Here is a 56,420-nt window from a genome sequence, read left to right on the forward strand (position 1 = left end):
TACACCCTGTCCGGTTTCATGGCAGCTCTGGCTGGTATCGTTTCCATCGGTCGTTCCGGTATCTGCAACGGCGTTAACGCAATCCAGCCGTACGATACCGACGCAATCGCAGCCTGCATCATCGGCGGCGCATCCTTCATGGGCGGCAAGGGCACCATGGTTGGTACCATGCTCGGCGCGCTGATCATCGCTGTTCTGCGTAACGGCTTCTCCCTGCTGTCCGTTTCTTCGGCAGTACAGAACCTCGTACTCGGCCTGGTTATCATCGGCGCCGTACTGCTCGACGTTACCCGTGAGCGCATGGCTGCTAAGGCTCGCCGTCTGGCTGCTAAGTAATTTTTGACACTATCCATCTCTCTCTTTTTCACGGAGGAGTCTGCGGTATGCAGACTCCTCTATCTTTTTATATAAAATCAAAGGTGGACAATCTCTGTCCACCTTATTTGCTATAATATACCTGTAAATTACTTTTCAATCGCCAGAACATTCCGCACGATCACGTTGATCCGCTCGATGCTTTCGAGCGGGAGGTCGCGGATCTGGTCACACACTTGTGCGATGACGGCATCTTTTGCGTTATTCACCGGCTGCGGATCGGCGAACAGCTCCGCCAGTGAAATGTCGAGCGCTCGTACGATCTTTTCCAGTGTTTTTATCGTCGGACTTTTCAGTCCGCGCTCTAAATGCCCGAGAAAAGCCGGATTGATTTCCGCCTGTAAAGCCAGCGTTTCCTGGCTCCAGCCGCGTAAATTTCGGAAATATCGGATTCGCTCGCCTACATTAACTTCGCAATACATCATCGTCACCTGCCCTTTGATATTAGACTATCTTGACAATTAGTATTGCGCAAATGGCTATAGGTATTGTATAATAATGTCTATAGATAGCATTGCGCCACACAAATATCACGAAATGAGGGACATTTATGAAGAAGGTTCTTTGCGGCATCATGCTTGGTACAATCATCTTATCTCTGTCAGCCTGCGGAAGCCCAAAACCGCCTGACGAAAATACAATTATGGAAGATTTACTCTCCGACAAGTACGATATTTCTACTCAATGGCTCCAAAGTTACAAAAGTGCCGATGACACCAATCAGTGTTTACCATATGAAATCAACACATTAACAATCGAAAAACGTAATACCAAGGAAGATACAGGCTACGATAGCGTTTGGTTTGATTTTACCGCTTCTAATGGCATCCACAAGTATACTGGCAGCGGCAGTGCAGTGTATAAACTCTATTCGCAGGGCGGTTGGATCATGGAAGACTGCACACTTGACAACTATACCTCAAAACCGGCAGGCAAACCTCGCGTTGCGGAAATGATGTCTGAAATCAATCTGATTAACAATCCACTGGAATTTCCAGTAGACGCATCCGCAGATAAATTCAAATTAGAAGAATACTATCTGAATACTAATGATATACCATCTGAATATAAAGATTATACCTATATACCTCAAGATGTACCGATGGCATTTTACCGCTATGCTGGCGCTGTTGGTCCCGCAGATGGATTAGATACCCAAGCCACCAATACCTTATATATTCTGCAATATGTTCCTGATACGTTTGATGGAGAATCCACAGATGAAGAAATGATGTATCGTGACTACGTTGGTTGGTCTTATTACGGAATGTGCTTCGATGATAATACGACAATGCCGGAAGGTAAAAACGAATGGCGTTTGTATTCCGCCGAACGGCTAAATGCCTATTCAGACGCTGATGAACATCCTGGACTCTTTTCCGTCACCATTACGGACGGTCAAATTACCAACGTCGATATTTTACGTACTGAATATAACAAATACTTTGTATTTTCTACTGGTGTGAATTGTGATGACAGCAATTTTCAAACCAGTTGGGCCGATGATTATGGATCTGCAATCCAGGTAACCGGTATTGCGCGAACAGATTTTCCCAATTACTCTTACGACGATCCAGGTGAGCAATCTTTGAACGGAAAACATCTGACATGCACCATTGATGGCAGCACATTGACTACGGACATGTTCTGGTGGGAACGTACTTTTTCTAATGTCGCAACGCTGGTTGATACAAGAGATCTGTCCGAGGCATTAACGCCCGAACAGATTATCGCCCGATATGAATAACTGTCATCTTAGGAGGCTTCATAAAATGAAACGACTTTTATGCGGAACATTAGCTGCATGCAGTATGTTGGCCACTGCGCAGGCAGCAGATTGTGCTTTTGCCAACCGACAGACTCGCACGATGGCTGGATGCCTGATGTATATCAATCAGGATGACACCGTTCGGATTCCAAACTACATTTCTCCGTTTGATACTGTAGATGATATCTCGGGAGCTATGTCAATCGCAACGACTGATGAACCAAGTTATATGGCGGCTTATGCTGTTATTCTTAAGGATGGTTCACTTTTAACCTGGGGCAATAATGAATATTATCAGCTTGGACGCAGCGATTCTACTGCATATCCCCAGAAAATCCTATCAGATATCGTATCTGTCAGCTGTGGTACAGTACATATGCTGGCAGTGAAAACAGATAATACCCTTTGGGGTTGGGGAGATAACAGCAGCAACCAGCTCTCAAATCTATACAATACCCAAACACCAACGCTTTTAATGACCGATGTTCAAGATGCCGTCGCGTGTGCCATTAGTTCTATGGCAATTAAAACCGATGGTTCATTATGGATATGGGGAAATGGAAACAAAAATTATGGCGAAGCTCCCGATGGCGTTTGCTATGGCAGTACACCGACCAAGGTAATGGATCATGTTATTGCAGCCTCTGGCGGCGACACCTTCTTTGTTGCAGTCAAGGATGACTACACCTTATGGAGCTGGGGTGATAATAACCTTGGTCAGTTAGGCAACGGAACTTACAACAGCTCCGTCACTCCTGTTCAGATCATGTCAAATGTGAAATCTGTCTGTGCCGGTAAAGATTTTGCTCTAGCGTTAACGAACAACGGCGATGTTTACAGATGGGGTGCCGTCAACGGACACGAAGTAGAAGGAGGCAATCTGCCTCGTAAAATCGCTGATCATGTAGTTTCCATATCAGCTGAATATTTACGCTGCAGCGCCTTGAAAAGCGATGGCACCGTACTCAGATGGGACGGCGATGAACTGATAGATAATGTAGAAAATATTAAGCTGCCTGAACGCATTTACGGCAAGCCTTCCACCTGGGCACAGGCCGAAGTAAACGAAGCCCTCAATTTACAGCTTGTTCCTGACAACTTGGCAGATAAATATCAGCAGTCCATCACACGACAGGAATTCTGTCATCTGGCCGTAAATATGCTGGAACAAAAAACCGGAAAAAATATTTTGGCTCTAACACAGGAACAGAATGTATCCGTAAATTATAACGCATTTTCCGATTGTGATGATGCCGATGTTGCTGTTATCAATGCACTAGGTATTGTCAATGGTTATGGAAACGGTAAATTCGGTCCTAATAATCGAATCACCCGAGAACAGGCTGCTACTATGCTGATGAAAACAGCTAAGGTACTTGGACTAATCGTGCCCAACAGCACCAGTATCACCTTTAACGATATGTCACATATATCGAATTGGGCAAAAGAAGGCGTGCAGTTCATCACTGCATGCCAGACCGGAAATGCACGTGTTATGAACGGTACCTCAAGTGGCGTCTTTACCCCTAAAGGCAATTACTCTCGCGAACAAGCCATTATCACGTTCAAGCGTCTGTATCAGGTATGCTAACTGCATTTCATCGTTTCATATTCATTAAGATAGCAACTCAGATATTCTGCTCAAAAAACTCCATAATCCCCGCTTTGAGCACTCTCCACTCCCGGCCGACCTTTACGGCCGGGAGTTCTTCGTTGGCGATCATCTTGCGGACCTGCTGGCGCGTTGTTTTGAGCAGGTCAGCGACTTCCTTGACGGTCAGAATTTCGTCGTTCCTCATGCCCACGGGTCCTTCCTCGAATCGGACTGCGGCAAAGTGCGAGGCTGATTATACTGCTCCTTGTAGATAAAATTGTGCAGCTCTCGCACCAGAACCTTGCGGAATCCCCAGTTGCCGTACTGATCCTCCTGCGGCTGAATGCTGTACTTGTCCGCGCAGTGTTTGAGCTCCTGCTTGCTGATTTCAAACTGTCGGCAGACCTCGTCGATGGTATAAAACTCTTTCATTCCGCGATAATCCAGATACTTCATAAAAATCATCCTTTTACATATAAGATTTGACAGCACAGATCACAGTTCACCGCAATTCATGCCATCTTATAGCTATGTTAGTGATTTCATTTCAAAAATGATAATCAAAACCCATGCCAATTCTATTGAAAAGGCATGGGTTTCGTGATTTATAGAACAAATTTCAATTCTTCGATCTCTGATTTATCCTTCAATGTAATCGGCTGAATGCCGAGTTTTTCAAACTGCTTGCGCACGGTGCGCAGCTGACTTTCGGACAGCTCGCTGTTTTTCACAGCCTGTGCATAACTTTTGCAGTCGGACAGCTTTTCGACAAGCAGCCGCATATTTTTACGAGTTGAAGCATGTTTCACGGTCTCAATCTTCGCCATACAGTCCGAATACCGCACAAACGGCAGGTCTGCGTGCAGCATTTCCATATAAGAACGGATGGTGTCCTCGGACTCGTCCATGACAGTTTTCAGGATTTTCTTGTTGCTGCCCTTAACCTGCTCAGACAGTCCGCGCTTGAACTTCGCGCCCGAGCGGGACACTTCAAATCGCAGCATTGGTGCATCGTAGTTCTCGAGCAAATCCTCCTCCATCAGCTGAAATGTCTTGTCATAGACCGTCAATGTGGTCGTTTTGCAGCAAATCCGCCACGAATGTGCGTTCTTTTTCTTACGATTTGAGAATTCTTTACCGAATGTGCACAGCTTGTACTGTTTCATGTACGGACTGCGGCGAATGACACGCAGTGCCTCGTCAACCCAGTCCTGCGAATCGGGAAAGTAGTCCAGACAGCAGTCAATGCGTGAAAGCGTCAGCTGCTCAAAATCGCAGTTCAGACCGATTTCATGCAGCAGCTTGGTCATTTCCTTATCAAGCGATTTCAGCTGATTCTCTTTCGCTTGGAATACCTTCTTGGGCACATACTCTCCATGCAGCAAAGTATGCGGATTGAGTCGAAAATGAATAAAAGATGCGAGATTTTTCGTTGTTTTATTCTTGCGGCGTACCTGCTGGTACAGATAAAGCACCACGCCCTGATTGCAGTAAGAAGTGCAGATATACTTCGTCAGACCTTTCTCGGAATGATATGTCGTGTCCGGATAAAAACTGCCGAAATTCACACTTTTTAGATGCTGAAACACCTTGTTAAAGTCCTTCTTAGACACTCTGTGAAATAATTCAATCGTGTGGATACCATATCGAAAGTCCATTTCACTCACTGTCCTTCGCAAAGCAGCCGATTACGGCATCATGCAGATCATCCGATGACTCGCAGATTGCATACAGCTCATTGACAGCTTCAACCGCACGATCATCTGTGTGCGAGATAATGTCGAGGTTCATCTGAAAGTCAGCGTCATTCCAGAGCAGCAGCGCCTTTGCACGTCTGCCGTCGCGCCCGGCTCTGCCTGCCATCTGATAGAACGACGCTGCGCTGAATGGAAGCTGAGAGACGATAATCAGACGAATATCCGGGATATTCACGCCCATACCGAACGCAGAAGTTGCAATCATGATGTGCGCCTTGCCGGAACGAAAGCGCTGCTCCTGCTTCGCTCGGTTGGATAATTTGCTGTGGCAGATGGCAATCTCATCAGCCTCGATATCACAATCTTCAATTAAGTAATCGCGCATCTCTTCCACATCACAGACACGGGTGCAGTAGATAACGATTTTGCCCTTATCAGCATATTTTAGAATTGCTTTCTTGACTTTCCCATAACGAATTGCCTCCGTTTTCACGAACACTTTCCCCAGAGAAAGGTTAGAACGCTTGAGTTTGCCGATATGTACCGTCGGATTTTTCATACGCAGACTTTTCGTGATATATGGAATATCCTCCTGCATAACAGTTGCGCTGAACGCAGCAACAACAGGGGACGAGGGCAAATCCTTGATAAATCTACCGATATTGCGGTACATTGGACGAAATTCATTACCCCATTCGGTTAGACAATGAACCTCATCCACAACGACCGTGTGCACCTTGTTCTTCTGAATTGCCTTCCACAGATGTGGATCATTCAGCCGTTCCGGTGCAACAAAGAGCGCCTGGAGTTTACCATGCTTTAATCTTTCCATAATATTGGTATTCTCTGCATTGCCGCCGTACAGGCAGCCCGCTCGGATTTCGCTGTCCTCGCAGCGCTGCACTAAGTCCCGCATCAATGCAACCGTCGGGAGAATACCAATCAGCAGATCGTTTGGGTGCATGACAACCATAGAAAGAAAGCAAATTGACTTTCCTTCCGAAGTCCGTGCTAAACCAAGTACATCTTTACCATTGAGTAAGTCTGTGATTACATCCTTCTGAAACACTTTCAGCTTCGCAATACCAAAGCTATTGCATATCATCTTTTCCTGTTTGTTTGTCATAATTTTCACTCCTGAACATAGAATTCTCGTTCAAAACTGAAATTTAGAAATTTCATCTGAACTGCCTTTATTCCATTGTTGAGAGCGTAATCAAATTATAATTTCACAGGAATAACATGATATATAATAATAATAGCAGGGGAATGGTGCGACAGGACCGAATATCCGGTCAGCGCGATACGCGAAGCCGTGCTGAACGCGCTCATTTACCGCGATTACAGCATCTATACCGAAGGAACGCCGATTCAGATCGACTTTTTCAGCGACCGTCTGGAGATCCACAGCCCCGGTTCACTGTATGGCCGTATGTCGGTAGAGGATTTGAGGGTTGCACACTCGGACGCACGCAATCCGGTGCTGGCAGTGATGACCGAGAGCCTGACCGATGCCGAGCACCGCTGCTCCGGTATTCCAACCATGCGCCGCGTCATGCAGGAGGCGGGACTGCCCGCGCCGGTGCTCATCAATCGGCAGAATGAGTGTGTTGTTGTGCTGTACAACAGCCCAACGGAAGCAAGTCAGCCGCTCGTTTCGGGCAGCTAAAACGACCGTACTGCGGCGCTGCTGCAATTCTGCCGCACACCGCGCACGCGCAAGGAAATTGCAGAGTTCCTCGGCATCCCAGATAAACCGTCCAGCCGTAAGCAGACGTTCACGACTGTACAGGGGCAAGGAGAAGTTCTGTAGCGAGTGCTCTCGGGTTCTAACAAATTTCTAACAAACCACACGAAAAACGATTCAAGAATAGAAAAATGCTTTGACTACATGGTCGAAAAACGTTTCAAATTTCTCGATTATTTGAAAAATACAGAACATTTTCTGCGATTTCAGTCGCTATTGAATTGGTGTTCGAACGGGAATAAGATCCATCCTGGACTTAAAATCCCCCGGAGTTAAACCCGTGCCGGTTCGATTCCGGCTGGCGGCACCAGAAAAACCCCGTATTTCTTACGAAATACGGGGTTTTTCTGTTAGTTTGATTTAATTCTTATTAAATACAGACTTGTTCAGTGCGCCGTCCTGATGCGCCACGATCGTGGTGCAGACAGCGTCGCCGGTGATATTAACGGCAGTACGCGCCATATCGAGGATACGGTCGATACCCATGATCAGACCGATTCCGGCAACCGGCAGACCGACCGAATCGAATACCATTGCCAACGTAACCAGACCAACCGACGGCACGCCTGCGGTACCGATGGAGGCGAGCGTTGCGGTCGCAATGACGGTCAGATAATCCGCAGGGGTCAGCTGGATGCCGAACGCCTGTGCAACGAATACAACGGCAACGCCCTGCATGATGGACGTACCATCCATGTTGATGGTCGCGCCGAGCGGGATGGTGAAGGACGAAATACGGCGGTTGACGCCGATTTTTTCCTCCAGCGTGTCGATATTCATCGGGATAGTGGCGTTAGAGGTTGCGGTCGAGAACGCAAAGCCCATAACCGGAGCGAATTTCTTGAGGAAACGCAGCGGATTGAGTCTTGTAAGCAGCGCCAGCAGAATCTGGTATACGCCGCAGCACTGGATGAACAGTGCCAGCAGCACCGCGCCCATGTACTTGAACATCGGCACCATCGCGGAGAAGCCGAGGCCCGCAAAGGTTTTGGCGATGAGGCAGAATACGCCGATCGGCGCAAGACCCATGACCATCATGGTCATTTCCATCATAATATCGTTGCCCTGCTGGAAGAAGTTCGTTACCAACTGGGTCTTATCCTGCAGCTTGGCGAGGATAACGCCGACGATCAGTGCAAACACGATAACCTGCAGCATTTCGCCGTTGGCGAGCGCACCGATCGGGTTTTTCGGGATGATGTTCAGCAGGGTTTCCGCAAAGCTGACCGAATCCGAAGAAGCGGCGACTTCGGCGGTCTGGATCTGCGACATATCCAGACCCATGCCCGGCTTGATCAGAAGACCGATGCCAAGCGCAACGGCAACCGCCATCATCGTGGTGAAAATGTAAAAGCCGATGATCTTTACGCCGACCTTGCCGAGCGTTTTACTGTCGCCGATGGCGGTGGCGCCGCAGATCAGCGAGCAGAATACCAGCGGTACGACCAGCATCTGCATCAGGCGGATAAAGCCCTGACCGACAACATAAAAAATGCCGTTTACCAGCACGTTCTGCACAAAATCCACATCAGCTGCGAACATGTTGAGCGCAATGCCGACGATTGCACCGGCGATCAGCGCGATGAAGATCTTTGTAGTCAGACCGATTTTCTTTTTCTCTTTTACTTCATTCATTTATTTACTCCCGTCTGCCGGTGGGACATGTATTCGCTCAGTGCGTCATGCCAGTCCGGCATTTGATACAAACCAGTGATGCGCAGCATCATATTGTCCAGCAGCGTAAAGCGCGGGCGCAGCGCAGTGTTCTCGGAGGCCGAGGTGACCGGCACGTTTTCTTTGCCGGCGAGGCGCAGAATTTCGCGGGCGTACTCTGCGCGGGAGCACGAGCCGTCGCACGATGCGTGAAACAGGCCGTACTCGCGGCTGTGCATCAGGCAGTCGATAAAGCTGGCGAGCGCTTTCGCCGAGGTCGGGGAGGAAATCTCATCCTCCGGCAGATGGACCGCGCCTTCCTTTGCCGCCGTATCGAGCACGCGGTCAACAAAGTCGTACGAGCCGACGCCGTACAGCCACGACGAACGCACGATAACATGCTTGTCGGTCAGTTCGCGCACGAGCTTTTCACCGGCGTACTTGCTCTTGCCGTACATCGTGGTCGGATGGGGATCGTCAAACTCACAGAAAGCCTTGGCCTCGTCGCCGCCGAATACGTCGTCGGTCGAGATCTGAATGAATTTTGCGTCGATGCGTCTTGCAGCGGTCGCCAGATTGCGGGCGCCGATGGCGTTGATCTTATACGCTTCTTCGGGGTTCTCCTCGCAGGCCTGCACGTCGGTCAGGCCGGCACAGTTAATGATGAAATCCGGATGGTTAATATCGGCAAAACGGCCGACAACGGATACATCCTCAACCGGTACATCACGGTCGCTGGTTACCAGCTTATATGCTGTGTTGCCGCCGAAACGATGACTAAGTGCGGAACCCAGTCTGCCGCTTGCTCCCGCGATCCAAACGCGGGTCGTAATACTGTTCATAAAACACCTCTCCTGTCGGCTCGGTGCAGCGGAACTGCTCCGGCGCGCATTACCCATTTTATGGGCTGTATATTCAGTATAGCACAAAATTGTTAAAAAAACAACAAAATATGCGGTCTCTTTGCATAAGTATGCTCGAATTCCTGCAAACTATCCGATTTGTGCAAAACTTGCTTGCATTTTTATACAAACTGACAAGACCGCTCAGCCGAAGAAAAGAAACAGCCAAAAGCGCGGAGAATTTTTTGGGAATATGGACGGCAAATATCTGTCAGCGCTATGATGTCCGTACACCGATCGACGGTATCCGCGGCATGGTCGAGATCAGCCGCCATTATGCGGAAAATACTGCAAATCACCTCTCTGCATACGAAGCGGGGAGGTGGTTTATTTTATATGAAAACATCTGATTTTTATTGTGCAGAATGCTGTAAAAACCTGCGTTGACCTATGCGGTTTTCGGTGATATAATTAACGGATAACAGTGTGGATCGAATCACATAATTTGCCAAGCGTTATTTTGTCTCGAAGGAGGAGCAGGAAATGAAACCGGTTCTGGAGGTTTGTGCCCACTCGGTCGAGTCTGCGGTAAGCGCGGAGCGCGGCGGTGCTATGCGGCTGGAGTTATGCGCAAATTTAATGATCGGCGGTACTTCACCGGATGAGGATCTGTTCCGCATGGTGCGGGAACGGGTTTCCGTACCGGTTCGTGTGCTGCTGCGTCCGCGCTGCGGCGATTTTTTGTATACGGAAAGCGAATTTGAGCTGCTCTGCCGTCAGGTGAAGCGCTTTGCCGCGCTCGGCGCGGACGGCATTGTTATCGGCGTGCTCACACCCGAGGGCGATCTTGACGAGGCGCGCATGGAAAAGCTGATCGCGCTTGCAGGCGGCTGTGGTGTGACGCTGCACCGTGCGTTCGATGTCTGCCGCGACCCGTTTGCGGCGTTGGAAACCGCAAAGCGGCTGGGTGTGGATACCATTCTGACCTCGGGGCAGCAGGCGGACTGCACCGCAGGCGCGGATTTGCTGCGCGCGCTGGTTGCAAAAGCAGGAGAGGATGTGCAGATTCTGGTCGGTGCAGGCGTAAATGCTGCGGTAATCCGCGCATTGCAGCCGAAAACAGGCGCGAATGCCTTTCATCTTTCCGCAAAGCGGGTGGAAAACAGCAGAATGCAGTTTCGGCGCGAAAATGTGCCGATGGGACTGCCCGGATTGAGCGAATTCAGTCTGTGGCGGTGTGATGAAAATGCAGTCCGTGCGGCGCGTGAAGCGTTTGATGCGTGCTGCGGTGCGGGGCAGGAGGCGCGGACGTGAAAATAGAAAAGGTACTCAACAACAATGTTGTGGTCGCGCTGGATGAAAACGGTGCGGAGACCGTGCTGATGGGGCGCGGTCTGGGCTTCGGCCGCCGCACAGGTGATGAAGCACCGCCGGACAAGGTAGAAAAGCGGTTCACACTGCACTCGAATCAGCTTTCCGACCGGTTCCAGCAGTTGATGACAAGCATTCCGCTGCCACATTTCCTGATGAGCGAACGCATTATCAACCATGCGAAGATCGCGCTCGGCAAGGAGCTGTCGGACAGCATTTACGTTACGCTGCCCGATCATATCTCGGCGGCCGTCAACCGCTACAAGGAGGGCATTGTGCTGCCCAATCCACTGCTGTGGGACATCCGGCAGCTGTACAAGGACGAATTCCGCGTGGGACTCAAGGCGAATGAAATCGTCAAGGAGGAGACCGGCGTGGAGTTTACGGATGATGAGGCAGCGTTTATCGCGCTGCACTTTGTCAATGCACAGCTCGGCGGTGAAATCCGCGATATTTACGACATGACCTATCTGCTGCAGGCGGTTTTTCGTATCGTCTGTGACGAATACGGTTTTTGTCCGGACAGTGAATCGCTTAATTACTACCGGTTCGTCACGCACCTCAAGTTCTACGCGCGGCGTATCGTCAGCGGAGAAGGCTACGGCGACGAGGACGGCGATCTGCTCGATGTGGTGCGGTTCAAGTATCCGAAGGCGTATGCCTGTGCGGACAAGATTCGCGCGTACGTTCAGAGGGAGAAAAATTTCCACTCCGGACAGAATGAGCTGCTGTATCTCACCATCCACATCGCCCGTGTGATGGAGCACATTGATGATAAAAAATAATCACGGAGTCCGTGCTGTACAAGCAGTGCGGACTTGCTTTTTGTGCAAAATGCAGAAAAACAACGAGAAAATTTGGCAACTAATTCGACAGGTTGCTCTTGCCAAGGTGAGAAAAGTTTGTTATACTGCAATTAACAAGTAAACAGTATCCGTTTGAAATGGATTGTTACCGCTTCGGCGGGCAAAACCAGATTTCTCGCAGGAGTTGCCATCAAAGAGCAAGTTGTATCTGTGCAGAAGTTTGGTTCTTTTTATTTTCTGTATGTTTTCGGACAAAACAGGCATACTTAAGGCAACACCGCACAATTTACTCGCAAATCACTCGTGTTCAATCATGCGGTATTGCCGAATCAAAAAGGTTGTGAGCTAAATGTTTGGTAAACTGAAAAATCTGTTTGGCGGCGACAGCGGCATCGAGATAACGGCGCCGGTTGCCGGCAAGGTGGTAGCACTGGAGGACGTACCCGATCCCACGTTCGCACAGGGCATTCTCGGTCCGGGCATTGCAATCGAGCCGACCGAAGGACGCATCGTTGCTCCGGCGGACGGCACGGTGGATGTGATGTTTGAGACCGGCCACGCCGTTTCCATGACGACGGCGGACGGCGCGGAGCTGCTCATCCATGTCGGTATCGACACCGTACAGCTGGAGGGAAAGCACTACAAGGCGTGCTGCAAGGCAGGCCAGCAGGTCAAAAAAGGCGATGTCCTCATCGAGTTTGACCCGGCGGCCATCAAGGCTGAGGGCTATCAGATTGTAACGCCCATCCTCGTGTGCAACCCGGATGCGTTCACCGTGGAGCCCGCCGCGGGCGGCACGGTCGCCGCAGGCGATGCACTGCTGACATTGAAGAAAAAGTAACGGAAAGGGAGTATTTTTCATGAAAACCGTTGAATATACCATCAAGGATGCACTGGGCATCCACGCTCGACCGGCGGGACTGCTGGTCAAGGAGGCAGGCAAGTTTGCCTCGAAAATCATGATCGCCAGCCCGAAAAAGGAAGTCGATGCCAAGCGCATCATGGGCGTGATGAGTCTGGGCGTCAAGTGCGGCGATACCGTAAAGATTACCATCGAGGGTGAGGACGAGGAGGCCGCTGCAGCTGCAATGCAGGCGTTCCTCGAGAGTAATTTGTAAGGATTTCATTTCGCCGGGTGTGAACGGCGATGAAATAGGGGGACGGAAACGGAGTTCGGCTCTCCCATCCGTCAACACAATCGGCCGCTTCGGCGGTCCACAAAATAAGGAGGGGAAACTCTTATGATGAAAAAACTGCAAAAGCTGGGCAAGGCCTTGATGCTGCCGGTAGCTGCGCTGCCGATCTGTGGTATCCTGATGGGTCTTGGCTACGCGATCGCTCCGGGCGTTATGGGCGTGCCGGGCGCGGCAACGAGCGGTGCACTGTATAACATTGGCTTCCTGCTGGTAAAGGCAGGCGGCGCGCTGATTGACCATATGGCATTGCTGTTTGTCATCGGTGTTGCAGTCGGACTATCCGACGACCGTGAGGGTACCTCGGCACTGGCCGGTCTGGTATCCTGGCTGATGATGACCAACCTGCTGAGCACCGGCGTTGTTACTACGCTGATGCCGGCCATCGCAGACGATCAGGTCAAGACGCTCGCGTTCGATAAGATCGAGAACGTCTTTATCGCGATCATCGCAGGCGTCATTGGTTCTGCGTGCTACAACCGCTTCAAAAATGCGAAACTTCCGGACTGGCTGGCATTCTTCAGCGGCAAGCGCTGTGTTGCCATCGTAACCGGTCTGGTCTCCATTCTCGTATCCGTTGTTCTGCTGTTCGTATGGCCGATCATCTTCAGCGCTCTGGTAGCTGTTGGCGAAGGCATCATCGGCATGGAAGGTATCGGCGCCGGCATCTATGCATTCCTTAACCGTCTGCTGATTCCGACCGGTCTGCACCACGCACTCAACAACGTATTCTGGTTCGATACCATCGGCCTGGGCGACCTGTCTCACTACTGGGCCGGCGACATTACCGGTCAGAACGGCGTTACCTGGAGCCTCGGCATGTATATGTCCGGCTTCTTCCCCTGCATGATGTTCGGTATTGCCGGTGCGGCTCTGGCTATGATCAAGGCTGCGAAGAACAAGAAGGCTGCTATCGGTCTGGTCCTGTCCGCTGCCATCTGTGCATTCATCTGCGGCGTTACCGAGCCGTTTGAGTTCGGCTTCATGTTCCTGTGCTTCCCGCTGTATGTTGTTTATGCAGCTCTGTACGGCATTTTCACCATCATCACCTACTATGTCGGCTTCCGCGCAGGCTTCTGCTTCTCCGCAGGCGCGACCGACCTCGTATTCTCGTCCTTCCTGCCGGCAGCGAACAACACGCTGATGATCATCCCGCTAGGTATCGCAGCATTCGTTGTATTCTATCTGGTATTCTACTTTGCGATCACCAAGTTCAACCTCAAGACCCCGGGCCGTGAGGATGAAGAAGCCGACTTCGCAGAGGTTGACAAGAATGCCAAGCTGGCAAATAACGACTTCACCGCTATTGCAGCTGCAGTCCTCGAAGGTCTGGGCGGCAAGGAAAATGTAGAATCTCTGGATAACTGCATTACCCGTCTGCGTCTGGAAGTCAAGGACGGCACGCTCGTCAACGAGAAGAAGATCAAGGCTGCAGGCGTGGCTGGCGTAATGCGTCCGTCGCAGACCGCAGTTCAGGTTATCATTGGCACCAAGGTCCAGTTCGTAGCCGACGAAATGGCAAAGATGCTGAAGTAACACTGAAAGCAATTCAACGCAGCCTGAAGTGCTCGCACACGGTTTGGAAATACAGCCGCGTGGGAACACCGAATGGTTAAGAAATCGCAACCAATCTAACTAACCTATCTTGTTTGCATATCACGATTGCGCTCCGCGCAATGGAAAGGGCGGGCACATTGCCTGCCCTTTCTATTTCCGGAGACAGAAGAAAGAGGTATTCCATGAAAATCATTCGCGCTAAGGATTATAACGACATGAGTCGCAAGGCAGCCAACATCATTTCGGCACAGGTTATTCTCAAACCGGATTCCGTACTCGGTCTGGCGACCGGTTCGTCACCGATCGGCATTTACGAGCAGCTGATTAAATGGTATAACAAGGGCGATGTGGATTTCGGCGGCTGCACGACCTTCAATCTGGACGAATATCGCGGCCTGACACCCGATCACGACCAGAGCTATCACTATTTCATGCACAAAAACTTCTTCGACGCGGTGAATGTGCCGGCAGAGCGCATCAATCTGCCGGACGGCGCGCAGCTTGACGCCGAGCGGGAGTGCAAGCGCTACGATGCAGCCATTAAGGCGGCGGGCGGCATTGACCTGCAGCTGCTCGGCATGGGCCTGAACGGACACATCGGCTTCAACGAGCCGGACGAGTATTTCTCCAAGGGCACGCATTGCGTGAACCTGACCGAGTCCACCATCGAGGCAAACAAACGCTTTTTCGCGTCGGCGGATGACGTGCCGCGGCAGGCGTACACCATGGGCGTGCAGACCATCATGCTGGCACGGCGCATCGTGCTGGTGGTTTCGGGCGAAAACAAGGCGGAAACCGTCCGCGAAGCGTTCTTCGGCCCGGTAACGCCTCAGGTTCCGGCATCCATCCTGCAGCTGCACACAGATGTTTCCATCGTAGCGGACGAGGCGGCACTGTCTAAGTGCGGCGATTTGCTCTAAAAAGGAAGAGAAGTTATGGAATTTAGCAATTTGAGGGTATATCAGCCGGACGGCACGTTCAAAACCGGCGGACTGTCCATCTCGGGCGACCGGATTGCATCCGCAGAGGTGAGCGCGGATGCGGTGGATATGGGCGGTCTGTACGCCGTGCCCGGACTGGTCGATCTGCATTTTCACGGCTGCATGGGCCACGATTTCTGCGACGGCACGCATGAGGCTATCTCCACACTGGCAAAGTATCAGGCACAGATCGGCGTGGCCGCCATCTGTCCGGCGACTATGACCTATCCGGAGGACAAGCTGACACAGATTGCCGAAGCCGCCGCAACCTATCAGGCGGAGAGTAATGACGCGGCGCTTGTGGGCATCAACATGGAAGGCCCGTTCATTTCCGAGGCGAAAAAGGGTGCGCAGAACGGCGCTTATCTGCATGCGCCGGACGCGGCCATGTTCCGCCGGGTGCAGGAAAAAGCCGGCGGTCTGTTCAAGCTGTGCGATCTGGCACCTGAGCTGCCCGGTTCGATGGAGACGATCGATGAGCTGGCAGGCGAGGTGCGTATCTCGATTGCGCATACGACAGCGGATTATGACACCGCCTGCGAAGCCTTCAAGCACGGAGCCCGGCAGGTGACCCATCTGTACAACGCCATGCCGCCGTTTTCGCATCGGGCACCGGGTGTGATTGGTGCGGCCTTTGACAACGATAACGTGGCGGTTGAACTCATCGCGGACGGCGTGCATGTGCATCCGTCGGTCGTTCGCGCGACGTTCCGGCTGTTTGAGAACCGTGTTATCCTGATCTCGGACAGCATGATGGCCACCGGACTGGATGACGGCGAGTATTCGCTCGGCGGACAGGCGGTTACCGTGCGCGGCAACCTCGCCACACTGCACGACGGCACGATTGCGGGTTCCGCAACCAACCTGATGGACTGCGTGCGCTCGGCGGTCAAGATGGGCGTTCCGCTCGGTCAGGCGATTCGGTCTGCGTCTACCAATCCGGCGCGCGCTATTGGCATTGAGCACGATTACGGCTCTCTCGAGCCGGGCAAGCTGGCCAATGTGCTCCTGCTGGATGAGGAGCTGAACATTCACACGATTCTGCTGCGCGGCAGAATGCTGGGCTGAACAGCGCTTTGATAAAGAAATGAAATGAAAAGAACCGGCATCGAAAGATGCCGGTTTTGCGTTGTTTTGGGTTGCATGGTGCGGAAAACTGGAGGTTAACGTTCACTCATATATTGTTTTATTTCATTAGAAGTCAATTTTCGTATTTCGGTATGTGGATATTCTTTATACTCTCCAACATTAAACACAGGTGTCATTTGTTTGCATTTCTTGTCTTTATTCTTTTTCAAGAATAGATGTAAATCCTCATTCCCGGCGAATATTTTATAAGATACTCTGCCTTTACTGTTCTCTATCTCATAAATACCACACGAACCTTTCGTTGTATAATCGGCTGTTCGTAAATAATGTTTTGCAATTTCCAATGACTTAAAAGGAAAATTCCATCTTTGTAATCCTCTGTTTGGGTCATGTTCAATACAAATGCAACGTCCACAAGTTCCACAAATATATTGAGTGTGGTTTTCTAAGCAGTCCAAGGGATTTAGTAATGGTGTTATTCTATTTTCATCAGAGTAACATTCTTCACACATTTTTCTTTTCGCTCCTTATCAAATTCCGATTCATAATGTAAGAGTAAGGTCTATCCGGCCTTGCTCTTTTCTTTTAAAATGGAGATATGGTCTGACGAAATTTCCGATTGGGACATCACGCCCGCAGACAAATGTGTCAGCCAGCCTCCATTGTTTTGTGCTCGATTCAGCAAGTTGGGACATAGCTCCCGTTTCACGATTGAATATGTGCGTACTTTGGAAAAGCTGGATAGCCATAAATCGAAACGAAAGAAGGAATGTCAATGCTCGCAGTAGGAATCGATATTTCCAAGTCAAAAAGTGTAGCAGCCATCTTAAACCAAGATGGATCAATGCACACAGGCCCTTTTGAATTCCACCATACGCAGCCCGAACTAGATGCTTTCATCAAGTATATTTTGAATAGCAATCAATCTGCAACCATCTTAATGGAAAATACCGGGCATTACCATTATCCTGTTCTGAAAGCGTTTCAGGAAGCCGGGCTCCCTGTTTGTATGGTTAATGCCTATCAAATCAAGAAATTCGGAGACATGGATCTTCGCAAGGCCAAAACGGACAAGAAAGATGCAGTGCGGATTGCCAGATATGCATTGGAAAAGAGTTATTCTCTGGTTCCATACACATCTATGGAGCAGAAATACGAAGATTTAAGATTTTTGGCACGACAGTATAATCAGCGAATGCTTACCCTGAAAACCAACAAAGTATTTCTACTTAATCTATTGGATGAAACGATGCCCGGCATAACCAACATCCTGCCTCTAACGACCAGAACGCCAGAAACCAGTCTTTCCGTTCTCTTTATCAATCGTTTTAAATCCTACGATCGTATAGAGAAAATGGGGAAAAGTCGTTTTCTTGACGCATTTGAAAAAATCGCAAGGAAATCTCGGAATCGCCAAACCAAAACCTATGGGTTGGCAATTTACGAAGCTGCATTGCTCAATATCACAACAAGAGGAGAAAACGAATATACCCTTGGGGCTCAAGATCAGTGCCTTGAACTTGTCTGTGAATCCCAAAAGGCCGCTGATTCAATTATTCTAAAGATGCAGACATTGGCTGAAACATTGCCCGAATACGCCGTGCTGCGTTCTATGGCTGGTGTAGGTAATAGACTCGGTCCCCTTATCCTTGCTGAAATTGGAGATATCCGCCGCTTTCACAGTGGAAAAGCACTCAACGCTTATGCTGGTAACGATGCGCCTCCATATCAGTCTGGAACATTTGAGAGCCACAATCGCCACATATCAAAACGTGGGAATGCGGCTCTCAGAAAGTATTGCTTTGAGGTTATGCAGGCACTCAAACTTACACGACCTCAAGATGACCCTGTCTACCTTTTTCTGCTCAAAAAGGAACAGGAAGGGAAACCGTATAATGTAGCTAAAATGGCCGGAGTCAACAAGTTTCTCCGCATCTACTATGCGAGAGCGATGGAAACGCTCAAGCAACTGTAACCACTGATTTTATTATATAGCTTTTTCAAAAATCCACAACTGCTGTGGGTTTAATTTGATGCGCCCTTTTTTCCAAAAGAAAATCGGAAAATCTATAAACAAACTCTTGACAAATACATTAGCAAGATTTGATATTTCAGCCAATAGTGTGCAGTTGAAAACGCCTTACTTCTTCCTCTTTTTCTTCTTCTGCACGCTGTATCCGAACTTGCCGAGATATTTGCCGAGCGCAAAATACTCGCCGTGGGAGTACATAATCAGGTTCGCATCGTTGATATGAAACCGGTCGTTTTCGTCCAGATATTCGTCATCAATCGTCACGCCGACCACCTCGGCGATGAACATGGTATGGCTGCCGAGTGCGCGGCTCTCGGTGACGCGGCAGGCGATGTTGACCGGGCTTTCCGCGATAGCGGGTGCGCTGACATGCTCGACCGGCATGGGTGTCAGACCGGTTTTCGCAAATTTATCCACACCACGGCCGCTGACAACGCCGCAGTAGTCGCACGCGCGCGCCAGCTTTTCGGTGGTGAGATTGATGACAAATTCACCGGTTTTCTCGATAATATCGTAAGAATACCGTGACGGACGGACCGAGATCGATACCATCGGCGGGTTGGTGCAGATCGTACCGGCCCACGCTACCGTGATGATGTTGGGACGGTGCTCTTCATCGGCAACGCTGACCATCACCGCCGGAACGGGATTGAGCATGTTGCCGGGCTTCCAGCTTTGTTTACCCATGTTTATCTCCTTTATTGTGCGCGGGATAGACGGCACGCAGTTGTTTTGAAGGTCTGATTACGTCAGCGGCTGCACCGTATAGCGGAGCCGTGCGGGCGAATGCGGATACCGACGGTAAAACGCGCTTACCAGTCGGTCGGCAACCATGCGGCTGTTTTCGTAATTCGCCTGCGGCAGCAGGATGATATACTGCGAAATGCTGCATCGAGCAATCACATCGCCGCGGCGCAGATTGTTCTGGACAAGCACTTGCAGATTGTTCATTGCGGGGTCCAGACTGCGGCGTGCAAGCATTTCGCCGTCCTTGCCGGAGATCGACAGCAGGCAGATATTCGCTGAATGGCCGTTTCGCGCGATCGAACGGGCTTCGGCACGGTACAGGATCTTGAAAAAGTCGTATTCGCATACCATGGCGCCGCCGTGCGGCGCGGGCTCCGCAAGCTGAGAGCAAACCTCGTCCATGGTCAGTGTGCGGTCGTTTACGGTACGTGTCGCCTGACGATACAGTGTGCGCAGCGTCTCGGACGGCATAACGCCGAAATGCGCAAACAGCAGCTCGCTTATTTCCTCGTAGACCGACATAGCGCCCTTCATATCGCCGGTGCGGAGTAGACCGTGCATGAGGTGCTCATACAGATCCTCCTGATACGGCTCAATATGAATCGCCTGATGGCACAGCGCAACGGCTTCGGCGGTGCGTTCCTGCTTTTCAAGCAGTTCGATCGCCCCGGCTGCCGTACGGGTGTACAGGCTGTGATAGTAGGCCACGATTGGAATGGTCCAGATTTCATCGGTCATGCGCGGCAGCGGATCGCCGGCATACAGTGCCAGTGCAGCCTGATACTCTGCCAGACGGACATCGTCATCTCCGGCGGCTTCGGCGGCATGAAAATGCGCCTCAAAGTCCTCAATATCAAGGGAAAGCGGTATAACGTTGTTCCAGAAGTATCGTCCTGCTTTGCGGCGGATGAGCAGGCGGCCAAGTCCCGGCTGCAGTTTGTCCAGCGCGGTACGAATGCGGTGAAAGATTGATTTGAGCGCATTTCCGGGATCCGCGCTTTTCTCGCCGTTGCTCCAGTATAGATGGATCAGCTCCTCCTGTGCGAACGAGCGGCCGTGGTTATATATCATATAGGCCAACAGTGACCATACCCGGCGGGAACGGTCGTCGCTGTCGGAAATGGTGCGGTCGCCGTATCGAAGGGTAAACTGCCCGAGCATCTGCACTTGTAATGTAGGTCCGTTCATCTTTGCTCCCCACCTTTGTATGATGTGTTCGCAGATTGACGCGCATGACCGATTACAAAGTCATACGGCATATATTAAAAATATACCACGAAACCGGCAAAAATGCAAACCGGAGAACAGGGAACAGAGGGGTTTCTGCAGGTGCAGCCGCAGATTTGAGGGAGAACTGCCGTTGAGAAGAGAGCGCATAAAATAACATAGTATATGGATTGATTCTGAGAAAAATACGAAAATGCAGCATGATTTGCGCTAAAAAGAACGCGCGTTCTTTATTGAATGTTCAATTTCTCTGTATGGATAGGAGCAAGGGCAGGGTAGCAGGCTTGCAGACAATACGCTCTGCTTGGGCGCCGACTGGAACAATATGGACAGCCATCCCCGCGAATCCGCTTGCTGATGGAACCCTGTCAGACATGTCCCTTCTCGCATCGCCACTCATGGCCTTTTCACATTTCCACCCAAATTTCCTATTGGATTGCCCTGCGATCTCACTGGGCAAAAGCGGCAAATTCTTTGTGGGGTGCCAGATTCAAATAAGCGCAGGCTCCGGCGGCCTCACCAAGCCGCATCGCGTCCCAGTTCTCGGATGACAGATGGGGCATCTGCTTTTTCGGGAATTGGTGCGGGAACAGATGGCTGCTTTCCAAACATGTCCTTCCGAGCAGATCCAGTATACTTTTTTCAGAGCCGGGCACTACATCATAAGGTGTCAGAGGGGAATTTAACGCAGAATGCCACTCCGCGGCAATTTCCGGCCGGAGCACTGCCAGGAAGTTTTTCTCATACGCCTGAAGATTGGCACAGAACGGACAGTTTGAGCGGCGTTTGGTCCTGTTAGCGATCGTTGCTCGATACTCCTGCTGACATTTTGGACAGTGCCACCAAACTTTTCGAGGTGAACCGCTGAATACAGTATCAGGCTTGTCGGCGTTGCGGGTGCTCCACTCCAACGCGATTGCAGGATATTCTACCGCCAGAGTGCGTTTCTTTCGCTCATGAAAATACATTTGATTAATTGCATATTGATCCCGTCGGTGATGAAAATCAAGCGGCTGTAAATCAAGATAGCAAAATACAGAGGCGATCATTTGGTCAAGATGCCTATCCTGCTCATCAAACCGATACAGAATTTTCGTCTTCTGCAATACAACCGGCTCAGCTAGCTCCCGGCTGTCACAGATCCGAAGCACCTGATATCCCGCCTCTCGCAGGGCGCGGTCTTTCCGTTCTGCCCTCTCTCTGGCCGCCAGACTGCTGTGATAATAGTACCCATCATGTTCCAGCACCAATTTGTGTTCAGGCAAAAAAATATCCATATTCTCAATTTTCAACTGAAAAACCCCTTTCCGACAGAGCGGAAAGGGGTTTGTTTATGCGATTTTGGAGAATAACATAACAGCAAGGCCGAGCACGACAAGAATCACGCCGGTGGCGCGGTTGAGCGTTTTCGGGCTGGCCTTATTGGCGAACACGGCAGCGATGCGTGCCCACACGAGCGTGAAGATCACGCACAGAGCCCAGATCAGCGGGTCAGGCATTCCGCCAATGGCGAAGTGCGAGGCCGCGCCTGTGAGCGCTGTGAACGTCATAATGAACACGCTGGTGCCGACGGCGGTTTTCAGCTCGTAGCCGAGCACCGAGGTCAGGATGAGCAGCATCATCATGCCGCCGCCCGCGCCGATGAAGCCGCAGATAAACCCGATCAGCACGCCGCAGACAATGGACTGCACAGCTCGTTTGCGCGCGGACACGTTCATCATCGCCTCTTTGGTGGTCATGACCGGACGGACGATGAACTTCACGCCGAGCAGGAACGTCATAAACACCGAGAAGCTGCCCATCGTTCGCGAGGGGAGCAGGCTGGCGATATAGCTGCCGACCACGGTGAATACAAGCACGCTGAGCATTATCAGCAGGCCGTTTTTGACATCCAGATTTTTGTTTTTGCCGTAGGTATAGGCCGAAACGGCGCTCGCCAGTACGTCAGACGAGAGCGCGATGCCGACCGCCATATACGGGTCCATGTGCAGAAAGGTGATGAGAATGGGGCTGATAACGGCGGCGGCGCTCATGCCCGCGAAGCCGGTGCCGAGGCCAGCGCCCATGCCGGCGAAAAACGTGACGAGCACGGTGAAAAGCATCGTCATATCAGCGCACCTCCTGCAAGAGCTGGTCGAGATTGCGGTCGATGACACCGACGGCATCGCCAAACGCCTGCCGCTGTTCATCACTCATGCCGGAGAGCAGACGGTCGATGAACTGCGCCTGCAATGCGCGGCCGCGGTCGATGATGGGAAGCGCCTTGTCGGTACATATCAGACGGGTCTTGCGGCGGTCGCCGGGGATGCTCTCGCGGCGCAGATAGCCCTCTTCGACCAGCCGGTTGACGTTGACTGATACGAGGTTCGCCTTGATCCGGCGCAGCTCCACGATGTCGCTGGCGGTGTCATGGCCGGGGTTGTTGGCAAGGAACAGCAGGATGTCAAACGCCGTCTGTGTCAGCTTGAGTTCGCGGCACAGCGGTCGGCACATTGCGCTGTATGCCAGATCGGTCTTGTGCGTAAATTCCATATAGGGATTCATGTATATCACCTGCTTCAAAAATAGATAGTCTAAATTTGAACTAAGTATAGCATGATATGCCTGTGCCGTCAAGCCGGAGAGAAAGAAAAAAGCTCTTGTTCCGAAGAACAAGAGCTTTTTGAAAACATTTTATACGCCAGTGGGCAGCAATTACTTGTTGTCAACCTCTGCCATGTGCTCGATGAGCATCAGCAGCTTGTTGGAGTAGCCCCACTCGTTGTCGTACCAGGAAACAACCTTTACGAAGGTGTCGGTCAGGTAAACGCCAGCGTTAGCGTCGAAAATGGAGGTGCGCTCGTCGCCCAGGAAGTCAGAAGATACAACAGCATCCTCGGTGTAGCCCAGAACGCCCTTCAGGCCGCCCTCAGACAGCGGCTTCTCGGAAGCAGCCTTCATAGCAGCGCAGATGTCTTCCTTGGTAGCCGGCTTAGCCAGGTTAGCAGTCAGGTCAACAACGGAAACGTCCAGGGTCGGTACACGCATGGAGATACCGGTCAGCTTGCCGTTCAGCTTCGGGTAAACCTTGCCTACAGCCTTTGCAGCGCCAGTGGTGGACGGGATGATGTTGCCGCAAGCAGCACGGCCGCCGCGCCAGTCCTTCTTGGACGGGCCGTCAACAACCTTCTGGGTGCCGGTTGCAGAGTGTACGGTGGTCATCAGGCCCTCGGTGATGCCGAATGCCTCGTCCAGTACCTTAGCGATCGGAGCCAGGCAGTTGGTGGTGCAGGATGCGTTGGATACGAAGGTCATATCCTTGGTGTAAGTGTCCTGGTTAACGCCCATTACGAACATCGGGGTGTCGTCCTTGGACGGAGCAGACATGATAACCTTCTTAGCACCGCCGTCGATGTGAGCCTGTGCCTTCTCCTTGGTCAGGAATACGCCGGTAGACTCTACAACGTAGTCAGCGCCAACCTTGCCCCACGGAATGTTCTTCGGGTCCATCTCTGCAAAGAACAGAACCTTCTTGCCATCAACGGTGATGGAGTTGTCATCATACTCGATGGTGCCGTCGTAACGACCGTGCATGGTGTCATACTTGAGCATGTATGCCATGTAGTCCGGAGTCATGAACGGATCGTTTACCGCTACGAACTCGATGTTCGGGTTCTTCAGACCAGCGCGGAAAACCATACGGCCGATACGGCCAAAACCATTGATACCTACTTTGATACCCATTTTACAGTGTTCCTCCTAAATGTTTTGATGAAGTTCTCTGTTGATGTTTTTATTATACACTAAATGCGCAGTTTGCCGCAAGGTGTAATATTTGTGATTTTTTTGTCATTCCGACCGGTATTTTTGTATAATTTTCTTTGCAATGACAGTAGCGGCAGTGGTATAATAAACACATCGTACAAAATATGGGGATTCGGTTTGTATAATCCCCCGATTTTCGGGATGAGAAAAGCACAGCGCGCGCCGTACTGTTTTTTCACATCCGCGAAGACAGAGATTAGTATGCCAAATACCGCGCAGCATATACCGTACGCAGGAAAACACGATCGAGAATGACAGCAGCTTTCCCACAGTACAAAGGTAAAATTACACGGTGTTTTGGGAGGATAATGATGGAAGACGCATTTTTTTCGCAGCTGGACGGCAACGCAGTCCGCGAGCTGCTGCTGCGCACCGAGCTGCGGCATGCGGCGCTGTTCGCGGTGAGCGATACGCTGCGTATCGAGCGGTGCAGCGACGCGGCACAGCAGCTTTCCGGTCTGCACCCGATGGAGGAGCTGGATCCGTTCCTGAGCGGCAGCACGCGGAATATACTGCTCCGGTGCATAAATACACAGTCTGCCTGCACCGCAGAGGAGGACATCGACGGAACGGTCTACACGGTCGAAATGATCCCGCACCGCGGCGGTGCACTGCTGGCGTATCTGCGGCGCGACCGTGCCGCCTATGACGGCAGCCTGCGGGTCATTCAGGACAAAAGCTCGCGTTATCTGGGTGCTTTGATGGCCGAGGCCGAGCAGGTGGAGGATCCTGCATTGGCAGACGGGCTGCGGCGGCAGTGTATGCGGCTGTACCGGCTGCTGACGCACTCGGATTTACTGCACGACCCGCTGCTGACCGAGCAGCTTTCTCTGCGGCGTTGCGACCTGTCAGCGCTCTGCCGCGACGCCGTGCAGCAGGCGGAGACGCATGCGCCTGCGGGCAGTGCAAAATTCATCGTACAGGTGCCGGAGCATGCAGACGCGCTCATTGACGCGAGACTGGTGCGTACGGCAATCTATAACCTGCTGACAAACGCGCTGCGCGTAACACCGGAGGACGGCGAAATCACGGTTTCGCTGACCGATACGCGGGATTTTGTGACGATTGCGGTTGCCGATACCGGCCCGGGACTGGACCCTGCGAAGTTCGATGACCTGCTTTCCGGCTGGCGGCGCACCACCTCGATAGACGATTACCGGGCACTCGTGCGCGGCGGCACACCGCTTGGTCTTGGTCTGCCGCTCGTCAATCAAATTGCGCAGGCGCACGGCGGACGGCTGCTGCTCACACAGAGAGAGGGCGGCGGCAGTGTGCTGCACCTGTGTCTGGCGCATTTGCCGCATACGCTCGAGGATGACCTGTTCCGTGCACCGACTATCATCGAGGACGGCTATACCGCCGAAGAAATTGAATTTTCCATCCTGGAATGAAATAAAACAGCCTCGGAGGCGTGGAGAAATCGCACTCTGAGGCTGTTCTCTTATGTATTGGCGGGAGAGGTGTACGAACCGCGGTAGACCTTAATGGACTCCGGCAGCCAATGTCCGTCCACAGGTTTCTGAATCTCGGTGATGGTGTATGCCAAACCGTGGTATTTCGCATATACGATGGAGGTTTCGCTGTCGTAAACGGCGATTTTCGTACCGTCAGGCATGGTTTTCTGCCGGATAGTGAACGATTCACCATCCAATGTGCATGTGCTGATAAAAAGCAGGCCGCCGGTCGGCATATAGCTGATGTTCAGATTTGCAGCCAGTACGCACAGCAGCGGAACGATCAGCAGGAATGCAATGCGTTTTTTCATCGAGCCGTCACCTCTTTCGCGGAAGCTGTCTCTCGGTATCTGCACTATAGCAGATAAAACGTATTTTTACAATTCGCGTTTTGACCGAAAACTGTGACGTGAAATTGACGTCCCAAAGACATAGCAAAACCACCTGTTATCAGTGATAACAGGTGGTTTTGCACATTATTTGATCTGCTGAGACAGGTTGTACAGCACCTGTGCCAGCTCAACCGACTTAATCTGTCCCTTGGGATTGAATGCGCCGTGATTGTCGCCGTTCATCAGCTTGTTGGTCTGACAGAACGCAACGGCATCCTTCGCCCACGGAGCGATCGAAGAAGCATCGGTAAACGCGGTATTCACACTCGTATCAGTCGAAACCGTAATCTTTCCGGCCTTTTGGAGCAGCGTGATGTAGCGCTGCAGCACTGCCGCGAACTCCTGACGGGAGATGGAGTCATAGGGACGCAGATAGTGCTGGCTGTCGCCGGTCATAATGCCGGATTCAAAGCAGAATGTCATGCCGGGACGATCAGATTCATAAATCTGGTTGTAGTCAGGTGCTTCCTTGATGGCCATGCCCGCATAGGATGCAGTCAGTTCCGGGTCAATGAGCTTTGCGCTGTTATAAATCGCGTTGGCAACCGCATAACGGTTCTCCGCCGGATTGAACCACGGAAAATATTCTTTACCGTCGATATGACCCGCCGGCAGCATGATGTTGTTCTCAATCACATAGCGGACTGCGGGCGTGAACCACGAGTTCTCCGGCAGCTCGTATTTCTGCTCGAACTCGGCATCGGTCAGGTCCTTGTCGTTCCTGGTGTAAAGGTTGTTTTCCTGCTCATCGGCGGTCTGTGTGGCGGATACGGTGGTATCAACGTTATCCGGAAGGTCGGCAGCGAGCGCGGTGGTGCTTATGGAGAGTGCCGTTGCACCGGTGAGGAAAAATGCCATTACCTGTTGAAATTTCATAGAGTGTACCTCCTTGTCTGCGGCAGAGTCGCAAGCCGATAGATGTATGACGTATATCATACTCTGTGACTATTATAGCATGGTCTGGCGGCAATACAAGCGGTGTAACACAGATGTAACGCAAACGACACAAAGTCGTCCGAAAGTTCCGCCCGTTGGTTGAAACTTTCTCCCTCCCAAAGTCAAAAAGTCAGCGCTATCCTTGCGCGGCTTCTTGGCCGCGCTGCGCGGTACACGCTCCGACTTTTGCTCTCATTAAATATTTTTAAGGATAGAGGCCTACGGGCTGGCATTTGCAATGCAAATGCTATTTAACATGCGCTATCGCGCGAAAATGTGTTAGCAACTGCCGTTATCGAAAAAAGAGCGGACCAATCGGTCCGCTCTCAGCGTATTCGCTTAAATGCTTTCGGTGATGATGTCTATAATCTCCTCGCGGGACAGCGTGCGCGGATCGACACGGAACAGAGCGCCCATGGTGCTTGCTGCGTTGTCAGCGAGTTCGCCTGCATCCTCCGGCTTTACACCGTAGTCGGACAGGCGCAGCTTGTCCACGCCGCACGCCTGCTGCAGCTCAGCCAGCGCAGCGAGAAAATCGCCGTCCGCACGTCCAAGTGCGTGTGCAATGGCCTGCAGGCGGTCAGCTGAGGTGTCCTTGAAGCGGCTCCAGTATGCCTTGGACAGCATGATCAGACCCGCGCCGTGCGGCAGATCGGGATGGAACGCGCTCAGCGCATGCTCGATGGCGTGCTCGCCGCTGCAGCTCGACAGCGTTTCGACAAAACCTGCCAGCGTGTTCGCCAGTGCCACATCCGCGCGTGCATCGGCGTTGCCGCCGTCCTTAACAGCCGTTGCCAGCGATTTGCCAATCAGCGTAATTGCCTGCAGCGCGAACATGTCGCTCATCGGGCTTGCAGTCTTAGCCAGATAGCCTTCGGCCGCATGGAAGAATGCGTCAAAGCCCTGGTATGCCGTCAGATGCGGCGGAACGGTCATCATAAAGTCCGGATCGACGATCGAAATGGTCGGGAAGCACTTCTCGCCGCCGCCGCCGATCTTTTCCTCACCGTTGGTGATAACTGTGAACGGGTCAGCCTCCGTGCCCGTGCCTGCGGTCGTCGGAATGGCAACAATCGGCAGTCCGGCATTGACCATGCGCTTGCCGCCGCCCGTGCCGCCGTGAATGTAGTCCCACCAGTCGCCGTCGTTGGTCGCCATAATGGCAACCGCCTTGGCCGTGTCGATGGACGAGCCGCCGCCGAGACCGACAACAAATGCAATGTTCTGCTCACGGCAGAGCGCAGCGCACTCGCGCACACCCTCGATCGTCGGGTTCGGCTGTACCTTGTTGTATACCATGGTCGGGTGACCGGCTTCCGCCAGCGTATCCGCCACCTTGGCCACATAACCCAGTTTGGTGGTGGAGGTGCCGCCGGTGATGATCAGACCCGTGCCCTGCGGCAGACGTACCTTGGCCAGACGCTTGACCGATCCGGCACCGAAAAATAAGCGTGTCGGCATATAAAAGCTAAAGTTTTCCACTGCAATAGCCTCCTTTTGGGATTAGTAGTTAGTGATTAGAAATTAGAGTGAAGAGCTCCTACCAAGTGGGAGTTAAGACAATACCACATAATTGAACAAGAGTGGTTTGCAAATAAATTTTGCGGTGTTGCCTTAAGTAATGTCCTCACGTTGCATGGACGGCCAATGACCGCCCCTGCGATGCAGATGGTGCAGTTCAGAAAGTAACGGTGTGCCGAGGACGTTGCACCCTACGGTAAAGATTACTGATAATTGTAACTCGGAGGTGTCATCCGTTATATCCAGACCAGCGAGTTGCGCGACATACCCGTGCCGCGCCCGCGCGGCGTCAGCGCAGATTCCGCTCGCTTCGCAAGCCCTAACACTTTTATTATACCAAATTCCACACTTGGAGAAAAGAGCCAAATCACCGAAATGAACGGCTTTTTGTTGTGCAATATGCAGTCTAAAAAGTCGTAAAAAACGCTTGACGTTGTGCAATATTGATGATATTATAATGACACAGAAAAGATAAAGGCAAACACCAAAGGCAAAGTAAAACAGGGGTTTTACTCCAAAAGGCGCAAACCTTCATCTAATCTGAAGGATGTCAATCCGGTTTGATACCCACGAAAGAGGTGAGTCCAATGGTATCAGAAGAGGCATCTTACCAGTTCGCGGGACTCGCCGCGGCGCTGTGACCGAAACGATCAAGGTGATAGCTGAAAAAATGAGCGAGTTCCAATTCCACAATTTGAACCGCCTGAAAAGCGCGATCGGCTTCTAAGCAAAGGTAACAACAACGGTAACTTTGGGGAAGCTATCCTCGTGAATTTAACTATCCGTACATGGCATACTAAGACAGTCAAGCGGATCGAGGCAGCAGGAAAGTAAGGTTCATACATGACAGAACCCTGATATTTGATGCGCCGGCGAACAAAACGAAGTATCTTACGATACCTGCCGGATGCTGCACCCGCCGATGGGCATACTGATGAGTATCTGCAGCATAGACATACCGTATCGGAACGAGATAATATCAAAGTCCGAGTAAAATCCGGTTCGACAAGGCAGGCTGTATCACATCTTCCGCCGAGCAGTGACGCATCACCCACTGGAAATAGAGTTCCCGAATGTAGGAAAGGCAACCAAACGGATTATGTAGTTTGTGCAGTAAACGAACCTTAGCCGGGCGGTTCCGCGAACGTAAGATCGAAAGATGCCGAAAAAACAACCGAATACCAATCCAAATGCGATGGGAAATATCCTGTCGGGAAAAGAGGATCTATGGAGATTTGGAAGTAAAAGCCCTCGTTCATGTGTCTGTGAATGAGGGCTTTATTTTGTCCTTTTTTGTCAATGGCAAAATAGATAAAATGAGTGTTGAAAATCTGTATAACTGCACGAAAACACGGTTTTGGATAAAGTTGCTTTGACGAAACTGTCAAAACTCTGCTATGATGGAAATGCAATACAGTGCAATATATAGAGGAGCGATACTTATGAAAATAGACGGAAACGAGCTGGCCATCCTGCAGAACGACCTTGACCGCGAGGGCAAGAAGGAAGAAGCGCTCAAGATCAAGCTGGAATTTCTGCGTCAGGTGCGCGAATCCGGTGACCACTGCCCGTGCAAGGAGGCGTGCCGCCATCATGGCAACTGCTTCGAGTGCGTGACTATCCACCGCGGACACCGCGACCATTTGCCGATGTGCCTGTGGGATATGGTAAACGAGCGGCTGGCGGCTCTCAGCCACATGACCGAAGGCACGCTGCGCGCCTACGAGGACCGCAAGGCCGCGGAAGGTACCGAGTGCGGTGACTGTTCCGACTGTCCCGGCTGCGGAGAATAAAAATATAACGGACAAACCAAAGCGGTTTGTCCGTTTTTATCTGCCGAATGAAAAAGGACTTGAGTGAAAACCCAAGTCCTTTTGTGTATTCAGGAAGTATTCTTTACAGCAGCTCGTGCTTGATGCGGTCGAGTGCCTCCGGAGCCTGCTGATCCATCTTCTCCGGGAAGCCGAAGTAGGATACGCAGATGATATTGTCGCCGCCAACCTTCGGTGCGTCCGGCTTCAGCTGCTTGTTCGCGAAGTCCATCTCACGCAGGGTCTCGAAGATGCCGTCGAAATCAACCTCGCCTTCACCCATAGCGGTGTGCTGGTGGATGGTGTAGTCAGCGCGGCCGTGCTGGTTCAGCCAGGGCGGATTTACGATATAGCGGCAGTCCTTGGTCTGGTTCCAGGTGTCAGCCAGAAGAACGTGGGTCAGCTCATCGCCGGCGTACTTCAGCATGTGGCGAACGTCGCCCTTGCCCTGATCGTAGAAGAAGCCGTGGGATGCAGAGTAAACGTAGCCCAGGTTCTTGGAACGGAAGGACTTAACGATGTCGCAGGCCTCATCGTTCAGCTCTACGAAGTCATACGGATGGGACTGGCACTCTACGCGGATGCCCTCACGCTCGATGATCGGGAGAAGCTCCTCCATAGACTTGAAGAACATGCCGTTGCAGATCTCCTGCTGGTTCGGGTCGCCGGAGAACTCGGTATTGATGACCGGTACACCCATGTCAACCGCGATTTCGATCATACGCTTCCAGTTGGCAACTGCGTGCTGGCGCTGCTCCTCGGTCGGACCGGACCAGCGGTAAACAACGATGAAAGAGGAAATCTCTACACCGGTCTCCTTGAGAGCCTGCTTGTACTCCTGCTGGCACTCCTTGGAGAACAGCGGGTGCTTGTAGAACGGGTTGATGCGCGGATGCGGGGACTGCTCGATGTACTTGTAGCCCCAGTCTGCTACCTTGTGAACATAATCGTTGATGGACATCTGCTTGGCAAGAACGTCAACGTCAAATGCGATTTTCATAAGAATGATCCTCCTTGTCTGTTTGCCATATCAAGGGTGGCTTCCCTGTTTGATGGCTCTATTATAAAGCGTTTCTGCCGTCTTGCCAATGATACAAATCACCCTAAACCTGCGAAATCCTGCTATTTGCTATTGCATCAAACGGATACTTCTGATAGGATAGAGGCAAGGAGAGTGACCGCTATGCTGATTCCCGAATTAGGTGTCCATCAGACCTCGGAACGGTACTTTTTTACGCCGTCTTCGCTTGCAAAGGAGCTTTTTTATTACCCGACGCGGCTCGGACATTACTTCTGCAACAGCCGGTATTCCTTCAATCACCGGTCGGAAATTGCCCTGCAGGGTGACCACAACCAAAATATCATGCTGTTTTTTGTGCATGATGGCGCAATGGAGCTGACGCTGGACGGTACGCCTGCCATCGCCGGAGCCGGACAGATCGTGCTGTTCGACTGCCGTGAGCCATACAGCTATGCCGCCTCGGACGGACTGGAGTTCACCTGGCTGCTGTTCAACGGCCTGAATGCCCGCGCGTTCTATCAGAAAATCCTGCAGGCACGCGGCCGCAGGGCATTTTCGCCGGCCGCACCGGCGGAGATTGCGCAAATGCTGGATTCTCTGCGGAGCGCCTGCGCCGAGGACGCGCGGCTGAGCGAGGCACGGTGCTCACAGCTGATCCACAGGCTGCTGTGCCTGCTCCTGCTGGATGAGACCACCGAAAGCACCGCAGGCGGAGACCGTATTGCACAGGCCATCCGCTATATGAACCGGCATTTGTTCGAGCCAATCGGCGTGCAGGACGCGGCAGCAGCCGTCAGCCTGAGTCCATCGCATTTCTCACGGCAGTTCAAGGCGCGGACCGGCTATTCACCGTATGAGTATATCGTGCTGCGCCGCATTGATAAGGCGAAGTATATGCTGGCGTCCACCGAATTGTCGGTCAAAGAAATCGCCTACGCGACCGGCTACAACAGCGAGGAGAATTTCATTCACAGCTTCCGCAAGAACGTCGGCGTTGCACCGGGAATCTTTCGGAAGTATCCGGTCTAACCGCTTGACAAGTGTGAAAAACGCTGATAAAATAAAGCGGTCGAGTAGCAGAAGTGCGTAAATCCAGATGGATTTACGCACTTTTTTCTTTTGTGCAAAAGACAGGTTGTGGCAGCTTTCCGTAAAGACTCCGAAAATCCAATCAGGAGGTTTCGATATGGATCGGAACAAGGCAGAAAAACGAATGGCGACCGCGCCGGTAGGACGGCTCATGCTGCAGATGGGCACACCGATGATACTATCCATGATGCTGCAGGCGGTCTACAACATTGTGGACAGCTATTTTGTGGCAAACATGGCGGAAAAAGGTGAAATCGCGGTCAACGCGCTGACACTTGCGTTTCCGGTGCAGATGATGATGGTCGCCGTCGGCATCGGCACCGGTGTCGGCGCAAATGCGCTTATCGCACGCGCGCTTGGTCAGGGTGACCGAGAGAAGGCGGGAGCAGCGGCAGGCAATGCGCTGACGCTCATAGGAATTATTTATGCGGTGTGCCTGCTGTTCGGCGCGTTCGGTGCGGGTGCGTACATCGGCTCGCAGACGAGCGACCCGACCGCTCTGGCGATGGGCAGTCAGTACCTGCGCATCTGCTGTATGGCCTCGTTCGGCATTCTGTTCTTCTCGGTGTTTGAGAAAACCCTGCAGGCGACCGGTCGTTCGCTTTATTCTACAATCGCACAGGTGACAGGCGCACTGACGAACATCGTGCTTGACCCGATCATGATCTACGGTCTGCTCGGCTGTCCGAAACTGGGCGTGGCAGGTGCGGCATGGGCGACCGTGCTCGGTCAGATTGCGTCTCTGGCTCTGGCGGCCGTGTTCCATTTCCGGCTGAACAGGGAACTGCCGTTCAGCCGCAAGGCTCTGTGCCTGCGCCGCAGTATCGTCGGCGAGATTTACTCCATCGGCGTACCGGCCATCATAGCACAGGGTGCGATGAGCGTGATGAATTATTGTGTCAATCTGATTTTCGGCAGTCTGGACAGTTCGTATGTCACCGCTTATGGCATTGTGTACAAAATTCAGCAGTTCGTTTTGTTCGCGGCGTTCGGTCTGCGTGACGCAATTACGCCGATTGTGTCGTTCAGCTACGGCATGCAGAACACGAAACGCATCCGCGAGGGCGTGCGCTGCGGTCTGATGTACACCATTGTTCTCATGCTGGTTTGCACTGCGGCTGTAGAAATTCTGGCGCAGCCGCTGGCAGGTATTTTCTCACTGTCCGCAGGCACGATGGGCTTGTGCGTGACCGGTCTGCGCGTGCTGGCGGTCAGCTTTGTATTCGCAGGTGCAAACATTGCCATACAGGGCGTGTTCCAGGCCACCGAGGGCGGTGTGCAGTCGCTGCTCGTGTCGTTGCTGCGCCAGCTGATCTTTGTACTGCCGGCGGCATGGCTGTTCGCGCACCTGCTGCCGGCCGGCGTGTGGCTGGCGTTCCCCATCGCGGAGGTGCTGACCGCAGTAATCGCCGCCGTGCTGTTGCTGCATACCGCAGGGAAAGGCCGCCTGTCACAGCGGGATCACGCTGTTTCACTGGACAAGTAAAATCCTGCCTGACAAAACATACGATTTTTTGTACAGCTTTTTGTCGCTTCTCACGAATCATCCGATTGAGAGACTCAACACTGTGCACAAACATACAGTCTATAATCTGTGAATAGTGCCTAAATAATTGAGAAATTGTGCTTATGTTAAGCGAAAAACGCTGAAAAATGAGAAAATCTACAAAAACCTCTTTTCTTTCTGCTGTTTTATGCTATAATGAAACTAACATAAAAGGGTTTCACGAAGTACAATCTCAGGAGGTAGTTATTATGACCAGAGGTATCCGTGTAAAGAATACGGACGACATTCAGAAGATCAACAAGATCGTAACTCGTTACGGTTTTGATATTTGGATTCACGGCAAGAGCGGTATGGTAGACGCAAAGAGCCTGCTCGGTATGTTCCTACTGTCCCTGAACGAGCCGCTTCAGATCGTTCTCGAGGACGATGTTGATCCGACCGCCCTGTTCAAGGATCTTGAGGATTACCTGGAGATCGACGACGAGGACTAATTTTTCTCGTACAACAGCATAATAAAAAGCAGTCGATTTTGGGCACCCTCTACAAAGAAGATACCCCAAGACAGCTTTTGCATCTCAATTTAACATTTTTCGGAACGGTGTAGTCTTATTGACTGCACCGTTTCTGTTTTCTTACGCTATACAAGAGACTAAAATGATTTTTCCATTTCCTTTGCGCGTTTCCGGATGCTGTTCATACGGCGCATCTACTCCGGCGGATTATAAAACCCGAAGGGAGAAACTTCTTTACGAAGTTCCTCCCTTCGGGTTTCTGTTTTATTTCACTGCAATCAGATGGTGTTGATATCAACCATTTCGCAGTTTTCAATCTTAATATCGCCCTCCAGGCAGCGCAGCAGCGCGGAAACCGTATCCATCGAGGTCAGGCACGGGATTGCACGCTCTACCGCGGTACGGCGGATGTGTACCGAGCCAAGCTCCGGATGACGGCCCTTGACCGAGGTAGCAACAACGTAGTCAATCTTGCCGGACTCGATCAGGTCGATGATGTTCGGGGACGGCTCATCCACATTGCGGATGGCGTTAGTGGCGACCATGTGACGGTTGAGCACGTTTGCGGTGCCGCTGGTAGCGTAAATATCAAAACCAAGAGCCTCGAAGCGCTCACCGATGCGGATTGCCTCCTGCTTGTCCGAATCACGGACCGAGATCAGGACAGCGCCCTTCTTCTTCATCTGGAAGCCTGCGCCGGTCAGACCCTTGAGCAGTGCCTCGCGGAAGGTCTTGGCAACACCCAGAACCTCGCCGGTGGACTTCATTTCAGGGCCAAGCTGGGTATCCAGATCACGCAGCTTCTGGAACGAGAATACCGGAACCTTGACCGCATAGTGGTCGCTTTCCGGATGCAGACCGGTGCCGCAGCCCATGTCCTTCAGTTTTTCACCGAACATGCAGCGGGTAGCCAGATCGACCATCGGCACGCCGGTAACCTTGGAGATGTACGGCACGGTACGGGACGAACGCGGGTTTACCTCGATAACGTAAATCTGATCATTGTACAGCACGAACTGGATGTTGACCAGACCGAGAACAGCGAGGTTCTTTGCCAGAGATTCGGTATACTTAACGAGGGTGTCCTTGTGCTTCTGCTCGATGTTGATGGACGGATAGATGGAAATGGAGTCGCCGGAGTGAACGCCTGCGCGCTCGAAGTGCTCCATGATACCCGGGATGAGGATGTCGTCGCCGTCGCAGATGGCATCGACCTCGATCTCGCGGCCCATCATGTACTTATCGACCAGAACCGGGTTCTCGACCTTGTTGCGGGTGATAACCTGCATGAACTCGCGGACATCGGCCTCCTTGTAGGCAATTTCCATGCCCTGACCGCCCAGAACGTAGGACGGACGAACGAGAACCGGATAGCCAAGCTCGTCGGCTGCCTTGACAGCCTCTTCCTCGGTCATAACCGTATGGCCTGCCGGACGCGGGATACCGCACTTTTCCAGGATAACGTCGAACTTTTCACGGTCCTCAGCGGCGTCGATCGACCATGCCGGCGTGCCGAGGATCGGAACGCCCAGCTTCTCAAGGTGCGCCGCAAGGTTGATGGCGGTCTGACCGCCGAACTGTACGATTGCATAATCCGGCTTCTCTGCCTCAACAACACCGGTAACGTCCTCGGGCGTCAGCGGCTCGAAGTACAGACGGTCAGCGGTATCAAAGTCAGTGGAAACAGTCTCCGGGTTGTTGTTGATGATAACGGTCTCGCAGCCGAGTTTCTGCAGTGCCCAGACAGCGTGAACCGAGCAGTAGTCGAACTCGATGCCCTGACCGATACGGATCGGGCCGGAACCAAGTACCAGAACCTTCTTCTTGCCGGACGGAGGTGCAACCTCGGTCTCCTCATCATAGGTGGAGTAGTAATACGGGGTCTCTGCCTCGAACTCGGCGGCGCAGGTATCAACCATCTTGTATACCGGCAGACGCTTAACATCCGAAATGTCCTTGCCGGACAGCTGCTCGATGGTCTTGTCGAGGAAGCCCATCTTCTTGGCGCGGATGTACAGATCGGAGTCGATCTTGTCAGCTGCAGCCAGTTCCTTCTCCATGTCGATGATGTTCTGGAACTTGTGCAGGAAGAACACGTCCATTGTGGTGATGTCGTGAATCTCCTCAATGGTCATGATGCCGCGGCGCAGAGCCTCGCAGATGTGGAACAGACGCTGGTCGTCCGTGCGGGACACGCCCTTCTTAATCTCGGCGTCAGACTGCTTCTGGATGTGCGGGGCGATCATGCTGTCCAGCTTGATCTCACAGCCGCGGACAGCCTTCATCAGTGCGCCCTCAAAGCTGTTGTCGATGGCCATAACCTCGCCGGTGGCCTTCATCTGGGTGCCGAGGGTGTTGTCCGCGTAAACGAACTTGTCAAACGGCCAGCGCGGGAACTTGACAACGCAGTAGTCGAGCGTCGGCTCGAAGCATGCCTTGGTCTTGCCGGTAACGGCGTTGGAGATCTCATCCAGACCATAGCCGACTGCAATCTTTGCGGTTACCTTTGCAATCGGGTAGCCGGTTGCCTTGGAAGCCAGTGCGGAGGAACGGGAAACACGCGGGTTTACCTCGATTACGGCGTACTCGAAGGATTCCGGGTTGAGCGCGTACTGCACGTTGCAGCCGCCCTCGATGCCCAGCTCGGTGATGATGTTGAGTGCGGAGGTGCGGAGCATCTGATACTCCTTGTCGCACAGGGTCTGCGACGGCGCAACTACGACAGAGTCGCCGGTGTGTACGCCGACCGGGTCGATGTTCTCCATGTTACAGATGGTGATGGCGTTGCCCTTGTGGTCGCGCATTACCTCGTACTCGATTTCCTTCCAGCCTGCGATGCACTTCTCGACCAGAATCTCGTCCACGCGGGAGTACATGATGCCGGAGGCTGCAATTTCGCGCAGCTGCTCCCAGGTGTAGGCAATGCCGCCGCCGGTGCCGCCGAGCGTGTACGCAGGACGGATGATGACCGGCAGACCGATCTCACGGGTGAAATCAACCGCATCCTCGACCGAGTGAACAACCTTGGAGGCAATGATCGGCTCACCGATCTTCTCCATGGTGTCCTTGAACATCTGGCGGTCCTCTGCCTTTGCGATGGTGGTCGGATTAGCGCCGAGCAGCTTTACGCCCATTTTATCGAGGAAACCGTTCTCGCACAGCTCCATGGCGAGGTTCAGACCGGTCTGACCGCCGAGGTTGGGCAGCAGAGAGTCCGGACGCTCCTTTTTGATGATCTCCTGAACGGCTTCGACGGTCATCGGCTCGATGTAAACCTTGTCCGCCATAGCCTTGTCGGTCATGATGGTTGCCGGGTTGGAGTTTACCAGAACAACCTCCAGACCCTCCTCGCGCAGTGCGCGGCACGCCTGCGTGCCTGCATAGTCGAACTCGGCAGCCTGACCGATAACGATCGGGCCGGAGCCCAGTACCATTACCTTATGAATATCCTTGCGCAGCGGCATTACTGAGCGCCTCCTTTCGACTTTTCGATATTTTCGATGAACTTATCAAACAGATACGAGGTATCCATCGGGCCGGGGCATACCTCCGGGTGATACTGAACGGTGAATACCGGACGGTCGATGTGCTCGAGACCCTCAACGGTGCCGTCGTTCAGGTTGACATAGCGCACGCGGGCAATCTGCGGGTCAACCGACTCGCCTACAACGGCATAGCCGTGGTTCTGAGAGGTGATGTAGGTGCGGTCCGCGTCGATGTCCTTTACCGGATGGTTGACACCGCGGTGGCCGTACTTCAGCTTGGTGGTCTTTGCGTCGATAGCCAGTGCCAGCAGCTGGTGGCCGAGGCAGATGCCGAAGATCGGCATGTCGGACTTCAGCAGCTCCTTGAGGTTTGCCACGATCTCAACGTTCTCCGCCGGATCGCCGGGGCCGTTGGACAGCATCACGCCGTCGTACTTGCCGACTACGTCCTCCGGCTTGGTGTACGCCGGAACAACGGTGACTTCGCAGCCGCGCTTGCACAGTTCGCGCTCAATGTTGTACTTTACGCCGTAATCGAACAGGGCAATGCGGTACTTGGTCTCACCGTCAGCGGGATAAACGATATTCTCGTCGCAGGTTACGGTCTTAACCGCATCCTTTACAACGTAAGCCTTCATTTCTGCGATGGTCTGCTCATCCGGCTCGAAGCCCTCGGTGTAAATAACACCGTTCATAACGCCTTCGCCGCGCAGCTTGCGGGTCAGTCGGCGGGTATCGATGCCGGCAAGGCCAACGACCTTCTGTGCCTTGAGGTACTCGTCGAGCGTTACCTTGCAGCGCCAGTTGGACGGGTATTCGCACATCTCGCGCATGATAAAGCCGGAAACCCAGCTTTTGCGGGACTCATAATCCTCAAAGTTGATGCCGTAGTTGCCGACGAGCGGGTAGGTCATGGTAACGACCTGACCGTAGTAGGACGGGTCGGTCAGAACCTCCTGATAGCCTGCCATGCCGGTGTTGAATACGACCTCACCGATGCTCTGTCCTTCGTAGCCGACTGCGGTACCCTCGAACAGAGTGCCGTCCGCCAGCAGTAAGTATGCTTTTTTCACTATATCCACACGCTCCTTAATTCTTCGATTGAAACCACGGTTTCAATCGAGGGGACATACCGCGCTGAAAGCGCGGATATGTCCAGAACTGCACAAAGTTCCGACGAGCGAAACTTTGCTCCGTACTTGTATAAAAACCTTGATACGTGCTCCAGGTTTTTATGAATTTGCAAGGCAAATTCTATTTTAATGCGCGCCGATGGCGCGGTTTATATTATTTAATCGCCGCTACGATGTCGTCGCGCATCCGGATGGCTTCTGCGCGGGCGGCTTCCTTGTAATCCTCGCCGTTACCTCCGGTTTTCTTCCATGCGCACATGATGCCGCGGGAGGAGTTTACGATAGCACCGAGACCGTCGTCGTTGAATGCATTTGCGATGTCCTTTGCGGTTGCACCCTGCGCGCCGTAACCCGGTACGAGGAAGTAGCTCTTCGGCAGCAGCTCACGGATGATCTTCTGCTCCTCGGGATAGGTTGCGCCGACTACGGCACCGATCTGGTTGTAGCCGCACGGCGTATCCAGACCCTCGCCCCACTTTGCTACCATCTCGGCCATGCGGGCGTAGAGCGGCTTGCCCTCCATGTCGCGGTTCTGCAGTTCGCCGGAGGACGGGTTGGAGGTCTTGACCAGCATAAACAGGCTCTTCTCGCGGCTGCGGCACTCCTTGAGGAACGGCTCTACGCCGTCGGTGCCGAGATAGCCGTTTACGGTAACCGAATCGCAGCCGTACGGTGCGATCTCGGTATCGCCGACGCGGGTCTTGCCGAGGTAAGCCTCTGCGTAAGCGGTTGCAGTAGCGCCGATGTCGTTGCGCTTGATATCGCCGATAACGTACATGCCCTTGGCGTGTGCGTAGTCGATGGTCTCCTTGAGCGCCATCGCACCGTAGGAGCCGAGCAGCTCGTAATACGCAGCCTGCGGCTTTACGGCCGGAACAATGTCGCACAGTGCGTCGATCAGGCCGCAGTTGAAGGCTACGACGCTCTCAGCGGCAGCACGCAGCGTTTCGCCGTGCAGCATCATGTTGCGTCCCGAAATATGCTGCGGGATGTACTCCAGTCGAGCGTCCAGGCCGGCTACGGTCGGGTTGCCCTTTTCCTTGATCTTTTCTACTAAGGTTTGGATAGACATTCGGTTCTTCCTTTCTCAGGTGCGATGTTGTTTTACGGATTGCGAGCTTGTATGTTTACACTGTCTTCGCCGTCCACTTCGGTCAGGCGGACAAAAACGCGTTCATCACGCGCGGTAGGCAGGTTTTTGCCGATATAATCCGGCCGCAGCGGCAGTTCGCGGTGACCGCGATCGACCAGCACAGCCAGCTGTATGCGCTCGGCGCGTCCTCGGTGCGAGATGGCTTCGATGGCGGCACGCACGGTGCGTCCGGTGTACAGCACATCGTCCACGATGATGACGGTCGCGCCTGCAATACGCGGATCGAGATCGGGCAGAGGAGCGTCCGTGCGCGGCACGTCATCGCGCCACGGCGTAACGTCCAGCTCGAGCACAGGAGGTGCCTTGCCTTCGACCTCGCCCAGCTTGTCAGCAATGCGCTGCGCCAGATAGATACCGCGTGTTTTCACACCGGCGAGCAGCAGGTGCTCCGCGCCCTTGTTTTTCTCTACGATTTCGAACGCAATGCGGGTCAGTGCACGGCGAATGCCATCCTGATCGAGTATGATCTTCGGTTCGGTCAATCTGCCGCCTCCCTTCAAAAATTGCAAAAAAATGACTCTCCGCCACAACAATTAGCAGAAAGCCGCACGAAATACTACACCTGTCCCCCTTGTCTTACGGCTGACGGCGTATGCACTGTTTTCTGCCTTGCGCGGCTCACAGGCCGCACCTTAAAGGCGGATTGTTAGATATATTATATAATATGAACATGCGATTGTAAATAGTCGATTGTGCCAAACAAGCATTTTTTTGCTGTGTAAAATTTGAGGGACGAGCGGGCATACTGAGTCTATAAACTTTATGAAAGGCGGTAGATCTTTTATGCGAATTTCACCTTTTGTTTCCGGCATTGCAACCGGAGCGATGGCAGGCGCGGTGGTTTCAATGGTAGCGGCCGGCGCGATGCTCAATCCGTCGATGCGGCGGAATGCCAAGCACGCGGCGCATAAGGCGGAGCATGCGATGCACAGGGCGGCAGACCGGGTGGAGGATTTCATCGGGTAACGGCTGTTTTCTGCACAGGTTTTGCAGGGCACACGAACTGCGTAAGCGTGTTCGCCTTTTCCGGGCAGCACCTTTTGCTGCACCGGCTGAGCGGGGTATTTGAACCGCGCAGGCGGTTCACCCTGACGGGCGGGGAGGTTTTCGCTGACATTCAGAGGGAAATTGCGCTCCGCGGAGCGCGGGAGACTGCCGCGTCCGCGGCGGGGACAAAGAGGAAGGGACACCTGCGGTTTGCCCGTAGGCTGCTAAACATTGTTCCCGCGCCGTGCGCGGATTAAATGAGTGCCCTTCCTCTTTGAACTCCTACTTTTCCCTTATTAGTTAGTCTGGCGCAGATTGCCGACATGTGACCGCTTCGAAAAAGGTGAACGGCAGAGGATTTTTACTACAGTGTCTTTCGCAACCTGTTCGCAGTGCCAGATACATTACTGCTACACAGACCGGAAAGTCTTCGCAGGTGCAACATGACCGTGTTGCGCAATTCGTGAGCACGTTATTATAACAGCACCTGCGAAAATAAATGGCACCGAACACCTAAATTCGCAGGTGCCGTGCGTTATAACGTGCCAAAGAGTTGTGCGGCACTGCTATCCCCCAGGGGACCTTCTCTTGCCCTTCGGGCAATTCACCTTGTGCCGCGCTCTGCGTAGATGAACCCGCATGCGTAGCAGTAATTTATCTGTGAACTGCGAAAAGGCGGGGAAAGACACGCAACGGCAACCCGACTGCCGTTTTCCATTTTCGCAGCGGTCACCGTTCTCTGGTCTGCGCCAGACTTTCTAAGGGAAAAGGGGAGATTCATAAGAGGGTGGAAAACCGCAGGTTGTCTACCCTCTTATGCGCCCGCGCGGCGTTAGCGCAGTTTCGCTCGCTTCGTAAGCGGCAATCCACCGGTTAGCACTCGCTAAAAAACGAAAACGCATGGAAAACCCCATCAAACAATGCTATACTATAACCACTACACAAAGGAGAACCATAATTTATGAAAATTCTTATCGTAGTGGATATGCAGAAAGATTTTATCAGCGGCCCTCTCGGTACGGCTGAAGCGCGCGCTATCGTGCCCTATGTGGCAGAGAAGGCAAAAAATACACCGCGTGAGAACCTGTTTGTCACGCTGGACACCCACCAGCCGAACTACATGGAGACAAACGAAGGGCGTCATCTGCCGGTGCCGCACTGCATCGAAGGAACGGAAGGTCATGCACTGGACAATGCCATTGCTGCCGCTGTGGACGGCATTCCGGCGTCCCGCATCATTCGCAAGCCGACGTTCGGCTCGGTGGCCCTGCCGGACATGCTCCGCGCGCTGCCGGAACCGCCGACGGAAATTGAATTTGTCGGCGTATGCACCGGCATTTGCGTGATTTCCAACGCCATGCTGTGCAAGGCGGCATTTCCGGAGGCGAATATTGTGATCGACGCGGCACTCTGCGCGTGCGTCACGCCGGAGTCGCACGATACTGCGCTGAATGCAATGCGTCTGTGCCAGATGGAAATTCTGCATCAGGGTGAGGAGCCGTGGCGCAAATGAGCAGACCCAAGATCAAAATTACGCTGATCGACCGAAAAGGCAAGCACGGCTGTCACCGCGGGCACAAAATCGGTGACAGCTTCGACTTTGACACCGAGCGCGGGCAGCTTTGCCCGATGGCGATGCACGTTGCGTTCCCATACATCGATATTCTGCGTTACGGCGGTCATCTTCCCGGGCAGGAGGACGGCACGGCGGTGTTTTGCTGCCCCGATGTGGACACAATCAACGTATTCCGTATTGAAATTGTAGAATAATCGTCAGACGGAGGGCGAAAAGAATATGGATATCAAAAAAGTTACGGGTGTGTATTTCAGTCCGGCAGGAAGCACAAAGACCGTTGTTGAAACAACGGTGGATGAACTGGCGCGTCTGTTTAAGGCAGAGTGCCGGTACATATCACTCAACACGCCGTCTGACCGTGCGCAGGAGTATCAGTTTGCCCCGGATGAGCTGGTCGTATTCGGCTGTCCGGTGTATGCCGGTCGGCTGCCGAACAAGATTTCGCCGGACTTTGCTCGCTGTCTGCACGGTGAGGGTACACCGGCACTGGCGCTCGTCACCTACGGCGGCAGAGCGTATGACAACGCGCTTGCCGAAATGTGCGAGCTGCTGACAAAAAACAACTTCAAACCGGCGGCAGGAGGCGCTTTTTTGAGCCGGCATGTATTCTCGGACAAGCTGGCGGCAGGCCGTCCGGACGCGGCAGACCTCGGTGAGCTACGTATGCTGACGCAGGGCGTGGCGCTCAAGCTGAGAAGCGAGGGAGAGATCAAGCCGCCGAAGGTACCGGGTGACGCGCAGGCAGCCTACTACACGCCGCTCAAGACGGACAAAACGCCCGCAAAGTTCCTCAAGGCCAAGCCGACTACGGCGATGGTGCTGTGCGAGCACTGCGGTCTGTGTGCGAAAATCTGTCCGATGGGTGCGATTGACCCGAACGACCCGTCTAATATTCCGGGCACCTGTATTAAATGCTGTGCCTGCACGACTTACTGCCCGAGCGGTGCAAAGAAATTCGATGATCCGGATTTTCTGTCGCACACAGCCATGCTCGAGCAATTCCAGACTGAAGCGCGCAAGGAAAATTCGATTTTTCTGTAAATGTTGTGCGGACAACAGAAATCGGCGGCTTGGCGTGGTATACTGTCCGCATAAAGCAAACGACAGGAAAGAGGAGAAGCTATGGACAAGTTCATCCGCAATATCGACCACGAGAGCGTTGTAAGGCTCGCCGAGCTGGTTTCCGTTCAGTCGGGACAGGTGGTCAGCAAGACACTGGCGCAGAACAAGGCGGTCAGCATTACGCTGTTCGCGTTTGACAAGGGCGAGGAGATCGGCACGCACGACTCCACCGGCGACGCAATGGTGACCGTGCTCGAGGGCACCGGACGCTTTACGGTCGGCGGTGTGCCGCATATCGTCAAGGCTGGCGAAACGCTGGTCATGCCCGCAAAGGTGCCGCACGCCGTTTACGGCGAAGAGGCGTTCAAGTGGGTGCTGACCGTTGTGTTTCCTGATGGGTTTGAGGCATAATATCATATGGTAAAAGAAATCCCCGCCGATTGGCGGGGATTTTGTTATGATGATGGGAGAACAAGTTCGCTGATGTGCAGCATACCGCGGATGCCGGTACAAGACCACAAATACCAGCTGTTGTCTTTGTAATTGCCGTTGGAGTCGGGCACGGCATCAACGGAGGTATTATAATAAACCGAACTATAATAAGAACGGAACATGTTATCGCTTATTTTACCGCCTTCAGCGGTTTCACCGATTTTATAGGCACTATATTGGTTGGTATCACTAAAGTAAAGACCGAGGTAGCCGCGGTCGGAATGATAAATAATCGCGTGGATTTGTGCCTTGCTATTGATAAGAACGAGAAAACGTCCAGAACCGCCTTCCTGCAGACAAGGTACTTCGGAAAGTTTTGCAATTTTATCGTAGTTGGCCTTCAAATCATAGCCATTAGGATTGTTACCAATTACTTTGCCTGTACTGTTTGCAAGTGTGGTGGCGGAATTAAGTTCCCAATTTGCAGAACCATATAGTTCGGACATCTCCGTCTGCACCGCCTCATGCAGCATGCGCGTCTCCGCGATAACCTGATCCTTTTTTGCCTTATCAATATATCCTGTCAGTGCCGGAATGAGCAGCGCCGCGAGGATCGCAAGAATCACCAGCACGACGATCAGCTCCACGAGCGTGAAGCCGCGTTTTTTGTTTTTGGAGTACAGCATTTGGAAAAGTTCCTCCTTCCCGATTGCGGGATAAAGTTCGGTTTTCTTAGTATACTCGAAAATATGCAATAAAGCAAGGAGATAGATACAGATAAAGTGCACAAAAAATAAGGGTTCCTGCCAAAAACACAAAAAAGAAATTGGTTAAATCGGAGAAAGTGTTTTGTAAAGCCGCAGAAACATTGAGATTTACAGCAGGGTGTGATAAAATAATATCAACCTGATAAAAAAGAATCACCTGCAGAGACAGGCGATGAGCAGGTCCGCACCGCGTATACAGACGCAGGTGCGCGAGCGGCAGATGCCGACGGATTGCAGCCGGTCGGTTAGTGCCGCAGCTTTCGGCAGACGGAAGCAGGAGAGAGAAATGAAGAGAGAGTATTGGGTTACGGAAATGAAGAAATGGGGCATTGAAAATGCAAATCTATGACTGGGTCAGCATAGGCGTATTGTTCGTTCTCGGTATCTTGTTCTATTTCCAACCGGCATGGCTGTTGAGTGAAGACCGGCAGCAGGCCGATGGCGCGGTAAGCAAGGTACGCACTGTCAGCGCGGCTGCGGTGGTATGCGCCATGGTAATGACCGTGATCTGCGTAATCGGATAAAGAAAGAATTGGCTGCAAAAACGCTCCCGCTTGGAAGGTGGATTCCGAGCGGGAGTGTTATTTTTTACGACTTTGATTGCGGTCTGGACAGCAGCGCGAACAGACAGCCGAACACGATCGCGGCGGCAATACCGCCTGCCGCACCGGTCACGCCGCCGGTGAACACGCCGAGCAGACCGCTCTCCGCAACTGCTTTGGCGACGCCTTTCGCCAGCGAGTATCCGAAGCCGAGCAGCGGCACAGTCGCGCCTGCACCTGCGTAGTCCACAACTGCCTGATACCAGCCGAGCCCCTGCAGGATAACACCGAGCACCACCAACGAAACGAGAACACGCGCCGGTGTCAGCTTGGTTTTGTCAATCAGCACCTGACACAGCGCACAGATTAGTCCGCCGACCCAGAAAGCGTTCAGGTAGTTCATGCTTCGCTCCTTTCCAGCACGACGGCGTGGCAGATGCCCGCAATCGGCTGTCCCTGCTGCACCGAGGTCGGACTCATCATCGCACCCGTGCCCGCAAACACCAGCCGGTGGATTTTGCCGCGATGCATATCGCGCAGCAGCGGTCCGCAGAGAACTGCCGCTGAGCAGCCGCAGCCCGAGCCGCCTGCATGCGCGTCCTGCTCGTCGCCGAAAATTAGGCTGCCGCAGTCCGAGTAGACAGGGGACAGGTCGATGCTGTCACCGCGCAGCAGCGTCAGCAGCAGGTCCGCACCGATGTGACCGAGGTCGCCGGTAACGATGCAGTCAAAGTCCCGCGGCTGTGCGCCGAGATCCTCCAGCAGCGCGGAAAGGGTGTCGGCAGCAGCGGGGGAAGATGTTATTTTAGGACTATGTGCCTTATGCGGTCTGACCATGCTTGCGGATATACTCCTGCGCGACTGCATAGGCGTCCGAAAACTTAAACTTTATCGTGATTTTTCCGCCCTCATGCACATAAATCATGTCAATCAGTTCGACTACGACTTCGCGCGTCAGACTGGGCAGATTGCGATATTTTACGAATTGTGATACAAACGAATTGGTTTCGCCCACGCCGCTCTGCACCTCGTCAATGCGCGCTTGCAGGGACGCAAGACGTGCGTCCAGTTTGGCCTGCTGCTGCTCAAACTGCTCTTTCAGCCGATGGTATTCCTCACGCGAAATATCTCCGGCTTTCCAGTCCGGATACAGGGACAGCTTCATCTGCTCGATGCGTTCGCGCTCGGTTTCAAGCTGTGCCCGCTCGTCAAGCAGAGGCTTAACGGAACGGTTTCGCGTGCCGCTGCGGTTTATCTCGGCAATCAGCTCATCCATCTCGACCGCCAGAGCAATCTGGTGACGGAGCGTTTCCAATACTGCCTGCTCCAGCCGGTCGCTGCGGATGGTATGCTTCGTGCAGGCGCCGCTGTGCTGCTTTTTGAACGTCGAGCAGATATAGTAGTAATAGTTGCGGTAAGGCTGTGAAATGGTCTTGCGGTTCATCGCCTTGCCGCAGTCCGCGCAGCGAAGAAAGCCGGAGAACAGATAAACCTGCGGCTGTGTGGGTGCGGTGCGCGTATCACGGGCGAACAGGGATTGCGCTTTGGCGAACAGCTCGCTTGAGATGATAGCCTCGTGTGTCTGCTCGACAGTGATCCAGTCCTCCTCGGGCACGGCCTCGCTGACATGCAGCTTGTAGCTTTTCATGCGGTTTTTGCCCTGCACCATAGTGCCGGTATAGAGAGGATTGCGCAGGATACGGCGAACCGAACTGTCCGGCCACAGATCGTCCAGCTTGTCCGAGGCCGGATGGCGGTAGTTCATGCCCTGCTGCCGTTTGTAGGCAGATGGATTCGGAATGCCCTTAGCATTCAGCTTTTTGGCAATACCGAGTACGTTTGTTCCGGCAAGAAACCAGTTGAAAATATCGCGGACAACGGCGGCAGCCGGCTCGTCAATCAGCAGCCGGCTGTGGTCGTTCGGGTCTTTGCGGTAGCCGTAGGACGCAAATGAGCCGATAAATTTGCCCTGCCGGCGCTTGAGATCGAGCGAAGCGCGGACTTTATTGGAGATATCGTGCGCGTACTCGTCATTGAGGATGTTGCGGAACGGCACGATCAGGCTGTCCGCCGAGCGCGGGTCGGCAACGCTGTCGATGCGCTCGCTCAGCGCGATGAACCGCACGTTCAGCAGCGGAAACGTGTGCTCAAGGTACTCGCCGACCTTGACGTAGTTGCGTCCCAGTCGGGACAGATCCTTGACGATCACGCAGTTGACGATGCCGGCGCGCAGGTCGTGCATCATGCGTCGGAAATCCGGCCGGTCGAAGTCGGTGCCGGTATAGCCGTCATCAACGTACAGCCGGGACGCGGTCATGTCGGTTTGCGTATCTGCAAACTCGGTCAGCAGCTCGCGCTGACTGATAATGCTGTTGCTCTCCTCGCTGTCGCCGTCCTCGCGGGAAAGACGGATATAGAGCGCGGGTTTCCACAGGACTGTGGATAACTTTTGGGGTTCGTATTTACTTTTTCGTGCCATTGAGTGCCTCCTAAAAAACGGACGGCACGCCGCAGGCTGTGTTTTGCACGTATAGTGTATCACAGCACACGGCGTGCCGCAAGGCTTCGCTTCGGTTATCCGGCTTTTACCATCACTGGAGCCGCTTGCACAGGTTGGTCAGGCAGGATTGCAGACTGGGTGCGCCGTCATCAAACAGCACCTCAACCGCAGTGTCGCCTACGCGGAAGCGGTGTGGGTCGCTGACAGACGAGGCGAACAGGCGCAGGCGCTCGTTCACCGGCAGGGTCGGGTCGATGCGTGCCTCGCGGATGTCGGGCAGGGGACAGGTGGGTGTGGGCTTGAACATAAGGGTTGACCTCCTTTGGTTTGTGTAGATGGTGGGTGCATTGTATATTCTTTCCATTGTTATACTATATATACGACAGTTCGGGATAACCGGATTTCGCCGTATCAGACACCTGCGGAACCGCGCCTGTATTGCGGCTCGATGCCGCAGGTGCTATGCTAAAAATAGGCGAATTCCTCCACCTGCTTGCGGACAGAGCAGTGAATGGCCTCCCAAAACTTTTCGTAGAGCGCATGCTCGTTGCTGGAAGGTAACTCCATGCGCTCTTTGATCATCTCGACCATGCATAAGAAAGACCACCGAAGCAGAGCGAGATTGGCCTGGATACGGCGTTCGCGCGTGAGTAGATCAGCGAACGCATCCGAGCCCTCGACCCGCAGATGGGACAGGATGTCCGGCTTGTCGGCAATCTGATGCAGCAGCGCAATTGCATGTTCGTAGTTGTCCGCGAACCAGTTAGCGAACTCCTCGAGGGCTGCTCCAATCAGAGCCGGGCAGACGTCCTCGGTCAGATTGAGCGGCTTACCGAGGTACACGAAAATGCTTCGCGTGAGTTCGGAAACGCCGTCCAACACGAACTCGGCTGTCAAGGCAATTCCGGCGGTGCAGTCGCGATGATCGGTCTTGCCGGTTTTACCCTTCTTGGTAGAGACCGCGCTGGCACTCGCCGGGATGTCCAGCATCGGAAAGTTGGTCAACTTCGGACGCAGGGGAGAGACGAGGAACAGGTTGACGCTGCCAATAGTGCGGCGGCGTGCGGCCTTCTTGTCGTCGTGCGGTGGAGTGGCCCAGTGGTTATAGTGTTTGAGAAGTTCTGTAATAGCGCATTTGATTTTGAAAATGCTAATTTGTCAAAGAAAAAACTTCGGCATAAGATTGAACAGCAGATGACTGAATTTGCGAAATTCGTTGAAAACAGCAATACTCCTGGGTACAAAGATAGGAATTTTCGTATTCTTACAGATTTTCTGACTGAGCCCGGAAAAGAGAAGACTTGAGCTCGGATGAGCTTCAGTTTCTCTATACCAGACTTGTTTTTGGGACTGAAGAAGATATTACAAAAATTAACATGCGTAGCTATGATGATGAAGCTGACATGAAGTCTTACAAACTGCTGTTTAAAATTCGTGATGAAAATGATTACTTGTTTCAGGCGATCAGTAATATGGTGCATCTGCTGAGCCGTTCAGAGACGAGCGATAAATAGCATGACTATGAGGATAATGGAAAAAACCTAATAAAGAAAATTACGGAGGATATCAATAATTGCTATCGGCGATTTGATAACGAACTACTGTATAAAGGTGTGCCTGTAAAGAAGATAACAGTTTGCAGTAAGACAAGGTATAACGCAGTTTTTTCGATACCATATATTTACCCTGTACTGCCATTGCTGTTCGTATTAAATGCCATATATAAAGTTAAGGGAGACGGGAATAAGCACGATAAAGCGGAACTGCTGAAGTACAATACCTCCTGCTCTTTAATAGATAATGTGTATGAAACTTTTGTCATAAGTGAAGCGTCAGAGCACTTGCTGGAGAGAGTAGAGGATGTACTGGTAAAACATCTGGTTCTGTATAAAGAACTGTATTTCCCACTCGAAAAGATTGTTACTCTTTCATTCAGCACCGTATTACCCGCTGTATGGGAAGGAACGGGTGCTGCCTGAACATTACAAAAAGCTGGTTCATAAGTTTACAAATAATTGCCGAAAAGATGAAGACGAAGATAGAGAAGAAATGTTCGATGATATCCAATGGGAAACTGTTAAGGAAATGCGTCCATGCCTAAAAAACGATATACTGCGTTCTTTTACGCCTCGGAGTGCTATAGATTATCTGCCTGCTGATCTTGATCGAAAACCCAACGATGAATCAGATTTACTGCAGCAGAGGAATGAGAAAGAAGGGGGACATATGTTGAACTGCACCCCCATTTGTTAGACAGTATGATATACTATCTAACAGATGGAGTGATTTATTATGCCAAGAGGAAAAATGAACAAACGGGACACGCCAGAATTTAAGGCAACACCGCACAATTAAAGCAGCGGCGCTTTGCGGAAATTTTGTATTCTGATTTTGTTGCGATTTCTTGCAATACGGCAAGTATTGCAAGAAACCGCGCCTCATCAGTACGCAAAATTTATTCGCAAATCGCTCTTGTTCAATTATGCGGTATTGCCTTAAGAAACTGGTCGTGCAAAACATGATGAAAGAAAAGTTGAGTTATTGCGAAACAGCGAGACGATTTGAAGTAAAGGGCCGGAGGCATTTGCCATAGAGCGCAGAGGACGCAGAAGTTCAGCGGCTACGCACGGAGAATGAATCCATGACACCAAGATCGCCATCCTCGTTCTTGATGAGGAAAACAGGTTTTTTGCGGAATGGCACAATTTATCAATTACATTGTAGTTCTGGCGGATGCTATGCTACTTTTGCCATTCTGTGTTCAATATGCTATAATTACCTCACCAAAGTGCGAAAGGAGGGCGCCTTATGCGATACATCTTAATGAATAAAGACGAGCCGTGGGCATTGTTCTCCTGTATACAGGACGAATTTGGAGAGGAAAGCGCGGTTCTGCAGGAGTGGTACACCGAATTGCGCCCGCTCGGTCTGCAATCGCTGACGGCGTGGCTTGAGAAGCGTAAAGCACCCAAGCACCGCAAGCATATCGAGCAGCTTCTGGAGCAGTACGGCTGCATCGGTCTGGAAGGCTTTCTTCGTGTGACGCATGCGCTGTCGCTCAACGATACGTTTTGGGTGAAAGAAGAGTCGGAAACGCTCGGCTGGGACAAGGTTTCCCTATATCGAAACGAGTTTGATGCCCTCATCGCGCAGGCGGCTTTCAGCGGCGTGATCAGCGTAGAGTCCCTGTCCTCCACCTCGCCGGAGTTCGGTACGGACGGCTATTACGCAAAATGCTGGGTGCGCGAACCGGACGGAATTTATCTCTACAAGGGCGGCAGCGACACCTATGAAATCGAGCCGCTGTCCGAATTCCTTGCGTGCCAGATTGCGGCACAGATTTGTCCACAGGCTGTGGATTACGACCTGGATTTCTACCATCATCGACTGATATCCAAGTGCCGTCTGTTTACCGATGAGCAGGCCGGGCTCATCAAAATCAGCGACTTTCCCGACCGGCCGACAACGGTTTCCGAGCTGCTGCGGCTGTATGCCGGGTTTGGCGCGGAGGACGCACTCCGCCGTATGTTCGTACTTGACGCGCTCATTCTCAACACAGACCGCCATCTCGGCAATTTCGGCTTCCTGTTCGACAATCAGACGATGGAAATTCAAAAGCCTGCGCCGGTCTTTGACCATAACCGCAGTCTACTGTTCGATCTGGACGAAGATCAGCTGGCCAATCCGGACTGGTACATCGGCAAGTGCCGTCCGCGTATCGGCGTGGATTTTATCAAGACGGCACGCGGCATGCTGACCGGTGAAATCCGGCAGGAGCTGAAAAATCTGGACGGCTTTCGATTCAGGCCGCATTCGACTATCGAACTGCCGGAGGAACGGCTGAACCGGCTGTCTGAAATTGTGGAGCAACAGAGAAGAGCGATTCTGGCATGAGAAGACTTGGTCGCATACTTTCGCTTAAAACATCGAAACGGATAAAACAAAAAATCGCCGGACTTCCCATAAACGAGAGGTTCGGCGGTTAATATTTAAGGTATAGCGGTAACTAAAGTATACAATGGAATCTTAGTTGTTTGCGGTTTGTTTCGATTTCGCACACCGCCGGTAAAACGTATTCGTCTTCAATCCGGTTTGCCGCATGGCTTCTGCGGCGGTGATTTCCCCGGCACGCCAGCGAGCAACCACTCGCTCAAAGTTGTCCGGCAGGGGCATTGGCTTGCGGCCGGTGTACTTGCCCTGTTCTTTCGCGATAGCAATTCCCTCACGCTGACGCTGCAAGATATACTCACGTTCGAGTTCTGCGACCGCGGCGAACACAGTCAGCATGAATTTGCCGGTAGGTGTGGTGGTGTCGATAGCCTCTTTGCGGCTGACAAACTCTACATGCTTTTCGGTCAGCCGTTCCACGAGATCGAGCAGGTCTCGTGTGTTACGGGCAAAACGACTGATCGACTCGACAATCACGGTATCGCCGCGGCGGACGTACTCCATCATATGGGTGAGTTCTGGCCGATCGGCATTCTTGCCGCTGGCCTTGTCGATGAAAACCTCGTCAACACCAAGCTCACGCAGCAGGACTTCCTGCCGAGCGGTATTTTGCTCCTCGGTGCTGACGCGGATATAGCCGATTTTCATGGTGTATCTCTCCTTTAAGTATGGTATAATGAGAAATATAAGGACGGTGACGCTGATGGATAAGACAATCGAACAGGTAAAACAATTAGCGCACCGTTATGGAGTGCCGAAACTAGTATTATTTGGTTCGCGTGCCCGCGGCGATCATCACGCCCGCAGTGATTATGATTTCGCGGTATGGGGCTGCACGCCGCAACAGCGTACACTATTCAGCGATGCAGTGGAAAATGATCTGGACTCGCTGTATTCGGTTGATCTGGTGTTTGTCAGCGAACACACCGATGCCGCATTGCTTCAAAACATAAAGAAGGACGGGATTTGCTTGCTGGACCGTTACAATACGAAATTCGAAAATCTCACCAATGCTGTAGAACGCTTGCGCGAAGGCGTGCAGGCGTATCAAGAGAATCCTGCCAAAATCATTCGCGACGGTGTAATCCAGCGCTTTGAGTTCACCTGCGAGCTGGCGTGGGAAACCACTCGTGAGTTCTTACTTGACCAAGGATTTACTGAACTGAACAGTCCGAAAGCAACGATGCGTAAGGCGTTCTCGTATGGCCTGATTGATGATGAACAGGCGTGGATTGCACTGCTGAATGCTCGCAACCAGACCTCGCACATTTATGACGATGCAACCGCGCAGGAAATTTACTCGCAGATTGAGAGCGAGTTTGTATCTCTGTTTGATAATCTTATTGAGCAGTTGAAACGTGGTTAAGTGCAATAGGGTCGCCGCATATTTTGACATATTTCAAAAGTCCAAAACCGACCCTATTGACATAGCTTTTCGTTGTTTTAGATGGGTATACCCAAATGAAAGACTCAAAAAAGTACCGGTTCGCGTGAGCCGGTACTTTTGCGTTCAGTCATCGTCTGACAGCAGATCAGCCAGCAGGCCGATGACCGTCATCACGCCGAGAACGACTTTTACTGCGTCCATAAAATCACCTCCTAATCAGTACGCATATAAAAGTTTTCACCGGTCATTTCGTTCAGGAGTGCCGGATCGTAGAGCATTTCCTCGATTTCATCTGCGGAGCAGCCGTAGTCGAGCAATGCCTGCACTTCATCTGCGCTCACGCCAAACGCTTTGGCAACCGAGAACAGGTCATCATAGTTTTCCGGCGTGTCCTCATAGTAGTCGCGGTAATATGGAGAATAACGCCGCCACCAATGCTCATAACTGGTTTTCGGCGTAAATGCGCTTGTAGTCATACGTCCGGTGCGGTCGATTTTCAGAATTTCACCCTCCTTTGGCTCCAGAATGTCCGTTGGCGCTTTTAACCGCAGCTTTTTGATGGCCTTGCACAGGATTTGCTGTGTCGAGGCGTAAATAAGGTAGCCATCATAGAACATGACGCACAGCGGATTATCGCCAACTACGAACCAGATGGAGTTGTCCTTGTCCAGAACCGTGAAGACAAATGAATCCTCGACTGCTTCAGCCATGGATTGCAGGCTGTCAAAGTCGAGGGTTTTCTGCTGTTCAAGGAGCTGAACGGCAACATAGCTGTCCGTTTCCACGCTTGTCAGCGGAAGGTTTTCTTCTGCGCGCAGTTCCTTGTCATTCCAGAGCACGCCGTTATGCGCGAGAGCAAAGCTGCTGCCGTCAGCATGACCAAGGAACGGGTGGTTATTCTGGTTAAACTGCGCATTGCCCTGTGTGGTCATACGGGTATGCCCCATAACCGCATTCACGCCGTTCGGAATGTGAATCTTCATCTTTCGAGCGGGAATCGGGCGCTTGTAAATCCGCAGACGGTCTTTGAAGTTATAGGCGATGCCGGTTGCATCCGTGCCGCGCACCTGACATTCACGCGCCAGCGTATTCAGGATTTTGTTTTTCGTGTGAGTGCTCAGGCATTCTTTAAAGTCGATTAAGCCGAATAAACTGCACATATTATTCCTCCTCGCTTGCATTTACGGGTTCGTTGACGTACAAACGGCGCTCTTTGAGGTACTGAATCAGCTCTGGTTCATGCACGGTGTCCAGAAAATCAAACCAACTAAGCTCCTGTACAGTGGTGTCGGACATAGCAACAGCCACCTCGACGAGATGATTTACCATCTGCAAGGTGGCTTTGAGGGTATTTAGTTTGAGCGTACCGCGGAATATTCGGATTTCAACCGTGTCCGAGTTGGTAAGGTTGACCGCCGTATAGCGCCCGGCACAGGAGTTTTTCGCATGGCTCATCTGCTCAGACAGCGTAAGGCGAATGCCGTATCGCGCCGCCCAGCGGTTCATCTGGCTCTGTGTGCGGCGGCTGAACCGTAATAGCTCCGCCCAGAATTTCTCGACGAAGTACAGCAGGCGGGCAATCGCAGCTTCCTGCTGCTCATAAGTACAGCCGAACGCCAGACGGGAGATATGAACATGCAGGCCGCAAGTGCCAGCCGCGTGGCTGAGGTACCCCATGCTCTGCGCTTTACGGAGGATTTCCGCCCACGGCATTTCATTCAGATGGTATGTAAGTGTCATTGGGTGCGTGACAAGTTCCAAACCATCGTCCAAGCTGCCGTCCGTCTTGATATATAAATTCTCCGCGTCTGCATTGGCGATGTTCAACAATTTTTCGGCATTGTAACGGTCTGTGCCGCCGTTGTCGATTTCCAGTGCTACGCCGAAGTGCCGCAGACCCTTGCCGTGGAAAACAAGGTCGGGCGTGTAGCTGTACTCGTGAATGACCGAGCACTGTTCGTCCCAACAGGACGAACAGTAAGCGTTGTCGTCATTATCCCAATACGCGCGGTCGCGATGAATAATGCGGCCGCAGTCATCGCAGAGCCAGTCATTTCCCACTTGAAACATTTCATCTATCGGATGTTCTGCACCGCAGTTCGCACAAATTCTGATTTCACTCATTGGTAATTCCTCCATTTCGTCTGGTAAATATCAATATTCTTCGGCGAGCAGCATAGTAGAATGCGTCAAATTGTCGATGACGAACACCTTCGTATCTACAGCATCGATCGGTACGGCGGCTGCTCCTGCTCATGGATAATGTGCTGACCGGTCGGCAATTTCGTCAGCGTGAATACCTGCAAATAGTCCTTTTTCTCAATCTCCATCGTCAAGACCATGTGCCACATGAGGTTGGCCAACCATGAGGGAATCTCAGCCATCACGCCGCACGTCAGAAATTTTTGATCGTCGAACATCTTTGCTTCCTCCTTTTTGACAAAAAGTAAGCTCCTGAGAATATCTCAGGAGCTTCTACATCTATAATATATAGTTAAAAATGAAGGAAAAACAGAAAAAAGTTCTCGCACTGCAACGCGTATTCAATAGAAAAATTCATTTTTGTGTAATTTTCGTAAAAGTGAGGATGTACACTTCGTTTTTTACAAAAGAGACGAAAAATTGTGACATAAGACGCGAATTCCATTCGTTTGAAAGCGTAGATTCGTCAGTCTCTTTCTGCGTTCTGCCGTTTTACAGTTCCTCGACCGACACGATGCCTT

General features: G+C 52.4%; 60 protein-coding genes (1 of these 60 running past the window's edge). 26 read left to right on the forward strand and 34 right to left on the reverse strand.

The window, feature by feature from the left end; translation table 11 throughout:
* A partial coding sequence (locus tag IEY11_RS12485; protein ID WP_407926629.1) for an ABC transporter permease occupies positions 1–336 on the forward strand: 336 nt, incomplete at its 5' end.
* Positions 337–464: 128 nt separating this feature from the next.
* Here IEY11_RS12485 and IEY11_RS12490 read toward each other — a convergent pair.
* Positions 465–800 (reverse strand): helix-turn-helix domain-containing protein, encoded by a 336-nt coding sequence (locus tag IEY11_RS12490; protein WP_207727236.1) that lies wholly within the window; start codon positions 798–800, stop codon positions 465–467.
* 125 nt (positions 801–925) lie between these two features.
* Between IEY11_RS12490 and IEY11_RS12495 the strand changes: the two genes are divergently transcribed.
* Together IEY11_RS12495 and IEY11_RS12500 are read left to right on the forward strand one after the other, a co-directional pair.
* Positions 926–2,122, forward strand: a complete 1,197-nt coding sequence (locus IEY11_RS12495) for a hypothetical protein (RefSeq protein ID WP_188886719.1) — start codon at positions 926–928, stop codon at positions 2,120–2,122.
* Positions 2,123–2,147: 25 nt separating this feature from the next.
* Positions 2,148–3,734, forward strand: coding sequence for an S-layer homology domain-containing protein (locus tag IEY11_RS12500; protein WP_188886720.1), 1,587 nt, complete (start codon positions 2,148–2,150; stop codon positions 3,732–3,734).
* A gap of 37 nt (positions 3,735–3,771) precedes the next feature.
* On the opposite strand, the gene IEY11_RS12505 is transcribed toward IEY11_RS12500, so the two are convergent.
* The 4 genes from IEY11_RS12505 to IEY11_RS12520 form a co-directional block, all read right to left on the reverse strand.
* Complete coding sequence (locus IEY11_RS12505) at positions 3,772–3,942, reverse strand: helix-turn-helix domain-containing protein (protein ID WP_188886721.1); 171 nt, start codon at positions 3,940–3,942, stop codon at positions 3,772–3,774.
* The gene (locus tag IEY11_RS12510; RefSeq protein ID WP_118761969.1) at positions 3,939–4,193 is read right to left on the reverse strand and encodes a hypothetical protein; all 255 of its coding nucleotides are present in this window, start codon (positions 4,191–4,193) and stop codon (positions 3,939–3,941) included. The genes IEY11_RS12505 and IEY11_RS12510 overlap by 4 nt, the downstream gene beginning before the upstream one ends.
* A 149-nt stretch (positions 4,194–4,342) precedes the next feature.
* Positions 4,343–5,395 (reverse strand): hypothetical protein, encoded by a 1,053-nt coding sequence (locus tag IEY11_RS12515; protein ID WP_188886722.1) that lies wholly within the window; start codon positions 5,393–5,395, stop codon positions 4,343–4,345.
* A 1-nt stretch (position 5,396) separates the two neighbouring features.
* Positions 5,397–6,560, reverse strand: coding sequence for a RecQ family ATP-dependent DNA helicase (locus tag IEY11_RS12520; RefSeq protein ID WP_188886723.1), 1,164 nt, complete (start codon positions 6,558–6,560; stop codon positions 5,397–5,399).
* A 189-nt stretch (positions 6,561–6,749) separates the two neighbouring features.
* Between IEY11_RS12520 and IEY11_RS14665 the strand changes: the two genes are divergently transcribed.
* Complete coding sequence (locus IEY11_RS14665) at positions 6,750–7,103, forward strand: ATP-binding protein (protein ID WP_201309158.1); 354 nt, start codon at positions 6,750–6,752, stop codon at positions 7,101–7,103.
* A 438-nt stretch (positions 7,104–7,541) separates the two neighbouring features.
* Here IEY11_RS14665 and IEY11_RS12530 read toward each other — a convergent pair whose 3' ends face one another.
* Positions 7,542–8,816: a dicarboxylate/amino acid:cation symporter gene (locus IEY11_RS12530; protein ID WP_188886724.1), complete on the reverse strand. Its 1,275-nt coding sequence runs from the start codon at positions 8,814–8,816 to the stop codon at positions 7,542–7,544.
* Complete coding sequence (rfbD, locus tag IEY11_RS12535; RefSeq protein ID WP_188886725.1) at positions 8,813–9,676, reverse strand: dTDP-4-dehydrorhamnose reductase; 864 nt, start codon at positions 9,674–9,676, stop codon at positions 8,813–8,815. The genes IEY11_RS12530 and rfbD overlap by 4 nt, the downstream gene beginning before the upstream one ends.
* 543 nt (positions 9,677–10,219) lie before the next feature.
* Between rfbD and IEY11_RS12545 the strand changes: the two genes are divergently transcribed.
* The 7 genes from IEY11_RS12545 to nagA all read left to right on the forward strand — a co-directional run bounded on the left by IEY11_RS12545 (position 10,220) and on the right by nagA (position 16,651).
* The gene (locus IEY11_RS12545; RefSeq protein WP_118761683.1) at positions 10,220–10,990 is read left to right on the forward strand and encodes a copper homeostasis protein CutC; all 771 of its coding nucleotides are present in this window, start codon (positions 10,220–10,222) and stop codon (positions 10,988–10,990) included.
* Positions 10,987–11,832 carry a BglG family transcription antiterminator LicT gene (gene licT / locus IEY11_RS12550; RefSeq protein WP_188886727.1) on the forward strand — a complete coding sequence of 282 codons (846 nt, stop codon included), beginning with the start codon at positions 10,987–10,989 and terminating at the stop codon, positions 11,830–11,832. Before IEY11_RS12545 ends, licT begins: the two co-directional genes overlap by 4 nt.
* A 370-nt stretch (positions 11,833–12,202) precedes the next feature.
* Entirely contained in the window at positions 12,203–12,694 is a 492-nt protein-coding gene (locus tag IEY11_RS12555; protein WP_188886728.1) for a PTS sugar transporter subunit IIA, read from the forward strand.
* 19 nt (positions 12,695–12,713) lie between these two features.
* Positions 12,714–12,971: an HPr family phosphocarrier protein gene (locus IEY11_RS12560; RefSeq protein WP_116705194.1), complete on the forward strand. Its 258-nt coding sequence runs from the start codon at positions 12,714–12,716 to the stop codon at positions 12,969–12,971.
* Between the two features lie 123 nt (positions 12,972–13,094).
* Entirely contained in the window at positions 13,095–14,582 is a 1,488-nt protein-coding gene (locus IEY11_RS12565) for a PTS transporter subunit EIIC (protein WP_116705193.1), read from the forward strand.
* Positions 14,583–14,785: 203 nt separating this feature from the next.
* Positions 14,786–15,523, forward strand: coding sequence for a glucosamine-6-phosphate deaminase (nagB, locus tag IEY11_RS12570; protein WP_110435539.1), 738 nt, complete (start codon positions 14,786–14,788; stop codon positions 15,521–15,523).
* A 15-nt stretch (positions 15,524–15,538) separates the two neighbouring features.
* Positions 15,539–16,651, forward strand: a complete 1,113-nt coding sequence (gene nagA, locus IEY11_RS12575; protein ID WP_188886729.1) for an N-acetylglucosamine-6-phosphate deacetylase — start codon at positions 15,539–15,541, stop codon at positions 16,649–16,651.
* A gap of 95 nt (positions 16,652–16,746) precedes the next feature.
* On the opposite strand, the gene IEY11_RS12580 is transcribed toward nagA, so the two are convergent.
* Positions 16,747–17,184 (reverse strand): hypothetical protein, encoded by a 438-nt coding sequence (locus IEY11_RS12580; RefSeq protein WP_188886730.1) that lies wholly within the window; start codon positions 17,182–17,184, stop codon positions 16,747–16,749.
* 263 nt (positions 17,185–17,447) lie between these two features.
* On the opposite strand from IEY11_RS12580, the gene IEY11_RS12585 reads away from it, so the two are divergent.
* Positions 17,448–18,647, forward strand: coding sequence for an IS110 family RNA-guided transposase (locus IEY11_RS12585; RefSeq protein WP_188886731.1), 1,200 nt, complete (start codon positions 17,448–17,450; stop codon positions 18,645–18,647).
* A 165-nt stretch (positions 18,648–18,812) separates the two neighbouring features.
* On the opposite strand, the gene IEY11_RS12590 is transcribed toward IEY11_RS12585, so the two are convergent.
* The 7 genes from IEY11_RS12590 to gap all read right to left on the reverse strand — a co-directional run bounded on the left by IEY11_RS12590 (position 18,813) and on the right by gap (position 24,401).
* On the reverse strand, positions 18,813–19,391 hold the full coding sequence (locus IEY11_RS12590; protein WP_188886732.1) for a flavin reductase family protein: 579 nt from the start codon (positions 19,389–19,391) through the stop codon (positions 18,813–18,815).
* 57 nt (positions 19,392–19,448) lie between these two features.
* Positions 19,449–20,639, reverse strand: a complete 1,191-nt coding sequence (locus IEY11_RS12595; protein WP_188886733.1) for an AfsR/SARP family transcriptional regulator — start codon at positions 20,637–20,639, stop codon at positions 19,449–19,451.
* Between the two features lie 280 nt (positions 20,640–20,919).
* The gene (locus IEY11_RS15265; protein ID WP_407926653.1) at positions 20,920–21,147 is read right to left on the reverse strand and encodes a hypothetical protein; all 228 of its coding nucleotides are present in this window, start codon (positions 21,145–21,147) and stop codon (positions 20,920–20,922) included.
* Complete coding sequence (locus IEY11_RS15315) at positions 21,128–21,970, reverse strand: zinc-ribbon domain-containing protein (protein WP_188886735.1); 843 nt, start codon at positions 21,968–21,970, stop codon at positions 21,128–21,130. Before IEY11_RS15315 ends, IEY11_RS15265 begins: the two co-directional genes overlap by 20 nt.
* A 39-nt stretch (positions 21,971–22,009) precedes the next feature.
* A complete protein-coding gene (locus IEY11_RS12610) occupies positions 22,010–22,786 on the reverse strand; it encodes a sulfite exporter TauE/SafE family protein (protein WP_118480637.1) in 777 nt (258 codons plus the stop codon).
* Position 22,787: 1 nt separating this feature from the next.
* Entirely contained in the window at positions 22,788–23,222 is a 435-nt protein-coding gene (locus IEY11_RS12615; protein ID WP_118480639.1) for a MarR family winged helix-turn-helix transcriptional regulator, read from the reverse strand.
* Positions 23,223–23,372: 150 nt separating this feature from the next.
* Positions 23,373–24,401, reverse strand: a complete 1,029-nt coding sequence (gene gap / locus IEY11_RS12620) for a type I glyceraldehyde-3-phosphate dehydrogenase (protein WP_118361243.1) — start codon at positions 24,399–24,401, stop codon at positions 23,373–23,375.
* 392 nt (positions 24,402–24,793) lie between these two features.
* Here gap and IEY11_RS12625 point away from each other — a divergent pair, with 392 nt between their 5' ends.
* Complete coding sequence (locus IEY11_RS12625; RefSeq protein ID WP_188886736.1) at positions 24,794–25,873, forward strand: sensor histidine kinase; 1,080 nt, start codon at positions 24,794–24,796, stop codon at positions 25,871–25,873.
* Between the two features lie 50 nt (positions 25,874–25,923).
* On the opposite strand, the gene IEY11_RS12630 is transcribed toward IEY11_RS12625, so the two are convergent.
* The 3 genes from IEY11_RS12630 to IEY11_RS12640 all read right to left on the reverse strand — a co-directional run bounded on the left by IEY11_RS12630 (position 25,924) and on the right by IEY11_RS12640 (position 28,746).
* Positions 25,924–26,247 (reverse strand): hypothetical protein, encoded by a 324-nt coding sequence (locus IEY11_RS12630; RefSeq protein ID WP_188886737.1) that lies wholly within the window; start codon positions 26,245–26,247, stop codon positions 25,924–25,926.
* A 165-nt stretch (positions 26,248–26,412) separates the two neighbouring features.
* Complete coding sequence (locus IEY11_RS12635) at positions 26,413–27,204, reverse strand: S-layer homology domain-containing protein (RefSeq protein ID WP_188886738.1); 792 nt, start codon at positions 27,202–27,204, stop codon at positions 26,413–26,415.
* 399 nt (positions 27,205–27,603) lie between these two features.
* Positions 27,604–28,746: an iron-containing alcohol dehydrogenase gene (locus tag IEY11_RS12640; RefSeq protein WP_243184009.1), complete on the reverse strand. Its 1,143-nt coding sequence runs from the start codon at positions 28,744–28,746 to the stop codon at positions 27,604–27,606.
* A 1,481-nt stretch (positions 28,747–30,227) separates the two neighbouring features.
* Here IEY11_RS12640 and IEY11_RS12645 point away from each other — a divergent pair.
* Positions 30,228–30,578: an LPS biosynthesis protein gene (locus tag IEY11_RS12645; RefSeq protein ID WP_181967716.1), complete on the forward strand. Its 351-nt coding sequence runs from the start codon at positions 30,228–30,230 to the stop codon at positions 30,576–30,578.
* Positions 30,579–30,681: 103 nt separating this feature from the next.
* On the opposite strand, the gene IEY11_RS12650 is transcribed toward IEY11_RS12645, so the two are convergent.
* Entirely contained in the window at positions 30,682–31,596 is a 915-nt protein-coding gene (locus tag IEY11_RS12650) for a sugar phosphate isomerase/epimerase family protein (RefSeq protein WP_117752129.1), read from the reverse strand.
* A gap of 183 nt (positions 31,597–31,779) precedes the next feature.
* Here IEY11_RS12650 and IEY11_RS12655 point away from each other — a divergent pair, with 183 nt between their 5' ends.
* The 3 genes from IEY11_RS12655 to IEY11_RS12665 all read left to right on the forward strand — a co-directional run bounded on the left by IEY11_RS12655 (position 31,780) and on the right by IEY11_RS12665 (position 34,704).
* Entirely contained in the window at positions 31,780–32,646 is an 867-nt protein-coding gene (locus IEY11_RS12655; RefSeq protein WP_188886740.1) for an AraC family transcriptional regulator, read from the forward strand.
* Between the two features lie 157 nt (positions 32,647–32,803).
* Complete coding sequence (locus IEY11_RS12660) at positions 32,804–34,192, forward strand: MATE family efflux transporter (RefSeq protein ID WP_119214840.1); 1,389 nt, start codon at positions 32,804–32,806, stop codon at positions 34,190–34,192.
* Positions 34,193–34,461: 269 nt separating this feature from the next.
* The gene (locus tag IEY11_RS12665) at positions 34,462–34,704 is read left to right on the forward strand and encodes an HPr family phosphocarrier protein (RefSeq protein WP_118361231.1); all 243 of its coding nucleotides are present in this window, start codon (positions 34,462–34,464) and stop codon (positions 34,702–34,704) included.
* Between the two features lie 299 nt (positions 34,705–35,003).
* Here IEY11_RS12665 and carB read toward each other — a convergent pair whose 3' ends face one another.
* The 4 genes from carB to pyrR all read right to left on the reverse strand — a co-directional run bounded on the left by carB (position 35,004) and on the right by pyrR (position 40,978).
* Positions 35,004–38,189 carry a carbamoyl-phosphate synthase large subunit gene (gene carB, locus IEY11_RS12670; protein WP_119214839.1) on the reverse strand — a complete coding sequence of 1,062 codons (3,186 nt, stop codon included), beginning with the start codon at positions 38,187–38,189 and terminating at the stop codon, positions 35,004–35,006.
* Complete coding sequence (locus tag IEY11_RS12675; protein WP_119214838.1) at positions 38,189–39,283, reverse strand: carbamoyl phosphate synthase small subunit; 1,095 nt, start codon at positions 39,281–39,283, stop codon at positions 38,189–38,191. The genes carB and IEY11_RS12675 overlap by 1 nt, the downstream gene beginning before the upstream one ends.
* Before the next feature lie 214 nt (positions 39,284–39,497).
* Positions 39,498–40,415: an orotidine-5'-phosphate decarboxylase gene (gene pyrF / locus IEY11_RS12680; RefSeq protein WP_119214837.1), complete on the reverse strand. Its 918-nt coding sequence runs from the start codon at positions 40,413–40,415 to the stop codon at positions 39,498–39,500.
* Positions 40,416–40,447: 32 nt separating this feature from the next.
* Positions 40,448–40,978 carry a bifunctional pyr operon transcriptional regulator/uracil phosphoribosyltransferase PyrR gene (gene pyrR / locus IEY11_RS12685; RefSeq protein ID WP_188886741.1) on the reverse strand — a complete coding sequence of 177 codons (531 nt, stop codon included), beginning with the start codon at positions 40,976–40,978 and terminating at the stop codon, positions 40,448–40,450.
* A gap of 301 nt (positions 40,979–41,279) precedes the next feature.
* Here pyrR and IEY11_RS12690 point away from each other — a divergent pair, with 301 nt between their 5' ends.
* The 5 genes from IEY11_RS12690 to IEY11_RS12710 all read left to right on the forward strand — a co-directional run bounded on the left by IEY11_RS12690 (position 41,280) and on the right by IEY11_RS12710 (position 44,532).
* Positions 41,280–41,462, forward strand: a complete 183-nt coding sequence (locus IEY11_RS12690; RefSeq protein ID WP_110435910.1) for a hypothetical protein — start codon at positions 41,280–41,282, stop codon at positions 41,460–41,462.
* A gap of 982 nt (positions 41,463–42,444) precedes the next feature.
* Positions 42,445–42,996: a cysteine hydrolase family protein gene (locus tag IEY11_RS12695; RefSeq protein ID WP_110435911.1), complete on the forward strand. Its 552-nt coding sequence runs from the start codon at positions 42,445–42,447 to the stop codon at positions 42,994–42,996.
* Positions 42,993–43,253 carry a TIGR04076 family protein gene (locus tag IEY11_RS12700; RefSeq protein WP_117489263.1) on the forward strand — a complete coding sequence of 87 codons (261 nt, stop codon included), beginning with the start codon at positions 42,993–42,995 and terminating at the stop codon, positions 43,251–43,253. Before IEY11_RS12695 ends, IEY11_RS12700 begins: the two co-directional genes overlap by 4 nt.
* 25 nt (positions 43,254–43,278) lie before the next feature.
* Positions 43,279–44,100: a 4Fe-4S binding protein gene (locus tag IEY11_RS12705; protein WP_188886742.1), complete on the forward strand. Its 822-nt coding sequence runs from the start codon at positions 43,279–43,281 to the stop codon at positions 44,098–44,100.
* A gap of 81 nt (positions 44,101–44,181) precedes the next feature.
* Positions 44,182–44,532 (forward strand): cupin domain-containing protein, encoded by a 351-nt coding sequence (locus IEY11_RS12710; protein ID WP_117489259.1) that lies wholly within the window; start codon positions 44,182–44,184, stop codon positions 44,530–44,532.
* Positions 44,533–44,576: 44 nt separating this feature from the next.
* On the opposite strand, the gene IEY11_RS12715 is transcribed toward IEY11_RS12710, so the two are convergent.
* Entirely contained in the window at positions 44,577–45,239 is a 663-nt protein-coding gene (locus tag IEY11_RS12715) for a prepilin-type N-terminal cleavage/methylation domain-containing protein (RefSeq protein ID WP_188886743.1), read from the reverse strand.
* A gap of 416 nt (positions 45,240–45,655) precedes the next feature.
* On the opposite strand from IEY11_RS12715, the gene IEY11_RS12720 reads away from it, so the two are divergent.
* On the forward strand, positions 45,656–45,844 hold the full coding sequence (locus IEY11_RS12720; RefSeq protein WP_118286235.1) for a hypothetical protein: 189 nt from the start codon (positions 45,656–45,658) through the stop codon (positions 45,842–45,844).
* A 64-nt stretch (positions 45,845–45,908) separates the two neighbouring features.
* Here IEY11_RS12720 and spoVAE read toward each other — a convergent pair whose 3' ends face one another.
* From spoVAE to IEY11_RS12745, 5 genes are all read right to left on the reverse strand, one after another.
* On the reverse strand, positions 45,909–46,265 hold the full coding sequence (gene spoVAE / locus IEY11_RS12725) for a stage V sporulation protein AE (RefSeq protein WP_118286236.1): 357 nt from the start codon (positions 46,263–46,265) through the stop codon (positions 45,909–45,911).
* Positions 46,262–46,699, reverse strand: a complete 438-nt coding sequence (locus IEY11_RS12730; protein ID WP_243184010.1) for a beta-ketoacyl-[acyl-carrier-protein] synthase family protein — start codon at positions 46,697–46,699, stop codon at positions 46,262–46,264. Before IEY11_RS12730 ends, spoVAE begins: the two co-directional genes overlap by 4 nt.
* Positions 46,683–48,341 carry a recombinase family protein gene (locus IEY11_RS12735; RefSeq protein WP_188886745.1) on the reverse strand — a complete coding sequence of 553 codons (1,659 nt, stop codon included), beginning with the start codon at positions 48,339–48,341 and terminating at the stop codon, positions 46,683–46,685. Before IEY11_RS12735 ends, IEY11_RS12730 begins: the two co-directional genes overlap by 17 nt.
* Positions 48,342–48,453: 112 nt before the next feature.
* Positions 48,454–48,669, reverse strand: a complete 216-nt coding sequence (locus IEY11_RS12740) for a DUF6870 family protein (RefSeq protein ID WP_118480667.1) — start codon at positions 48,667–48,669, stop codon at positions 48,454–48,456.
* Positions 48,670–48,827: 158 nt separating this feature from the next.
* Entirely contained in the window at positions 48,828–49,352 is a 525-nt protein-coding gene (locus IEY11_RS12745) for a hypothetical protein (RefSeq protein ID WP_118730027.1), read from the reverse strand.
* A 311-nt stretch (positions 49,353–49,663) separates the two neighbouring features.
* Between IEY11_RS12745 and IEY11_RS12750 the strand changes: the two genes are divergently transcribed.
* Both IEY11_RS12750 and IEY11_RS12760 read left to right on the forward strand, forming a co-directional pair.
* On the forward strand, positions 49,664–49,876 hold the full coding sequence (locus tag IEY11_RS12750; RefSeq protein WP_118730029.1) for a hypothetical protein: 213 nt from the start codon (positions 49,664–49,666) through the stop codon (positions 49,874–49,876).
* Between the two features lie 1,294 nt (positions 49,877–51,170).
* A complete protein-coding gene (locus IEY11_RS12760; protein WP_118730031.1) occupies positions 51,171–52,256 on the forward strand; it encodes a HipA domain-containing protein in 1,086 nt (361 codons plus the stop codon).
* Positions 52,257–52,388: 132 nt separating this feature from the next.
* On the opposite strand, the gene IEY11_RS12765 is transcribed toward IEY11_RS12760, so the two are convergent.
* A complete protein-coding gene (locus tag IEY11_RS12765) occupies positions 52,389–52,958 on the reverse strand; it encodes a recombinase family protein (protein ID WP_118730032.1) in 570 nt (189 codons plus the stop codon).
* Positions 52,959–53,013: 55 nt separating this feature from the next.
* Between IEY11_RS12765 and IEY11_RS12770 the strand changes: the two genes are divergently transcribed.
* A complete protein-coding gene (locus IEY11_RS12770; protein ID WP_188886746.1) occupies positions 53,014–53,676 on the forward strand; it encodes an HI0074 family nucleotidyltransferase substrate-binding subunit in 663 nt (220 codons plus the stop codon).
* A gap of 233 nt (positions 53,677–53,909) precedes the next feature.
* Here the strand turns inward: IEY11_RS12770 and IEY11_RS12775 are convergent, their stop codons facing one another.
* The 4 genes from IEY11_RS12775 to IEY11_RS12790 form a co-directional block, all read right to left on the reverse strand.
* Positions 53,910–54,857 carry a class II glutamine amidotransferase gene (locus IEY11_RS12775; protein ID WP_188886747.1) on the reverse strand — a complete coding sequence of 316 codons (948 nt, stop codon included), beginning with the start codon at positions 54,855–54,857 and terminating at the stop codon, positions 53,910–53,912.
* Position 54,858: 1 nt separating this feature from the next.
* Positions 54,859–55,821, reverse strand: coding sequence for an amidoligase family protein (locus tag IEY11_RS12780; protein ID WP_188886748.1), 963 nt, complete (start codon positions 55,819–55,821; stop codon positions 54,859–54,861).
* 95 nt (positions 55,822–55,916) lie between these two features.
* A complete protein-coding gene (locus tag IEY11_RS12785) occupies positions 55,917–56,117 on the reverse strand; it encodes a DUF960 family protein (RefSeq protein WP_243184011.1) in 201 nt (66 codons plus the stop codon).
* 274 nt (positions 56,118–56,391) lie between these two features.
* On the reverse strand, positions 56,392–56,420 hold the 3' portion of the coding sequence (locus IEY11_RS12790; protein WP_118361194.1) for an MgtC/SapB family protein. 664 nt of this gene lie beyond the right edge of the window; only the last 29 of its 693 coding nucleotides appear in the window; its start codon lies off the right edge, out of view — the gene reads right to left on this strand; its stop codon occupies positions 56,392–56,394.

The sequence above is a fragment of the Butyricicoccus faecihominis genome (genome assembly GCF_014648015.1).
Lineage (GTDB): Bacteria > Bacillota > Clostridia > Oscillospirales > Butyricicoccaceae > Agathobaculum > Agathobaculum butyriciproducens.

Excerpts from the sequence above, each read along its gene's own strand:
- IEY11_RS12560 (WP_116705194.1), top strand. The coding sequence starts at position 12,714 with ATGAAAACCGTTGAATATACCATCAAGGATGCACTGGGCATCCACGCT.
- IEY11_RS12760 (WP_118730031.1), top strand. The coding sequence starts at position 51,171 with ATGCGATACATCTTAATGAATAAAGACGAGCCGTGGGCATTGTTCTCC.
- IEY11_RS12565 (WP_116705193.1), top strand. The coding sequence starts at position 13,095 with ATGATGAAAAAACTGCAAAAGCTGGGCAAGGCCTTGATGCTGCCGGTA.
- IEY11_RS12775 (WP_188886747.1), bottom strand. The coding sequence starts at position 54,857 with ATGTGCAGTTTATTCGGCTTAATCGACTTTAAAGAATGCCTGAGCACT.
- IEY11_RS12515 (WP_188886722.1), bottom strand. The coding sequence starts at position 5,395 with ATGGACTTTCGATATGGTATCCACACGATTGAATTATTTCACAGAGTG.
- IEY11_RS12510 (WP_118761969.1), bottom strand. The coding sequence starts at position 4,193 with ATGAAGTATCTGGATTATCGCGGAATGAAAGAGTTTTATACCATCGAC.
- IEY11_RS12615 (WP_118480639.1), bottom strand. The coding sequence starts at position 23,222 with ATGAATCCCTATATGGAATTTACGCACAAGACCGATCTGGCATACAGC.
- IEY11_RS12660 (WP_119214840.1), top strand. The coding sequence starts at position 32,804 with ATGGATCGGAACAAGGCAGAAAAACGAATGGCGACCGCGCCGGTAGGA.
- IEY11_RS12730 (WP_243184010.1), bottom strand. The coding sequence starts at position 46,699 with ATGGTCAGACCGCATAAGGCACATAGTCCTAAAATAACATCTTCCCCC.
- IEY11_RS12505 (WP_188886721.1), bottom strand. The coding sequence starts at position 3,942 with ATGAGGAACGACGAAATTCTGACCGTCAAGGAAGTCGCTGACCTGCTC.
- IEY11_RS12630 (WP_188886737.1), bottom strand. The coding sequence starts at position 26,247 with ATGAAAAAACGCATTGCATTCCTGCTGATCGTTCCGCTGCTGTGCGTA.
- IEY11_RS12495 (WP_188886719.1), top strand. The coding sequence starts at position 926 with ATGAAGAAGGTTCTTTGCGGCATCATGCTTGGTACAATCATCTTATCT.
- IEY11_RS12715 (WP_188886743.1), bottom strand. The coding sequence starts at position 45,239 with ATGCTGTACTCCAAAAACAAAAAACGCGGCTTCACGCTCGTGGAGCTG.
- IEY11_RS12765 (WP_118730032.1), bottom strand. The coding sequence starts at position 52,958 with ATGAAAATCGGCTATATCCGCGTCAGCACCGAGGAGCAAAATACCGCT.
- IEY11_RS12770 (WP_188886746.1), top strand. The coding sequence starts at position 53,014 with ATGGATAAGACAATCGAACAGGTAAAACAATTAGCGCACCGTTATGGA.
- IEY11_RS12655 (WP_188886740.1), top strand. The coding sequence starts at position 31,780 with ATGCTGATTCCCGAATTAGGTGTCCATCAGACCTCGGAACGGTACTTT.
- IEY11_RS12580 (WP_188886730.1), bottom strand. The coding sequence starts at position 17,184 with ATGTGTGAAGAATGTTACTCTGATGAAAATAGAATAACACCATTACTA.
- IEY11_RS12610 (WP_118480637.1), bottom strand. The coding sequence starts at position 22,786 with ATGACGATGCTTTTCACCGTGCTCGTCACGTTTTTCGCCGGCATGGGC.
- spoVAE (WP_118286236.1), bottom strand. The coding sequence starts at position 46,265 with ATGAACTACCTGAACGCTTTCTGGGTCGGCGGACTAATCTGTGCGCTG.
- IEY11_RS12740 (WP_118480667.1), bottom strand. The coding sequence starts at position 48,669 with ATGTTCAAGCCCACACCCACCTGTCCCCTGCCCGACATCCGCGAGGCA.
- IEY11_RS12490 (WP_207727236.1), bottom strand. The coding sequence starts at position 800 with ATGATGTATTGCGAAGTTAATGTAGGCGAGCGAATCCGATATTTCCGA.
- IEY11_RS12745 (WP_118730027.1), bottom strand. The coding sequence starts at position 49,352 with ATGCTGGACATCCCGGCGAGTGCCAGCGCGGTCTCTACCAAGAAGGGT.
- IEY11_RS12665 (WP_118361231.1), top strand. The coding sequence starts at position 34,462 with ATGACCAGAGGTATCCGTGTAAAGAATACGGACGACATTCAGAAGATC.
- rfbD (WP_188886725.1), bottom strand. The coding sequence starts at position 9,676 with ATGAACAGTATTACGACCCGCGTTTGGATCGCGGGAGCAAGCGGCAGA.
- IEY11_RS12635 (WP_188886738.1), bottom strand. The coding sequence starts at position 27,204 with ATGAAATTTCAACAGGTAATGGCATTTTTCCTCACCGGTGCAACGGCA.
- IEY11_RS12780 (WP_188886748.1), bottom strand. The coding sequence starts at position 55,821 with ATGAGTGAAATCAGAATTTGTGCGAACTGCGGTGCAGAACATCCGATA.
- IEY11_RS12700 (WP_117489263.1), top strand. The coding sequence starts at position 42,993 with ATGAGCAGACCCAAGATCAAAATTACGCTGATCGACCGAAAAGGCAAG.
- IEY11_RS12690 (WP_110435910.1), top strand. The coding sequence starts at position 41,280 with ATGCGAATTTCACCTTTTGTTTCCGGCATTGCAACCGGAGCGATGGCA.
- IEY11_RS12625 (WP_188886736.1), top strand. The coding sequence starts at position 24,794 with ATGGAAGACGCATTTTTTTCGCAGCTGGACGGCAACGCAGTCCGCGAG.
- IEY11_RS12645 (WP_181967716.1), top strand. The coding sequence starts at position 30,228 with ATGAAAATAGACGGAAACGAGCTGGCCATCCTGCAGAACGACCTTGAC.
- IEY11_RS12555 (WP_188886728.1), top strand. The coding sequence starts at position 12,203 with ATGTTTGGTAAACTGAAAAATCTGTTTGGCGGCGACAGCGGCATCGAG.
- IEY11_RS12585 (WP_188886731.1), top strand. The coding sequence starts at position 17,448 with ATGCTCGCAGTAGGAATCGATATTTCCAAGTCAAAAAGTGTAGCAGCC.
- IEY11_RS12785 (WP_243184011.1), bottom strand. The coding sequence starts at position 56,117 with ATGTTCGACGATCAAAAATTTCTGACGTGCGGCGTGATGGCTGAGATT.
- IEY11_RS12545 (WP_118761683.1), top strand. The coding sequence starts at position 10,220 with ATGAAACCGGTTCTGGAGGTTTGTGCCCACTCGGTCGAGTCTGCGGTA.
- IEY11_RS12735 (WP_188886745.1), bottom strand. The coding sequence starts at position 48,341 with ATGGCACGAAAAAGTAAATACGAACCCCAAAAGTTATCCACAGTCCTG.
- IEY11_RS12500 (WP_188886720.1), top strand. The coding sequence starts at position 2,148 with ATGAAACGACTTTTATGCGGAACATTAGCTGCATGCAGTATGTTGGCC.
- gap (WP_118361243.1), bottom strand. The coding sequence starts at position 24,401 with ATGGGTATCAAAGTAGGTATCAATGGTTTTGGCCGTATCGGCCGTATG.
- IEY11_RS12590 (WP_188886732.1), bottom strand. The coding sequence starts at position 19,391 with ATGGGTAAACAAAGCTGGAAGCCCGGCAACATGCTCAATCCCGTTCCG.
- IEY11_RS12705 (WP_188886742.1), top strand. The coding sequence starts at position 43,279 with ATGGATATCAAAAAAGTTACGGGTGTGTATTTCAGTCCGGCAGGAAGC.
- IEY11_RS12710 (WP_117489259.1), top strand. The coding sequence starts at position 44,182 with ATGGACAAGTTCATCCGCAATATCGACCACGAGAGCGTTGTAAGGCTC.
- IEY11_RS12595 (WP_188886733.1), bottom strand. The coding sequence starts at position 20,639 with ATGAACGGACCTACATTACAAGTGCAGATGCTCGGGCAGTTTACCCTT.
- nagA (WP_188886729.1), top strand. The coding sequence starts at position 15,539 with ATGGAATTTAGCAATTTGAGGGTATATCAGCCGGACGGCACGTTCAAA.
- IEY11_RS12520 (WP_188886723.1), bottom strand. The coding sequence starts at position 6,560 with ATGACAAACAAACAGGAAAAGATGATATGCAATAGCTTTGGTATTGCG.
- carB (WP_119214839.1), bottom strand. The coding sequence starts at position 38,189 with ATGCCGCTGCGCAAGGATATTCATAAGGTAATGGTACTGGGCTCCGGC.
- IEY11_RS12530 (WP_188886724.1), bottom strand. The coding sequence starts at position 8,816 with ATGAATGAAGTAAAAGAGAAAAAGAAAATCGGTCTGACTACAAAGATC.
- pyrF (WP_119214837.1), bottom strand. The coding sequence starts at position 40,415 with ATGTCTATCCAAACCTTAGTAGAAAAGATCAAGGAAAAGGGCAACCCG.
- IEY11_RS12695 (WP_110435911.1), top strand. The coding sequence starts at position 42,445 with ATGAAAATTCTTATCGTAGTGGATATGCAGAAAGATTTTATCAGCGGC.
- IEY11_RS12720 (WP_118286235.1), top strand. The coding sequence starts at position 45,656 with ATGCAAATCTATGACTGGGTCAGCATAGGCGTATTGTTCGTTCTCGGT.
- IEY11_RS12650 (WP_117752129.1), bottom strand. The coding sequence starts at position 31,596 with ATGAAAATCGCATTTGACGTTGACGTTCTTGCCAAGCAGATGTCCATC.
- nagB (WP_110435539.1), top strand. The coding sequence starts at position 14,786 with ATGAAAATCATTCGCGCTAAGGATTATAACGACATGAGTCGCAAGGCA.